At 39.6% G+C, this 57,671-nt stretch carries 54 protein-coding genes and 1 tRNA gene (2 of these 55 running past the window's edge); 31 read left to right on the forward strand and 24 right to left on the reverse strand.

The window, feature by feature from the left end:
* The 4 genes from recQ to lpdA form a co-directional block, all read left to right on the forward strand.
* A protein-coding gene (gene recQ / locus OK344_RS07540) for a DNA helicase RecQ (RefSeq protein ID WP_265144221.1) crosses the window boundary here: on the forward strand, positions 1-1,266 show its 3' portion. The gene continues 939 nt to the left of window position 1, outside the view; 1,266 of the gene's 2,205 nt are visible here — the last part of the coding sequence; its start codon lies off the left edge, out of view; the stop codon is at positions 1,264-1,266.
* Positions 1,267-1,284: 18 nt separating this feature from the next.
* Positions 1,285-2,370: a glycosyltransferase gene (locus tag OK344_RS07545; protein ID WP_265144222.1), complete on the forward strand. Its 1,086-nt coding sequence runs from the start codon at positions 1,285-1,287 to the stop codon at positions 2,368-2,370.
* A gap of 153 nt (positions 2,371-2,523) precedes the next feature.
* Positions 2,524-5,076, forward strand: coding sequence for an adenosylcobalamin-dependent ribonucleoside-diphosphate reductase (locus OK344_RS07550; RefSeq protein WP_265144223.1), 2,553 nt, complete (start codon positions 2,524-2,526; stop codon positions 5,074-5,076).
* A 144-nt stretch (positions 5,077-5,220) separates the two neighbouring features.
* Positions 5,221-6,624, forward strand: coding sequence for a dihydrolipoyl dehydrogenase (gene lpdA, locus OK344_RS07555; RefSeq protein ID WP_265144224.1), 1,404 nt, complete (start codon positions 5,221-5,223; stop codon positions 6,622-6,624).
* Between the two features lie 149 nt (positions 6,625-6,773).
* Here the strand turns inward: lpdA and OK344_RS07560 are convergent, their stop codons facing one another.
* On the reverse strand, positions 6,774-6,992 hold the full coding sequence (locus OK344_RS07560) for a hypothetical protein (RefSeq protein ID WP_265144225.1): 219 nt from the start codon (positions 6,990-6,992) through the stop codon (positions 6,774-6,776).
* Positions 6,993-7,055: 63 nt separating this feature from the next.
* On the reverse strand, positions 7,056-7,259 hold the full coding sequence (locus tag OK344_RS07565) for a KTSC domain-containing protein (RefSeq protein ID WP_265144226.1): 204 nt from the start codon (positions 7,257-7,259) through the stop codon (positions 7,056-7,058).
* A gap of 71 nt (positions 7,260-7,330) precedes the next feature.
* Between OK344_RS07565 and OK344_RS07570 the strand changes: the two genes are divergently transcribed.
* A complete protein-coding gene (locus OK344_RS07570) occupies positions 7,331-8,167 on the forward strand; it encodes a CvfB family protein (RefSeq protein ID WP_265144227.1) in 837 nt (278 codons plus the stop codon).
* Between the two features lie 118 nt (positions 8,168-8,285).
* On the opposite strand, the gene OK344_RS07575 is transcribed toward OK344_RS07570, so the two are convergent.
* The 3 genes from OK344_RS07575 to OK344_RS07585 form a co-directional block, all read right to left on the reverse strand.
* A tRNA-Pro gene (locus OK344_RS07575) sits at positions 8,286-8,359 on the reverse strand.
* 54 nt (positions 8,360-8,413) lie between these two features.
* Entirely contained in the window at positions 8,414-12,361 is a 3,948-nt protein-coding gene (locus OK344_RS07580; RefSeq protein ID WP_265144228.1) for a T9SS type B sorting domain-containing protein, read from the reverse strand.
* A gap of 25 nt (positions 12,362-12,386) precedes the next feature.
* Positions 12,387-12,734, reverse strand: a complete 348-nt coding sequence (locus OK344_RS07585) for a hypothetical protein (RefSeq protein ID WP_265144229.1) — start codon at positions 12,732-12,734, stop codon at positions 12,387-12,389.
* A 307-nt stretch (positions 12,735-13,041) separates the two neighbouring features.
* Between OK344_RS07585 and hisG the strand changes: the two genes are divergently transcribed.
* Genes hisG through hisIE form a run of 8 tightly spaced genes read left to right on the forward strand, consistent with a single transcriptional unit; the run spans position 13,042 to position 19,940 of the window.
* Positions 13,042-13,899 carry an ATP phosphoribosyltransferase gene (gene hisG / locus OK344_RS07590; protein ID WP_265144230.1) on the forward strand — a complete coding sequence of 286 codons (858 nt, stop codon included), beginning with the start codon at positions 13,042-13,044 and terminating at the stop codon, positions 13,897-13,899.
* 19 nt (positions 13,900-13,918) lie between these two features.
* Positions 13,919-15,211 carry a histidinol dehydrogenase gene (gene hisD, locus OK344_RS07595; protein ID WP_088469394.1) on the forward strand — a complete coding sequence of 431 codons (1,293 nt, stop codon included), beginning with the start codon at positions 13,919-13,921 and terminating at the stop codon, positions 15,209-15,211.
* Positions 15,201-16,238 (forward strand): histidinol-phosphate transaminase, encoded by a 1,038-nt coding sequence (gene hisC / locus OK344_RS07600; RefSeq protein ID WP_265144231.1) that lies wholly within the window; start codon positions 15,201-15,203, stop codon positions 16,236-16,238. The genes hisD and hisC overlap by 11 nt, the downstream gene beginning before the upstream one ends.
* A complete protein-coding gene (gene hisB, locus OK344_RS07605; protein ID WP_265144232.1) occupies positions 16,231-17,322 on the forward strand; it encodes a bifunctional histidinol-phosphatase/imidazoleglycerol-phosphate dehydratase HisB in 1,092 nt (363 codons plus the stop codon). Before hisC ends, hisB begins: the two co-directional genes overlap by 8 nt.
* Positions 17,319-17,897 (forward strand): imidazole glycerol phosphate synthase subunit HisH, encoded by a 579-nt coding sequence (gene hisH / locus OK344_RS07610; RefSeq protein WP_265144233.1) that lies wholly within the window; start codon positions 17,319-17,321, stop codon positions 17,895-17,897. Before hisB ends, hisH begins: the two co-directional genes overlap by 4 nt.
* Positions 17,894-18,607: a 1-(5-phosphoribosyl)-5-[(5-phosphoribosylamino)methylideneamino]imidazole-4-carboxamide isomerase gene (gene hisA, locus OK344_RS07615; RefSeq protein ID WP_265144235.1), complete on the forward strand. Its 714-nt coding sequence runs from the start codon at positions 17,894-17,896 to the stop codon at positions 18,605-18,607. The genes hisH and hisA overlap by 4 nt, the downstream gene beginning before the upstream one ends.
* On the forward strand, positions 18,601-19,356 hold the full coding sequence (hisF, locus tag OK344_RS07620; protein ID WP_265144236.1) for an imidazole glycerol phosphate synthase subunit HisF: 756 nt from the start codon (positions 18,601-18,603) through the stop codon (positions 19,354-19,356). Before hisA ends, hisF begins: the two co-directional genes overlap by 7 nt.
* The gene (gene hisIE / locus OK344_RS07625) at positions 19,353-19,940 is read left to right on the forward strand and encodes a bifunctional phosphoribosyl-AMP cyclohydrolase/phosphoribosyl-ATP diphosphatase HisIE (RefSeq protein WP_265144237.1); all 588 of its coding nucleotides are present in this window, start codon (positions 19,353-19,355) and stop codon (positions 19,938-19,940) included. Before hisF ends, hisIE begins: the two co-directional genes overlap by 4 nt.
* 67 nt (positions 19,941-20,007) lie before the next feature.
* Here hisIE and OK344_RS07630 read toward each other — a convergent pair whose 3' ends face one another.
* The 3 genes from OK344_RS07630 to OK344_RS07640 all read right to left on the reverse strand — a co-directional run bounded on the left by OK344_RS07630 (position 20,008) and on the right by OK344_RS07640 (position 24,186).
* Positions 20,008-20,595 (reverse strand): DUF892 family protein, encoded by a 588-nt coding sequence (locus tag OK344_RS07630; protein ID WP_265144238.1) that lies wholly within the window; start codon positions 20,593-20,595, stop codon positions 20,008-20,010.
* Between the two features lie 123 nt (positions 20,596-20,718).
* On the reverse strand, positions 20,719-22,254 hold the full coding sequence (locus OK344_RS07635; protein WP_265144239.1) for a SulP family inorganic anion transporter: 1,536 nt from the start codon (positions 22,252-22,254) through the stop codon (positions 20,719-20,721).
* A gap of 153 nt (positions 22,255-22,407) precedes the next feature.
* Positions 22,408-24,186, reverse strand: a complete 1,779-nt coding sequence (locus OK344_RS07640; protein ID WP_265144240.1) for an AMP-dependent synthetase/ligase — start codon at positions 24,184-24,186, stop codon at positions 22,408-22,410.
* A 249-nt stretch (positions 24,187-24,435) separates the two neighbouring features.
* Here OK344_RS07640 and OK344_RS07645 point away from each other — a divergent pair, with 249 nt between their 5' ends.
* Both OK344_RS07645 and OK344_RS07650 read left to right on the forward strand, forming a co-directional pair.
* The gene (locus OK344_RS07645; RefSeq protein WP_265144241.1) at positions 24,436-25,575 is read left to right on the forward strand and encodes an acyl-CoA dehydrogenase; all 1,140 of its coding nucleotides are present in this window, start codon (positions 24,436-24,438) and stop codon (positions 25,573-25,575) included.
* Positions 25,576-25,598: 23 nt separating this feature from the next.
* Positions 25,599-25,964 (forward strand): hypothetical protein, encoded by a 366-nt coding sequence (locus OK344_RS07650; protein ID WP_265144242.1) that lies wholly within the window; start codon positions 25,599-25,601, stop codon positions 25,962-25,964.
* Between the two features lie 143 nt (positions 25,965-26,107).
* Here the strand turns inward: OK344_RS07650 and OK344_RS07655 are convergent, their stop codons facing one another.
* Positions 26,108-27,256 (reverse strand): DUF4349 domain-containing protein, encoded by a 1,149-nt coding sequence (locus OK344_RS07655; protein ID WP_265144243.1) that lies wholly within the window; start codon positions 27,254-27,256, stop codon positions 26,108-26,110.
* A 160-nt stretch (positions 27,257-27,416) separates the two neighbouring features.
* The gene (locus tag OK344_RS07660) at positions 27,417-29,015 is read right to left on the reverse strand and encodes a peptide chain release factor 3 (RefSeq protein ID WP_265144244.1); all 1,599 of its coding nucleotides are present in this window, start codon (positions 29,013-29,015) and stop codon (positions 27,417-27,419) included.
* Positions 29,016-29,131: 116 nt separating this feature from the next.
* On the opposite strand from OK344_RS07660, the gene OK344_RS07665 reads away from it, so the two are divergent.
* The 3 genes from OK344_RS07665 to pheS all read left to right on the forward strand — a co-directional run bounded on the left by OK344_RS07665 (position 29,132) and on the right by pheS (position 31,676).
* Complete coding sequence (locus tag OK344_RS07665; protein WP_265144245.1) at positions 29,132-29,965, forward strand: CPBP family intramembrane glutamic endopeptidase; 834 nt, start codon at positions 29,132-29,134, stop codon at positions 29,963-29,965.
* Positions 29,966-29,984: 19 nt separating this feature from the next.
* A complete protein-coding gene (rdgB, locus tag OK344_RS07670; RefSeq protein ID WP_265144246.1) occupies positions 29,985-30,560 on the forward strand; it encodes an RdgB/HAM1 family non-canonical purine NTP pyrophosphatase in 576 nt (191 codons plus the stop codon).
* 105 nt (positions 30,561-30,665) lie between these two features.
* Positions 30,666-31,676 (forward strand): phenylalanine--tRNA ligase subunit alpha, encoded by a 1,011-nt coding sequence (gene pheS, locus OK344_RS07675; protein ID WP_265144247.1) that lies wholly within the window; start codon positions 30,666-30,668, stop codon positions 31,674-31,676.
* Between the two features lie 52 nt (positions 31,677-31,728).
* Here pheS and OK344_RS07680 read toward each other — a convergent pair whose 3' ends face one another.
* Both OK344_RS07680 and OK344_RS07685 read right to left on the reverse strand, forming a co-directional pair.
* Positions 31,729-34,155, reverse strand: a complete 2,427-nt coding sequence (locus tag OK344_RS07680) for a DUF5916 domain-containing protein (RefSeq protein ID WP_265144248.1) — start codon at positions 34,153-34,155, stop codon at positions 31,729-31,731.
* Positions 34,156-34,259: 104 nt separating this feature from the next.
* Positions 34,260-35,027, reverse strand: a complete 768-nt coding sequence (locus OK344_RS07685; protein ID WP_265144249.1) for a DUF3108 domain-containing protein — start codon at positions 35,025-35,027, stop codon at positions 34,260-34,262.
* Between the two features lie 143 nt (positions 35,028-35,170).
* Here OK344_RS07685 and OK344_RS07690 point away from each other — a divergent pair, with 143 nt between their 5' ends.
* Both OK344_RS07690 and OK344_RS07695 read left to right on the forward strand, forming a co-directional pair.
* Complete coding sequence (locus OK344_RS07690; RefSeq protein WP_265144250.1) at positions 35,171-36,223, forward strand: NAD(P)/FAD-dependent oxidoreductase; 1,053 nt, start codon at positions 35,171-35,173, stop codon at positions 36,221-36,223.
* Between the two features lie 6 nt (positions 36,224-36,229).
* On the forward strand, positions 36,230-36,562 hold the full coding sequence (locus tag OK344_RS07695) for a 2Fe-2S iron-sulfur cluster-binding protein (RefSeq protein ID WP_088469374.1): 333 nt from the start codon (positions 36,230-36,232) through the stop codon (positions 36,560-36,562).
* Positions 36,563-36,730: 168 nt separating this feature from the next.
* On the opposite strand, the gene OK344_RS07700 is transcribed toward OK344_RS07695, so the two are convergent.
* The 4 genes from OK344_RS07700 to OK344_RS07715 form a co-directional block, all read right to left on the reverse strand.
* Positions 36,731-37,282 (reverse strand): DUF4256 domain-containing protein, encoded by a 552-nt coding sequence (locus OK344_RS07700; RefSeq protein ID WP_265144251.1) that lies wholly within the window; start codon positions 37,280-37,282, stop codon positions 36,731-36,733.
* A gap of 101 nt (positions 37,283-37,383) precedes the next feature.
* Positions 37,384-38,826: an aminoacyl-histidine dipeptidase gene (locus OK344_RS07705; RefSeq protein WP_265144252.1), complete on the reverse strand. Its 1,443-nt coding sequence runs from the start codon at positions 38,824-38,826 to the stop codon at positions 37,384-37,386.
* A gap of 83 nt (positions 38,827-38,909) precedes the next feature.
* A complete protein-coding gene (locus tag OK344_RS07710; RefSeq protein ID WP_265144253.1) occupies positions 38,910-39,410 on the reverse strand; it encodes a hypothetical protein in 501 nt (166 codons plus the stop codon).
* A 16-nt stretch (positions 39,411-39,426) separates the two neighbouring features.
* Complete coding sequence (locus tag OK344_RS07715; protein WP_265144254.1) at positions 39,427-40,032, reverse strand: LURP-one-related/scramblase family protein; 606 nt, start codon at positions 40,030-40,032, stop codon at positions 39,427-39,429.
* 73 nt (positions 40,033-40,105) lie between these two features.
* Between OK344_RS07715 and recR the strand changes: the two genes are divergently transcribed.
* The 5 genes from recR to OK344_RS07740 are packed head-to-tail and all read left to right on the forward strand — an operon-like array spanning position 40,106 to position 44,282.
* Positions 40,106-40,717, forward strand: coding sequence for a recombination mediator RecR (gene recR / locus OK344_RS07720; RefSeq protein ID WP_265144255.1), 612 nt, complete (start codon positions 40,106-40,108; stop codon positions 40,715-40,717).
* Between the two features lie 54 nt (positions 40,718-40,771).
* Complete coding sequence (locus OK344_RS07725) at positions 40,772-41,569, forward strand: glycosyltransferase family 2 protein (protein WP_265144256.1); 798 nt, start codon at positions 40,772-40,774, stop codon at positions 41,567-41,569.
* Positions 41,562-42,113: a DapH/DapD/GlmU-related protein gene (locus OK344_RS07730; RefSeq protein WP_265144257.1), complete on the forward strand. Its 552-nt coding sequence runs from the start codon at positions 41,562-41,564 to the stop codon at positions 42,111-42,113. Before OK344_RS07725 ends, OK344_RS07730 begins: the two co-directional genes overlap by 8 nt.
* Position 42,114: 1 nt before the next feature.
* A complete protein-coding gene (locus OK344_RS07735; protein ID WP_265144258.1) occupies positions 42,115-43,251 on the forward strand; it encodes an SDR family NAD(P)-dependent oxidoreductase in 1,137 nt (378 codons plus the stop codon).
* Positions 43,248-44,282: a WaaS/CpsH family glycosyltransferase gene (locus OK344_RS07740; protein WP_265144259.1), complete on the forward strand. Its 1,035-nt coding sequence runs from the start codon at positions 43,248-43,250 to the stop codon at positions 44,280-44,282. The genes OK344_RS07735 and OK344_RS07740 overlap by 4 nt, the downstream gene beginning before the upstream one ends.
* A 64-nt stretch (positions 44,283-44,346) precedes the next feature.
* On the opposite strand, the gene secG is transcribed toward OK344_RS07740, so the two are convergent.
* Complete coding sequence (gene secG / locus OK344_RS07745) at positions 44,347-44,694, reverse strand: preprotein translocase subunit SecG (protein WP_088469364.1); 348 nt, start codon at positions 44,692-44,694, stop codon at positions 44,347-44,349.
* A 197-nt stretch (positions 44,695-44,891) separates the two neighbouring features.
* Here secG and OK344_RS07750 point away from each other — a divergent pair, with 197 nt between their 5' ends.
* On the forward strand, positions 44,892-46,745 hold the full coding sequence (locus OK344_RS07750) for a PAS domain-containing sensor histidine kinase (protein ID WP_265144260.1): 1,854 nt from the start codon (positions 44,892-44,894) through the stop codon (positions 46,743-46,745).
* A 4-nt stretch (positions 46,746-46,749) separates the two neighbouring features.
* On the forward strand, positions 46,750-47,115 hold the full coding sequence (locus OK344_RS07755) for a response regulator (protein ID WP_265144261.1): 366 nt from the start codon (positions 46,750-46,752) through the stop codon (positions 47,113-47,115).
* A 78-nt stretch (positions 47,116-47,193) separates the two neighbouring features.
* Here OK344_RS07755 and OK344_RS07760 read toward each other — a convergent pair whose 3' ends face one another.
* The 3 genes from OK344_RS07760 to OK344_RS07770 form a co-directional block, all read right to left on the reverse strand.
* Complete coding sequence (locus OK344_RS07760) at positions 47,194-47,448, reverse strand: hypothetical protein (RefSeq protein ID WP_265144262.1); 255 nt, start codon at positions 47,446-47,448, stop codon at positions 47,194-47,196.
* A gap of 159 nt (positions 47,449-47,607) precedes the next feature.
* Positions 47,608-49,653 (reverse strand): M16 family metallopeptidase, encoded by a 2,046-nt coding sequence (locus OK344_RS07765; RefSeq protein ID WP_265144263.1) that lies wholly within the window; start codon positions 49,651-49,653, stop codon positions 47,608-47,610.
* 3 nt (positions 49,654-49,656) lie between these two features.
* A complete protein-coding gene (locus tag OK344_RS07770) occupies positions 49,657-50,970 on the reverse strand; it encodes a M16 family metallopeptidase (RefSeq protein ID WP_265144264.1) in 1,314 nt (437 codons plus the stop codon).
* 377 nt (positions 50,971-51,347) lie between these two features.
* Between OK344_RS07770 and OK344_RS07775 the strand changes: the two genes are divergently transcribed.
* The 3 genes from OK344_RS07775 (at position 51,348) to OK344_RS07785 (ending at position 54,479) form a co-directional block, all read left to right on the forward strand.
* Positions 51,348-51,782: a cold shock domain-containing protein gene (locus OK344_RS07775; RefSeq protein WP_088469358.1), complete on the forward strand. Its 435-nt coding sequence runs from the start codon at positions 51,348-51,350 to the stop codon at positions 51,780-51,782.
* A 22-nt stretch (positions 51,783-51,804) separates the two neighbouring features.
* Entirely contained in the window at positions 51,805-51,996 is a 192-nt protein-coding gene (locus OK344_RS07780; RefSeq protein WP_265144265.1) for a cold-shock protein, read from the forward strand.
* 155 nt (positions 51,997-52,151) lie between these two features.
* A complete protein-coding gene (locus tag OK344_RS07785) occupies positions 52,152-54,479 on the forward strand; it encodes an ATP-dependent helicase (RefSeq protein WP_265144266.1) in 2,328 nt (775 codons plus the stop codon).
* Positions 54,480-54,733: 254 nt separating this feature from the next.
* Here OK344_RS07785 and OK344_RS07790 read toward each other — a convergent pair whose 3' ends face one another.
* From OK344_RS07790 to OK344_RS07800, 3 genes are all read right to left on the reverse strand, one after another.
* Positions 54,734-55,117, reverse strand: a complete 384-nt coding sequence (locus tag OK344_RS07790; RefSeq protein ID WP_265144267.1) for a DUF3037 domain-containing protein — start codon at positions 55,115-55,117, stop codon at positions 54,734-54,736.
* The gene (locus tag OK344_RS07795; RefSeq protein ID WP_265144268.1) at positions 55,104-55,886 is read right to left on the reverse strand and encodes a HipA family kinase; all 783 of its coding nucleotides are present in this window, start codon (positions 55,884-55,886) and stop codon (positions 55,104-55,106) included. Before OK344_RS07795 ends, OK344_RS07790 begins: the two co-directional genes overlap by 14 nt.
* A 64-nt stretch (positions 55,887-55,950) precedes the next feature.
* Positions 55,951-56,424, reverse strand: a complete 474-nt coding sequence (locus OK344_RS07800) for a 23S rRNA (pseudouridine(1915)-N(3))-methyltransferase RlmH (RefSeq protein WP_265144269.1) — start codon at positions 56,422-56,424, stop codon at positions 55,951-55,953.
* 30 nt (positions 56,425-56,454) lie between these two features.
* On the opposite strand from OK344_RS07800, the gene OK344_RS07805 reads away from it, so the two are divergent.
* On the forward strand, positions 56,455-57,450 hold the full coding sequence (locus OK344_RS07805; RefSeq protein WP_265144270.1) for a YihY/virulence factor BrkB family protein: 996 nt from the start codon (positions 56,455-56,457) through the stop codon (positions 57,448-57,450).
* 10 nt (positions 57,451-57,460) lie between these two features.
* Here OK344_RS07805 and nhaA read toward each other — a convergent pair whose 3' ends face one another.
* Positions 57,461-57,671: the end of a Na+/H+ antiporter NhaA gene (gene nhaA / locus OK344_RS07810; protein WP_265144271.1), read on the reverse strand. Its footprint extends 962 nt past the window's final position; the window shows 211 of its 1,173 coding nt (coding positions 963-1,173); its start codon lies off the right edge, out of view — the gene reads right to left on this strand; its stop codon occupies positions 57,461-57,463.

Raw genomic sequence — 57,671 nt, forward strand, 5'->3', positions numbered from 1 at the left:
TCTCTCGAAAGTTATTATCAGGAAACCGGAAGAGCCGGAAGAGATGGTGGAGAAGGTTACTGTCTCGCATTTTATGATCCAAAAGACATCGAGAAACTTGAAAAATTTCTTGCACAGAAACCCGTTTCTGAGCGCGAAATTGGCCTTCAGCTCCTGAATGAAGTGGTGGGTTATGCTGAAACTTCCATGAGCCGCCGCCAATATATTCTTTATTATTTCGGGGAACAGTTCGATCCAATAAACGGCGCTGGCGCACAAATGTGCGATAATTCTGTAAATCCACCTACGCTGAAAGATGCGACCAAAGAACTAAATCAGGTATTGAAACTGGTAAAAGATCTCGAAGAGAAATTCAAGACTAAAGATTTGATTTCGGTTATTGTCGGGAAAGAAAATTCGGTTACAAAATCTTATAAACTTGAAACGAGCAAGTATTTCGGTTTCGGAAAAAATGAAGCTGAAAATTTCTGGAAATCGATTATTCGCCAGGCAACCGTACAGGATTATCTTCAGAAAGATATCGAAACGTACGGTGTGCTGAAAGTAACAGAAAAAGGCAGAAAAGTTATCGACGGAAAAGATAAAACTGCATTTCTCATCGCTGAAGACCGCGAATACGATCTTGCCCAAACCAAAGCAGATTCGCAGCAGGTTCAGGTGCAGCAAAACAGCGGTTTAGACGAAAATCTTTTTGTTCAGCTGAAAGAATTGCGTAAGTCGGTAGCCAAAAAACATGGCATTCCGCCTTACACAGTTTTCATGGATCCGAGTTTAGAGGATATGACCGTGCAGTATCCTGTCACCGTCGAAGAAATCGGGAAAACTTACGGAGTTGGTGAAGGGAAAGCGAAGAAGTACGGAAAAGAATTTGCAGATTTTATTAAAAAATATGTTGAAGAAAACGGTATAGAGCGAACCCAGGATATGGTCATCAAACAGGTGGCCAATAAATCCAGTCACAAGGTTTTCATTATCCAGAGTACCGATAAAAAGATTGATCTGGAGGATATCGCCAAGGCAAAAAATCTTTCGATGGAAGATTTACTTAAGGAAATGGAGCAAATTGTTTATCAGGGAACCAAGCTGAATATCGATTATTATATTGATGAAAATTTCGATGAAGACATTGTAGATGAATTCATGGATTTTATGCGCGGTTCCGACAGTGACAGCATGAAAGTTCTTTTGGCCGAATTTGGTGATGATTTAAGTGATGAAGAAGTACGCATGTTAAGGATTAAATTCATCAGCGATGTTGCGAATTAACAGTTAAATTGCTTTAGATTGACCTCGGTTTCCAGAAAAAAGACGATCATCTTCATCCTTCCCGACCTCGAAACCGGCGGAGCTGAAAGAATTGTTACCACCATTGCCAATCATCTTCCCCGGGAATTTTTTGTGCCAAAAATAATGCTTTTGAGAAAAGAAGGCGGTTATCTCGATATCCTGAAAAACGATGTGGAGGTCATCGACCTGGAAACACCACGCATCCGACACTCTTTAAAACCTATCCTGCTCGAAATCAAGAAAAGAAAACCCGATATCGTATTCTGCGGTTTTGGCGAAATCAACGCCTATCTTTCATTATTTATTCCGCTTTTTCCGAAAACGAAATTCATTGCCAGAGAAACCAATGTTGTTTCCCAGCATGTAAAGCGTAAGGAAATTCGGTTTTTCTACAGATTTTACAGCAATTATCACAGGATTATTTGCCAGAGCGACGACATGGCGAATGATCTTATCGATAATTTTAAATTAAAACCTCATAAGATCATTAAAATCAACAATCCTGTCGATTTCGGTTTTATTGAAAAACAGTTGGAACTTTCGGTACGGCCGCAAAGTTTCAAATCTGATTTTAAAAATGTCGTTGCTATCGGAAATTTATCTTCCAGAAAGGGTTTTGATAATCTTTTAAAAGTTTTCTCGCATTTAAAAAACGAAAAAATTCTGCTGCATATTCTCGGAGATGGCAGAGACAAGGTTTTGCTGCATCAGAAAAAGGAGGAATTTGGCTTGGAAAACGTAATTTTTCACGGTCAGCAGAAAAACCCTTATCAGTTCCTGAAATTCGCGGATTTATTTGTACTCTCATCACGTTATGAAGGATTTCCGAATGTACTTCTGGAAGCCGGAGCATGTGGAATTTATTCACTCGCCAATAATTGTCCGGGTGGCATTAACGAAATTATTCAGCCTCAAGTTAACGGTGAAATATTCACCATCGAAAACCATGAAGCGTTTGCCGAAAAGATGATCCAGATTTTAAAGGAACAGCATCCAAGTGAGTTAATTCGTGATTCGGTCCGTTCTCGTTTTTCAAAAGATAAAATTCTTAGCCATTACGAAAAAATTTTCAATAACTTATGATCTTAATCATAAGTTAATTTTAAAAATTTGTAAACTTTTCACCTATTATAAATATTTTTAATATTGAATGTCAGTATTTTAAATAATTTAATTTGTAAACTTTTTTTTATTTAGATTATCTTCTGTAAATTTATTTCGAAAATAATAATATTTATGGAGGCTGAAAAAATTACTAAGAAACAAAAGGTTTATTCTTATAAAGATGCGTATGAAAGTACGTTACAATACTTCGAAGGCGATGATCTCGCAGCAAAAGTCTGGGTAAGTAAATATGCGCTGAAAGATTCAGATGGCAATATTTACGAAAGAACACCGGATGATATGCATCACAGAATCGCCTCGGAAATCTCCAGAATTGAAGCCAAATATCCAAACCCGCTTTCTGAACAGGAAATTTTCAGTCTCATTAAAAATTTCAAATATATTATTCCGCAGGGAAGCCCGATGACGGGAATTGGGAACGATTTTCAAATCGCTTCACTTTCCAACTGTTTCGTCATCGGCAGCGGTACCGACAGTGATTCCTACGGAAGCATTATGAAAATTGACGAAGAGCAGGTGCAGCTGATGAAAAGACGCGGCGGCGTTGGTCATGATTTGTCACACATTCGCCCGAAAGGTTCTCCCGTGAAAAATTCTGCGCTCACTTCAACCGGTTTGGTGCCGTTTATGGAAAGGTATTCCAATTCTACGCGTGAAGTGGCTCAGGATGGCAGAAGAGGAGCGCTCATGCTTTCTGTTTCTGTAAATCACCCCGATTCTGAAGATTTCGTAAATGCCAAACTTGAGCAGGGAAAAATCACCGGCGCCAATATTTCGGTACGTATTGATGATGAATTTATGCAAGCCGTGGTAGGGAAGGAAGATTACGTTCAGAAATATCCGATTCACAGCAAAAATCCTAAAGTCAGCAAAGTAATTAAAGCGACCGATCTTTGGAATAAAATCATTCACAATGCATGGAAATCCGCGGAACCGGGCGTGCTTTTCTGGGATACCATTATTAAAGAATCCTTGCCTGACTGTTATGCAGATTTAGGTTACGAAACGGTTTCTACCAATCCTTGCGGCGAAATTCCACTGTGTCCGTATGATTCCTGCAGACTTTTGGCGGTGAATTTATTATCTTACGTTGAAAATCCTTTTACCAAAAAGGCGAAATTCAATTTTGAGCTTTTCAAAGAACATGTAGGGTTTGCCCAAAGAATGATGGATGATATCATCGACCTTGAAATTGAAAAAATCGATGCGATTATTCATAAGATAGACTCAGATCCTGAAAGCAATGAAATTAAAGCCACTGAAAAAAATCTTTGGATCAAGATCCGCAAAAAAACCATTGAAGGCCGCAGAACAGGAGTGGGAATTACCGCCGAAGGCGATATGTTGGCCGCTTTGAATATTCAGTACGGAAGCAAAGAAGGTAACGAATTTTCTACTTTGGTTCATAAAACTTTAGCACTTGCAGCTTACCGCTCGTCTGTTGAAATGGCGAAGGAAAGAGGTGCTTTCGCGATTTACGATGCGAAAAGAGAAGAGAAAAATCCGTTCATTTTAAGACTGAAGGAGGCAGATCCCCAACTTTATGGAGATTTAAAGAAATACGGAAGAAGAAATATTGCATTACTTACAATTGCGCCTACAGGCAGTACGTCACTGATGTCACAAACCACCTCTGGTATTGAGCCTGTGTTTCTTCCGGTTTACAAGCGAAGAAGAAAAGTGAATCCCAATGACAAAGATGTACGGGTAGATTTTGTAGATGAGGTTGGAGATTCCTGGGAAGAATATCTTGTTTTTCATCACCGTTTTAGACAGTGGATGGAAATTAACGGAATCGATACCGATAAAAAATACACTCAGGAAGAAATTAATAAAATCATCGAAGTTTCGCCTTATTACAAAGCCACTTCCAATGATGTGGACTGGCTGAGTAAGGTTGAAATGCAGGGCGCCATCCAGAAATGGGTAGATCATTCGATTTCTGTAACGATTAATGTTCCGAATGATGCGACTGAAGAACTGGTGAATCAGTTGTACATCAAAGCCTGGGAAGTAGGCTGTAAAGGAGTTACCGTGTATCGTGACGGCTCGCGTTCCGGAGTTTTGATTTCGAATGACGAGAAAAAAGAAGAAAAAACTGAAATCCTGCAACCTGCTTTTCCAACAAAAAGACCGCACGTGCTGGAAGCTGATGTGGTACGTTTCCAGAATAATAAAGACAAATGGATTGCCTTTGTTGGTCTCATAGACAAAAAACCTTATGAAATTTTCACCGGTTTAGCAGACGATGAAGAAGGAATTGCCCTTCCGCGCTGGGTAAACGAAGGACTGATTATTAAAAACCGCGATGCAGACGGCAAATCCCGTTACGATTTTCAGTTTACCAATTTGCGTGGCTATAAAACCACAATTGAAGGGCTTTCACATAAATTTAATCCTGAGTTCTGGAATTACGCTAAATTGATTTCAGGGACATTAAGACATGGAATGCCGATTGAAAATGTGGTGGAACTGATTAACCGTCTCGAACTCGATTCCGAATCCATCAACAACTGGAAAGCCGGTGTTGCACGGGCCTTGAAACGCTATATCGCCGACGGAACTGAAGCTTCGGGCAAATGTTCGAACTGCGGATCGGATCAGGTGGTGTATCAGGAAGGCTGCCTGATTTGTAAGAATTGTGGAAGCTCGAAGTGTGGATAATTTAACGATGAATTTGATTAACATTTTTTCGTTTTAAAACTCGTTAAATCTGAAGTCGATTTTCAGAATTTCCGTGCCGCGAATGCACAAAAAATCCGTAAATTTGTGCACCTTTAATTTTTAATCAATCAAATAAAAATAAAAATGAGTCAATTCGATGTTACCGTTATCGGTTCCGGTCCTGGTGGTTATGTTGCGGCAATCCGTTGCGCACAGTTAGGTTTGAAAACTGCAATTATAGAGAAATATCCTACCATGGGCGGTACATGTCTGAATGTTGGATGTATCCCTTCAAAAGCTTTGCTCGACAGTTCTGAACATTTCGAAAACGCAAAACATAATTTCGCCAACCACGGCATTATCATCGACGAGCCAAAAGCAGATTTGGCAAGAATGATTGCCAGAAAAAACGAAGTGGTAGATCAAACTACCAAAGGAATTCAGTTCCTAATGGAGAAAAATAAAATTACCGTTTTCGAAGGTGTTGGAAGTTTCGAATCTTCAACCCAGGTAAAAGTAACCAAAAACGACGGTTCATCGGAGATCATCGACTCTAAATATATCATCATCGCGACAGGTTCCAAACCAAGTTCGCTGCCTTTCATTACTTTAGATAAGGAAAGAGTCATTACTTCTACCGAAGCTTTAGAACTTAAAGAAATTCCGAAACATCTTGTCGTAATCGGTGGCGGTGTAATCGGTTTGGAATTAGGTTCTGTTTACAAAAGATTAGGTTCTGAAGTTACCGTTGTTGAATTTATGGATAAAATCATCCCAACAATGGACGGTGCTTTATCGAAAGAACTCAACAAAGTTTTAAGAAAACAGGGCATGAAATTCATGCTTTCTACCGCGGTTCAGGCTGTCGAAAGAAACGGCGACACCGTAAAAGTTACCGCAAAAGATAAAAAAGGCGAAGAAGTAGTTGTTGAAGGTGATTATGTTTTGGTTTCCGTAGGTAGAAAGCCTTACACGGACGGACTTGCCATAGAAAAAGCAGGTGTCGATCTGGATGAAAGAGGAAGAGTAAAAACCAATGAACATTTGCAAACCAATGTTTCCAATATCTACGCAATCGGTGATGTAGTTGCCGGAGCTATGTTGGCACACAAAGCTTCTGAAGAAGGAGTTTTGGTTGCGGAACAGCTTGCGGGACAAAAACCACACATCAATTACAATCTAATTCCAGGTGTTGTTTATACTTGGCCGGAAGTTGCTGCAGTGGGTAAAACAGAAGAGCAATTGAAAGCAGAAGGCGTTGCCATAAAAGTAGGAAATTTCCCCATGAGAGCTTTGGGAAGAAGCCGTGCTTCCGGTGATGTGGATGGTTTCATCAAGATCATTGCAGACGAAAAAACTGATGAGGTTTTAGGCGTGCACATGATTGGTGCGAGAGCTGCCGATATGATTGCCGCTGCGGTAACCGCGATGGAATTCCGCGCAAGTGCTGAAGATATCGCAAGAATGTCGCATGCACACCCAACTTTTGCAGAAGCGATTAAAGAAGCAGCTTTGGATGCAACCGGAAAAATTGCACTTCATATGTAAAGAGAAGAATCTAAATTGTAGATATTTTAAAGAGAAGTTTCGGCTTCTCTTTTTTTTGTGATTAATCTTACCATTACGAGGGATTCGTAAATTTTTAGGATAATCATTGATCAGAAAAAAATCAAGTGTTTGCTTTATTAATTTAATAATTAAAACATAATTTTAATAGTAAATTTTGTAAAATGGTGTGTAATATTTGAATGATCATCCGCAGAAATCGTTCCGCAATGTCGTTTTATCATTTCTGTACGTTGCGGAGCCATTTCTGTAGGTTGCGTAACCATTTCTGTACGTTGCGCAACCATTTCTGAAGGTTGTGGAATCATTTCTGTAGGTCGCGGAACCGTTTCTGAAGGTTGCGGAACCATTTATGTACGTTGCGGAATCATTTCTGATGCCTGCTGCTTCGTTTTGTGCGGAGATGATTTTGTTTAAATATCACTTACTTTTTCGTATTTAAAGAAAGGTTTTATCTTTTTGTTGAGATAAGTTCCCTTAGAAAATGCCGCCCGGAAGTCATCAAAAACTACCTGCGGAACGTCGAGATAATTGTAGACCGCTCCGGACACATAAACGATGGTCAGGATCTGGAGTTCCGGCTTATAAAAATATTTTCTAATGACTGATGAGGGCATAATTCCATTTCATCAATATCCGTTCCTTTAGTTTTCTTACCTTTGCAGTCAATTATTTATCACGCTAACCTATGAATCTCGGCAAAACTCAATTATTAAAAATCGCAGAAAAAAATTATTCAGGTTTATTCCTGGAAGATGAAAACGGAGGAAGAGCATTTCTTCCTAAAATTTTCGCTAGCGAAGATGCTGAAATTGGCGATGAAATGGAGGTTTTCGTTTATCAGGATGATGACAGACTGAAGGCAACCACCGAAAAACCAAACGCCGAAGTAGGAGAGTTTGCCGTAATGACCTGCGTACAGAGCCTCCCTAGCGGCGCTTTTATGGATTGGGGAATTATTAAAGATTTGTTCATTCCGTACAAACAGCAGAAACAGAAAATTGTCGAAGGCAAAAGATATCTGGTGCATGTTTATATTGATGAATTTTTAGGATTAATCACCGGTACAACACGGTTCAAGAGAAATCCGCAATACGAAGATCTGCCTTTCCGAAAGGGCGATAAGGTAAATCTGATTTTGATGGGCGAAGGCGAACTGGGATGGAATGTTATTGTGAATAAAAAATACATCGGACTTATTTACACCTCCGATGTTTACAAAAAATTATTCCCGCTTTCCGAAGAAATTGGTTACATAAAATCTGTGAGAGAAGATGGTAAAATTGATGTTTCCCTACAACCCGAAGGTTACGAAAACAATGATGAATTTCAGCAAATAATTCTTGATAAATTAAATGAAAACTACGGTTTACTCTATCTTTCCGATAAGTCCGAACCAGAAGAAATAAAGCAGGAACTGCAGATGAGCAAAAAGAATTTTAAGAAAGCCATCGGCGGATTGTACCGGGATAAAAAAATTGAAATTTTAGAAGATAAAATCCGCCTTTTGGAAGAAGGAGAATAATAGGAAAATGAATAGGAGCGGGCTTTAGCCCGCTTTATTTATTAAAAACCAAGACGGCTTTAGCCAAAATATAAAAAAAAAAGAGCAGAATCCAATGTTGGAACTGCTCTTTTTATTGTCGGGATGACTGGATTCGAACCAGCGACCCCTTGCACCCCATGCAAGTACGCTACCGGGCTGCGCTACATCCCGAACGCAGGTGCAAAAATAAGGAATCGCACGTGATTTTCAAAATGAATTTCATCTCTAATTCCTGTTTTTTATCAATAGCCAACCGTTTAAAATACGCCCGTCAGAAACTTTAATGATATACCAATAGCTTCCGGTTGGAAGGGCACGGGAATCAAATTTTCCGTCCCATTCAAAAGTTCCGGCGGTTATTTTTGACAGGACCAGTTTTCCGTTTCTGTCGTAAACTTTAATGTCAGAATTCGGGTAAATTTCCATTCCGTCTATTTTCCATGTATCATTAATGCCGTCAGAATTAGGAGTGAAACTGTTCGGAACATTGAAAATCGTGAAATTCATCTGCCCAATCACGCAGTTTCCGGAGGTTTTTACAAATATCGTATGACTTCCGTTGGACAGATTGCTAAATATATTTGACGTTTGCCAAACAGCATTTTCCAAAGAATAGAGAAAATCCCCAGAATTCGACATAATGACTGTTGCCGTATTATTTACGATCTGAACTCCCGTAATCGTTCCGAAAGATGACTTCGTTACCATAACAGAAGATGTATTTTCGCATCCAAAAATATTTCTAACTTTTACCGTGTATTTTCCGACCTCAGAAACCGAAAGCGTCTGTTTTGTCGAGATTACAGTTGGATTGCTGTCTTTCGTCCATTCGTAAGAAGAAAATCCGCTTCCTGCATCTAAATTCACTGATTGTCCTGAGCAAAATTCCGCGCTCGCAGGGAGATTCAGTGTTGGTTTTGGATGTAAAGTTAAATCCAGTTTTACGTAGACAAAACAGCCAAGTGTGTTAGAAATTTTCACATCAAACACATTTGCTCCGATGTTCAGTTTTTGGTTTGCCGGATTAGTAATTGATTGATTCGCGGAATCAAAGAATTCGAAAGTTAAACCTGCTGTATTGGCAATAAGACTTGTTCTGTAATTATTAAGATCTACAATCTTGGTAGTTGCTGTAGTATCATTACAAAAAGCGGTTGCGTAATTATTTGCCGGAATTCCGCCATTCGCAACAGCAACTTTTACCGCCAGTTTGGTTGTACTTTCGCAGCCGTTTACAGATTGGGTTGCATAGTAAGTTTTACCATCCGAAAGTGGAGTAGAAGCCGTCAGTATCGTGCCTGTTGAATCATACCAAATTATATTCTGACCCGTTACCGTCAAATTAGAAATAGTAGGGTTCTGGGCTGAACAGAAATCCTGCTGATTACTTCCTGTCGGTGCCGTAGGATCATTGAGCGTTACCGTAATTTCTGTTTTGGCACTTTCACAGCCATTCAGCGTCTGGCTTGCATAATATTTTGTACCATCAGTTAAAACGGTGTTGGAACTTAAAGGATTTCCGGCGGCATTATACCACTTAATGGATGTTCCCGTAATCTGAAGATCGGAAATTTTAGGTGAAATGATCTTGCAGAAATTTTGTGCTGCAGGGGCCGCCGGCTTTGCAACACCCGTCACTGTAACGTTTTGATTTTGAGTTAAAATAGTACCGTGACCGTCATCGAATATCCAGTGAATTACATAACTACCGGGAATTGTATAAGTAAGAGGATCGACCGTGGTGCCAATAATCTGGGTGCCGCAACCGGTCGTTGCTGTAGGTATAGTCGTAACTGTAACGCTACAAACTCTTGTTAAATTGGGTAAAACAGCGAGGTCTAAAACAGGTCCGGTTGGGCTTCCTATATTAACATTTAGTGAAAAAATTCCGCCGCAGGATTGTCCACCAGTTATTCTTACAAAATATTCTCCGGAATTAATTGTCTGAGCATTATTTATAACAGGATTCTGTAGTGTTGAATGATAGTTATTGGGTCCGAACCACTCATAAGTTGATCCGCCTGAGGCATTTAGCTGCAAGTTCTGGCCAATACAGGTAGGGGTATATGAGATGTTAGCAGTCGACTTACAGTCTGCAAACTTTGCGATAAACATTTCGTCATTCGTTGCAGAAGCTGTTTGTTGAAATGTTCCAGGAGTTACCATTCCGGGAGTGGTGCCAAAATTTAAGCCCCAAAAATAAATATTGTTACTGTTGTCTTTGGTAATAAGCGGAATCTGCGTATGTCCGGGATAAAAAGTACCCCATATTTTATTAAGATTTTCGTCGTACTTCAAAAAATGAGAGGTGCATCCGGGGCCGCTCGTCTCCATAAACGAACCGGGTGTTGCTACTTGATCTAATCCAGCGTCACCTTGGCAGGCATAATTCGCGACGAATAGATTACGGCCAGTATCAATATATGTTGATGTCTGCAATCCATATACAACTGGAATATTTTTTTCAACAACCGTATTGGTCAGAAGATTTGCAACAAAAAAACTTGCTTGGCTTTTAGTGTAGACGTGAGCGCCGAAGAAAATTTCATCGCCAAACCTGCGCGCACTTTCAAAATAGTAAGAATGATTTTCGCCTACGTAACTTGAGCGAAGCAAGGCGCCGTTCTCGGAAAAATTCAGGTATAAACCATTGTTGTTGGTACTGCCTGGAGCTATATGACTAGTTGGCTGAAATGCGTTCACCATTGGAAAATCAGTAGCTCTTGTGGTGGCAATAATTTCGATACCATTACTATTCGCACTGAAGATTTTTCCCACTGTTGTATGGGAATTACCTGTTATATAGGAAATCCACTCCGTACTTCCGTCAGAAGCTTTAAACTTGCCAACAAATCCAGCCTGCATACCTACTGTAATGCTATTTTGAAAAGCACCGGGTGTCGCAAGGTCATCACTATAAGTTTCTCCTATAATATAAATGTTGTTATTATAATATTTTAAGTCATAAGAAATGTCTTTACTTTTTCCTCCAAATATTTTTTCGAAAACCAAAGTTCCGTCCGGCTTGAATTTTAAAATGGCGAGCTGTGCAAAATAATAATATGTATTTCCCGGATACATAGGATTAGGGATGCTTATATCTGCTACCACAAAAATGTTATCATTATTGTCAAAGTCTAAACCGCCGGAAGCATCCGAGTAATTACCACCGTAATAAGTACCCCATAACTTTTGTCCGTCTTTAGAAATTTTATTGATAAATGTATCATATCCGCCCATAATTGTTGGTTGATGGGAACCTGAAGTGGCCACATTGTTTGTACTTGATGTATAGCCGTGTAAAAAAATATTATCAAATCGATCAGGTTTTAACCATCCAAATTCATCCCCGTTTCCACCAAAATAACTTCCCCAGATTCTTGTCGGAACAGGATCGATAACTACCGTTTTGCTGAAAGTATCTTTAGTGGTTTTAAAACCGTAAGTGTCATCTCCCAAATCCGCATACTCCACCGTAAGGTCTTCTTTTTTGCCGTTGATGTCGGTCCACGAATGGGGAATGTTTTCCTGCATTTCGCCGAACCGCAGATTCATTGATATTTTTCCGTCTTTTAAATGGGTTTGTGCTCCTTTAAATTGCAGTTTTATATCGGAAATTTTACCGCCTGGATGAATGATGAAATTGTATTCTACCGGTTTCAGCGTGTCCGCCGGCTTGAAAAAAAATAAATCGATATTGGAGTATAAGTTTTTATAGATAACTTTTTCGAAGCGGTGAACATTTTCCACTCCTGCTGGGCGATGAGGAAGATTGTAATAATTATCATAGTCAGCCGATTTACCCTCTGCAATAATTGTAGGATTTTTATTTGCACCCACAAAGGTGATATCAACACGGTGAAACTGCTGTTCGATATCATATTCCGGACGTTTTTTCGTGCTTTTTAGCGGCTCTTTTTCGTATTTATTTGAGTCAGTCTTTAAAGTTCTCTTAGCTTCGTAGACATCGTAAGAAAAACCATCGGTTTTGATCTGAACATTTAATCCACCAACATTTAAAAGATATTTTACGTTCGGATTCGCATTACCGTTCTGATCAATAATCTGGCCCTTGTTCTCGTAGAAAAAAGCGTCAGAATCTGTTTTGAGTTTTTGACTAAAAAATGTAGCGGAAAGAAAAAAGAAAAAGGCGAGAAGTAGAGGTTTTTTCATTAAAAAAATTATCCTCAAATATAAATTATTCCTTCCTAACCAACAAAATCCAGTCTTCCTCTAAAAGTTTGTAACCAATGTCATAGACAAACCGATATTCTGCGCCGTTTTTATAAATTTTCAAACTGGTGAAATATTCGAAATCAAAACCTTCGGAGGTAAGTTTATTTCGGGTAGTTTTGGCTTTACCTTCGGTGAATTTCTGTTCGCTCAGGATGCGGTGGTTTTTGCGCAGTTTATTATTAATGTTGCGCATCAGGTTTGTCGAATCTTTATTGTGTTTATTGTTGTAAGAATTTCTGCAACCGTCGTTGCAGAATTTCTTGTCGCTTCTTCCGATAATTTTATCGCCACATTCCAGACAGTTTTCCATACTTAAAGTTTTGATAATCAAATATAAAGAATTATCCGTTTGTAACCGGATATATTTTAAATTCAAATATTTTTTATTTTTTTACGGTGTAAATAAAAAATAGTTCCTACATTTGTCCTCACAAAACAAACAGAATGTTCAATCAGTTACATCATCATCATTTTCATACTTGCACTCTCGCGAGCTGATTATGATATGTTGTAGATCACCAATATTTAATCCCGCCTGAGTAAATCAGTCGGGATTTTCTTTTTTCAAGTTCTTTTTTTTCCCTTCGATTTACTCATGCATTTTTAAAACAAATTATATGAGTAAACTCAAAATTGCCATCCAGAAAAGTGGCCGGCTCAGTGAAAAATCGATTGCGCTTTTAGAAGAATGCGGTCTTAAATTTCCCAACGGAGGCGGAAAACTCATCACCGAATCCAGTAATTTTCCTGTGGAAATTCTGTTTCTACGCGATGATGATATTCCGCAGTACGTGGAGCAGAATGTCGCCCACATCGGCATCATTGGTGAAAATGTGTTTCTCGAAAGCGAAAAAAAAATCACCATCGTTGAAAAACTGAATTTTTCGGCCTGCCGTTTAAGTTTAGCGGTTCCAAAGGAAACTGATTATGAAGGGCTGACATTCTTTAATAATAAAAAAGTAGCCACTTCTTATCCGAATATTCTGGGAAATTATTTCCGAGAAAATGGCATTAACGCAACGGTAGAAGTAATTTCCGGAAGTGTAGAAATCGCACCGGGAATTGGTTTGGCCGACGGAATCTGCGATATTGTAAGCAGTGGATCTACTTTGCTTTCCAATGGATTGAAAGAAGTGGAAACCGTTCTTAAAAGCCAGGCGGTTTTGGTATCGAATCAAAATCTGGATGAAGAAATACAGTCTGTTTTAAATAAATTACTTTTCCGGATCCGTTCCGTTCAAAAGGCCAGAGAAAACAAATATATTCTTCTCAATACGCCGAATAATCAGCTCGAAAAAATTATCGGGATTCTTCCGGGAATGAACAGCCCCACGATACTTCCATTGGCAAAAGAAGGGTGGAGCAGCCTGCATTCCGTCATCAGTGAAGAGAAGTTCTGGGATATTATCGACGAACTCAAAGAAGCTGGTGCCGAAGGAATTCTGGTAGTCCCAATTGAAAAAATGATTCTTTAAAACACGTAAATTTAATCCAATGAAAACCATTATTAATCCACCATATACCGATTGGGCTGAATACTGTGAACGGCCTTCTTTTCCTGCCGAAGACCTGGAGGAAAAAGTTGCTGCTGTTTTAGAGGAAGTACGTCTGGAAGGCGATAAGGCATTGAAAAAACTGACTTTGGCTTTCGATAAAGTAGAGGTAGAAAATATAAAAGTTTCCGCGATGGAGATTGAAAAAGCAGGGTCCGAAGTTTCTGACGATCTGAAAGAAGCTATTGCGGTAGCGGCCGGCAATATCCGTATTTTTCATTCCGCTCAGCAAGTGAAAGAACCCTCCGTGGAAACCATGACCGGAATAAAATGCTGGAGAAAAAGTGTTGCCATTGAAAAGGTCGGTCTGTACATTCCCGGCGGTTCTGCACCTTTGTTTTCAACGGTTTTAATGTTAGGAATTCCCGCCATGATTGCCGGATGCGGGAAAATTGTATTGTGTACTCCTCCCGACAAAAACGGCAACATTAATCCTGCAGTTTTGTATACCGCTTCTTTTCTTGGCATTAACGAAATTTATAAGGTTGGCGGTGCGCAGGCGGTTGCAGCTTTGGCTTTCGGTACAAAAACAGTTCCTAAAGTTGACAAAATTTTCGGGCCCGGAAATCAGTATGTTACCAAAGCCAAAGAATTGGTTCAGAAAAACGGCATCGCGATTGATCTTCCCGCCGGACCCAGTGAAGTTCTGGTAATTGCAGATTCCACTGCTGATGCTGATTTCGTAGCTTCAGATTTGCTTTCTCAGGCAGAACACGGACCAGACAGTCAGGTTGTTTTGGTTTCAGATTCTGTGGAACTGGTAGAGAAAGTGAAAATTGCTTTGAATGAGCAGCTGAGCGTTTTACCCAGAGCATCTGTTGCTGAAAAAGCACTCGAAAACAGTTTTTCTGTGGTGTTAAATTCCATCACCGAATGTATAGATTTCAGTAATCTATATGCGCCGGAACATTTAATCCTTGCCATTGAAAAGGCTGAAGAATTTGCTGACCAAATTCAGAATGCCGGTTCGGTTTTTCTCGGAAATTATTCCTGCGAAAGTGCAGGCGATTATGCAAGCGGAACCAATCACACCCTTCCTACAAACGGCTATGCCAGAAATTATAGCGGCGTTTCTTTAGACAGTTTCGTGAAAAAAATTACTTTCCAGAATATCAGTAAATCGGGGTTGCAGAAGATTGGCAGATCAATTGAGGTGATGGCAGAAGCAGAACAGCTTTTGGCACACAAAAACGCGGTTTCCATAAGACTAAAAAAAATACAGGATGAAAAATAAAATTCAGGCGCTCGTCAGAAAAAACATTCAGGCTTTGGCTCCGTACTCCAGCGCGAGAGATGAATATTCGGGAAAAGAAGGCATTTTTCTGGATGCCAACGAAAACCCGTTCGGGATCTACAACCGTTATCCCGATCCTTATCAGCCGGCTTTAAAAGAAAAATTGGCGGAACTCAAAAACATTTCGACTAAGCAGATTTTTATCGGGAACGGAAGTGATGAGGCAATCGATCTGGCATTCAGGATTTTTTGTGAACCCGGCAAAGATAAAGCGCTGACTTTTGTTCCGACGTATGGAATGTATGAAGTTTCGGCAAATATCAACAATGTGGAACTTATTAAACTTCCTTTGGATGAGGATTTTCAGATGGACAGAAATCTTTTACAGCCTTATTTTTCGGATCCAAACCTGAAACTGATTTTTATCTGTTCGCCCAATAATCCTACCGGAAATTTATTGCGGACTGAAGACATTGAGTTTATCCTTAAAAACTTTAACGGAATCGTACTCATCGATGAAGCGTATATTGATTTCTGCGATCAGCCTTCTTTCATTCAGAAAATCAACGAATATCCCAATTTAATCGTGATTCAAACCTTAAGCAAAGCGTGGGGATTAGCCGGAATCCGTCTCGGAATCGGTTACATGAATGAAGAAATTCTTTCCTATTTCAACCGCGTGAAAGCACCTTACAACATCAGCACAGTCAATCAGCATACAGCCCTGGAAATTTTAGGTAAAGAATCGGAATTTAATCAGAAAGTAAAGAATATTTTAATTGAAAAAAAACAACTCATCCAAAACCTTTCCGGTTTAAAAATCATCAGAAAAATTTATCCTTCCGATGCCAATTTTCTTCTGGTAGAAGTAGAAAATGCTGATGAACTCTATGAAAAGCTTATTGAAAGAGAAATTATCATCAGAAACCGCAATTCTGTCATCAAAAACTGTATGCGTATTTCTGTAGGAACGGCGGAGGAAAATCAAGAATTATTAAATGCATTAAAAGAATTCAGCAATGACTAAGAAAGTTTTATTTATAGACCGCGACGGAACCATCATCCGTGAACCTGAAGATTTTCAGATCGACAGTTTTGAAAAACTCGAATTTTTGCCCAATTCGATCAGCAGTCTTTCAAAAATTGCCAGAGAACTCAATTATGAATTGGTGATGGTAAGCAATCAGGACGGTTTGGGAACAGATTCTTTTCCGGAAGATACATTTTGGCCGGTGCACAATTTCATCATCAATACTTTAAAAAATGAGGGCGTAAATTTTGCAGAAATCTTTATTGATCCGTCTTTTGAGCACGAAAATAAACCCACCAGAAAACCCGGAACCGCAATGCTCAGCAAATATATTTACGGAAAGTACGATATAGAAAATTCCTTCGTCATTGGTGACCGGAAAACCGATATCAAACTTGCGGAAAATTTAGGCTCAAAATCCATATTCATCGGTGAAGAAGAAAATACGCTGGCAACTTTTGTCACCCAAGACTGGAACGAAATTTATCAGTATTTGAAATCGGTCCCAAGAATCGGAAAAGTGAAAAGGGAAACCCTGGAAACTTCCATCAATATTGAAGTGAATCTCGATGGCAGCGGCGTTTCAGAAATAAATACGGGTTTGCCTTTTTTCGATCATATGTTGCAGCAGATTTCCAGACACGGCAACCTCGATCTGAAAGTTCAGGTAAAAGGCGACCTTGAAATTGATGAACATCACACGGTTGAAGACACTGCGATCGCTTTGGGCGACGCTTTTCTACAGGCGCTCGGAAACAAGAAAGCGATTTCGCGGTACGGCTTTTTATTGCCGATGGATGACTGCCTGGCTCAGGTTGCTGTGGATTTCGGTGGAAGACCCTGGCTGGTTTGGGAAGCGGAATTTAAAAGAGAGAAAATCGGAGATGTTCCCACCGAACTGTTTTTCCATTTCTTTAAATCGTTCAGCGATCAGGCAAGATGTAACCTCAATATTAAAGCTGAAGGCGACAATGAACACCACAAAATCGAGGCAACCTTCAAAGCTTTTGCAAAAGCAGTGAAAATGGCGGTGAGCAAAACCGAAAACTATAACATCCCTAGCACCAAAGGAATTTTATGATCGCAATATTGAAATACAATGCAGGAAACGCGCTTTCCGTGGAAAATGCGGTGAAGCGGCTCGGCTACGAAACAGTTATTACGGATGACCCGGAAGTACTGAAAAGTGCTGAAAAAGTAATTCTTCCGGGAGTTGGAGAAGCAGCTTCTGCCATGAATTATCTGAAAGAAAAGGGACTCGATAAAGTAATTAAATCCCTGAAACAGCCGGTTCTCGGAATATGTCTCGGGATGCAGCTGCTTTGTGAGTCTTCGGAAGAAGGTGAAACTGAAACTTTAGGAATTTTTAAAACAAAAGTAAAAAAGTTTCCGCCCGAAGATCTTGTGCCTCACACCGGCTGGAATAATTTCACTTCAGTAAAAGGAAAATTGTTCGAAGATGTTGACATCGAAGAAAACTGCTATTTTGTTCACAGTTATTACGCAGAAATCAGTGATGAAACCGTGGCGGTAACTGATTATATTTTGCCTTTCAGCGCGGCTTTACAGAAAGATAACTTCTACGCTACCCAGTTTCACCCCGAAAAATCTGCGCCAACAGGAATACAGATTTTAAAAAAATTTTTAAACTTATGAGAATTATACCGGCCATCGACATCATCGGTGGAAAATGTGTGAGATTAACCAAAGGCGATTACTTCACCCAAAAAATATACAGTGAAAACCCGCTGGATATGGCTAAAATATTTGAAGATGCAGGCATCCAATATCTACATGTTGTGGACCTTGATGGTGCAAAAGCCAAACAGATTGTCAATTATAAAATATTGGAAGTTTTGGCTTCCCAAACGAATTTGAATGTGGATTTCGGCGGTGGTATTAAATCCGAAAACGATATTAAAACTGCTTTTGAATGTGGTGCAAAGCAGATTACTGTGGGAAGTATTGCCGCCCAAAATCAGGATTTGATGTTGGAATGGCTCATGAAATACGGGGCTGAGAAAATTATTCTGGGCGCCGACTGTAAAAACAGGAGGATTGCCACCAATGGCTGGCTCGAAAACAGTAATCTTGATGTGATTTTTTTTATTAAAGACTACGAGAACAAAGGTGCAAAATACAGTATCGTGACCGATATCGATAAGGACGGAATGCTTTCGGGACCGGCTTTTGAACTGTATGAAGAGATTTTGACAGACACCACCATCAGTCTCATTGCAAGTGGCGGAATCACCACAATAAAAGATGTTCAGAAGTTGAAAAATATTGGCTGCGAAGGCGCGATTATCGGCAAAGCCATTTATGAAGGCACCATTAACCTCAAAGAATTATCCGAATTATGTTGAAGAAAAGAATCATCCCGTGTTTAGACATTAAAAACGGAAGAACGGTAAAAGGAATCAATTTTGTTGATATTCAGGATGCCGGCGATCCATTGGAGCTTGCCAAAAGATATGTTGACGAAGGCGCAGATGAACTGGTTTTTCTTGATATCACAGCAACGCTCGAAAAGCGGAAAACACTCACGGAACTTGTAACCCGAATCGCTTCGGAAATCAATATTCCGTTTACGGTCGGAGGCGGCATTAATACTTTAGAAGATGCAAAAAAAATAATAGATTCCGGTGCAGATAAAATCAGTTTGAATTCTGCAGCAATCCTAAGACCAGAACTGATTACCGAGATCGCGCGTGAATTTGGAAACCAGTGCGTCGTTTTGGCAGTCGATACAAAATTTGTGAATGATGAGTGGAAGGTTTTCCGCAGTGGCGGGACAGTTTCTACAGAATTAAAAACCGTTGATTGGGCAAAAAAAGGCGCCGAACTTGGAGCCGGTGAAATCCTCCTGACTTCGATGAATAATGACGGCACAAAGAACGGTTTCGCCATAGACATCAGCAAAGCAGTCTCTGAAGCAGTTACCATTCCGGTGATTGCATCAGGAGGAGCGGGAACGATGGAACATTTTGCGGAGGTTTTCAACAGAACGAATGTCACGGCGGCATTGGCTGCAAGTGTTTTTCATTTCGGACAGATCCCGATTCCTCAACTTAAAAAGTATTTACAAACTCAAAATATCCCTGTAAGAATATGAAACCCAATTTTAATAAATCAAATGGCCTGATTCCCGTAATTATTCAGGATGAGGTGAGCCTGCAAGTGCTGATGCTGGGATATATGAACGAAGAAGCGTTCGAAAAAACTGTGATAGAGCAGAAAGTAACTTTCTTCAGCCGAAGCAAAAACCGCCTCTGGACAAAAGGCGAAACTTCCGGAAACTTTCTTTGTGTGAAAGACATCAGGCTCGATTGTGATGACGACACTTTACTCATTCTCGCGCAAGCGGAAGGGCCGACCTGTCATAAAGGAACGGTTTCCTGTTTCCGTACAGAAACTGCAAAAGGATTTTTGTATCAGCTGGCGCAAACCATTCATCAAAGAATTGATCAGGATGTGGAAAATTCCTACACCAATCAACTGTACAAAAGAGGAATTAATAAAATCGCCCAGAAAGTAGGCGAGGAGGCCGTGGAACTTGTGATAGAAGCAAAAGACGACAATGCAGAACTTTTTAAAAACGAAGCAGCAGATTTATTGTATCATTATTTAATTCTGTTGAAAGCGAAAGGGTTTTCTTTAGCAGAAATTGAGTCGATTTTAAAAGAACGGGAGAAATAACACCTGCTTTTTTCAATAATTTTTGGAAAAACGGATGCGGATTTACGGTGAGTTAAACTAATGTTTTTTACGGCCGGTAAGGCTTCAGGAATTCGTAGGTAATCTCATTCAAGTACCGTTCAATAAATTCTTCTTCTTCCTGAACATCTATTGCAAGAAGCGTGGCAGCAGCATGATCATTCAGATTTATTGCTAGGTGGGCAGCAGATCCATAGGCGGCTATTTTGTAATGGGCGAGTTTACGGGAAGTAAGGATGAGGGCAATTTCGCAGTTTACAATATCATCTGAAAATATGGTAAAATGTTTATTTGCCTCATTCAGCAAAGCAATAATGGCTGCACATTCTTTCGATTTAAGAGATTCATTCTGCATTTGAAAAATTTTTTCCAGCCGCTCTTTGTGCTTTAGATGGATTATCAAATGATTCTTTAAGATAAATTTAAGCTTTTCTGATTTAATTTTATGGCTGATTTTTCCGAATTCAGTAAAAATAATATTTTCGGAGAAATACAGTTCTTTTAGGCTTTCAGAAAAAAATCTGCGTAATGTTTTTCTGGAGTTTAACGGTGAACGGTTTAAAATTATAGCCGTCGTTTTGATGTGGATTTTCCATGATTCCAGGATTTTATCAGAATAGAAACGTAAAGCAGCCATTAACAATACAAAATGTTTTTTATGGATAGCATGGCATCCAATTTTGTGCCGATAAATGGCAGACAGTAAAATAATTAAGCCGTTTTCCTTTCCAGCTATTTTTCCTGCTTCTATTGAAAGCAATTAAGTTTTTTCAGTCACAAGGTACATGGGATCTTCGAGAATATTCACCTCAATAATGGCTTCAGCATTCTTCAGAAGCGTGCGGCAATCCGGACTTAAATGTTGAAGACGGACTGTTTTTCCGGCTTTGTGATAACGGCTGGTGATCGCATTTAACGCTTCGATCGCCGACATATCCACGACACGGCTTTCAGCGAAGTCGATGATGATTTCCTGCGGATCGTTTGCTACATCAAACTTTTCCGCGAAACCGGTAACTGAACCGAAAAACAGAGGGCCGTAAATTTCATAATGCTTCACACCGTTTTCATCGGTATGTTTTCGGGCACGGATCCTTTTCGCATTATCCCAGGCAAAAACCAGTGCAGAAATAATTACTCCAATTAAAACTGCCAATGCCAGATTATGAAGGAATATGGTAATTAAAGTCACCACAATCATCACAAAAATATCGGATTTTGGCATGCGTTTGAAAATCCTCAGACTTGCCCATTCGAACGTACCGATAGCGACCATGATCATTACGCCAGTTAGCGCAGCCATTGGTAGTTTCCCGATTACAGGTGCGCCTACTAAAATAATAAGTAAAATGGTTAAAGCTGCTACAATCCCCGAAAGTCTGGCGCGGGAACCCGCAGAAAGATTTACAAGCGTTTGGGCAATCATAGGGCAGCCGCCCATTCCGTAGAAAAAACCGTTCAGGATATTGGCGCCGCCCTGAGCGATACATTCGCGGTTGCTGTTGCCTTTGGTTCCGGTAATTTCGTCTACCAGATTCAGGGTTAAGAGTCCTTCCGTTAAACCTACAGCTCCCATAATCAATGCGTATGGAAAAATAACTTTTAAAGTTTCCAGATCGAACGGAATATTGGGAATATGAAAAGGCGGTAAACTTCCGCTTACAGAAGCAATGTCTTCCACCTTTTTAGTCTCGATTCCAAAGATCATCACGATGGCGAAAACGATCATAATTGCTGCCAGGGAAGCAGGAATTTTCTTCGTGAATTTTGGCAAAATAATGACGATGCCGATCGTAAGCGCTACCAGCCCTGCCATGATAAGAAAAGGCGTGCCGCTGAGCCATTCGGTCTGACCGTTGGTGGTTATTTTGAACTGTTCGAGTTGAGACATGAAAATGACAATCGCCAGCCCATTTACAAAACCAAACATCACGGGTTGCGGAACCAGCCGTATAAATTTACCCAGTTTTAAAAGTCCTACGAAAATCTGAATGATACCCGCCAGGGCGATTGCTCCGAAGACATATTCCAAACCGTGAGACTTCATCAGTGCGATCAATACAATTACTGTAGCACCTGCACCGCCGGAAATCAGTCCAGGTCTTCCGCCGAATATTGCCGTAACAAGTCCCATAATAAATGCGCCGTAAAGCCCAACCAGTGGCGGGAATCCGGCGAGAATCGCGAAAGAAAGCGACTCGGGAATCATGGTCATTGCCACGGTAAGTCCGGCCAGGATTTCGGTGCGGTAGTTTATTTTCTGGGAAAAATTGAACAAGTTCAGAGCAGCTTTCATCGGTAAATTAATGCTGCAAAAATAGTTGTTTGAGAAAGAAACGACAAGTCGCGCAGTTTTCCGCTTTGATATACTTTTATAATAGTTGCAATCTTGGTAGGAGAGCTCACGGAAAATAAAAAAGCACGGCCATACAAACCGTGCTTTTAAAGTTTAGGCCTCGTGGCCGTACATTTTGTTGTAGAGTTTTATATAGCGCTCTTTCACCGCTTTACGCTTCAGTTTAAGCGTTGGTGTGAGTACGCCGGAATCGATGGTCCAAACTTCCGGGGTGAGCTCGAAACGTTTAATTTGTTCCCAGCTGCCTAATTTAGTGTTGAGATAGTCGATTTCCTTACCAATTCTTTCTTTAAGTTCAGGACTGTTGGCCATTTCTTCCGGAGTTGTTCCCACGTTGATCTGCTTACGTTCTGCCCAGTGCTGCACGAAATTGAAATCGGGCTGAATCAATGCGCAAGGCATCTTTTCGCCATCACCCACCACCATGATCTGCTCGATGAATTTCGAAGCCTTTGCCTGATTCTCGATGACCTGAGGCGCAACATATTTTCCGCCTGAAGTTTTGAACATTTCTTTTTTACGGTCGGTGATATGCAGATAACCTTCATCATCGATATGTCCGATGTCGCCGGTTTTAAAATAGCCGTCCTCTGTGAAAACTTCTTTGGTCATTTCTTCATTCTTGAAATATCCTTTAAATACAGAAGGTCCTTTTACGGTAATTTCGCCGTCTTCCTGAATTTTAACGTCAAGATTTTCAAGCACATGGCCTACGGTTCCGACTTTAACTTTGCCGAAACTGTTTACTGAAATCACCGGGGAGGTTTCAGTTAAGCCATATCCTTCTAAAATGGGGATTCCCGCGTTCTGGAACATTTTGTTAAGTCGTGGCTGCAGTGCTGCCGAACCGGAGACTAACGTGATGATGTTTCCACCCAAACCTTCTCTCCATTTAGAGAATACCAGTTTATCCGCAATCATCTCCATTAATCCGGATGGTTTACCAATATTCTGCTTGGCCTTGTTTACTCCAAGAGCCCAAAGGAAGATTTTAGATTTCAGGCCGCCGGCGCTGGTTCCTTTATCGTAAATCTTGTCGTAAACTTTCTCGATCAGTCTTGGTACTACAGACATGATGTGCGGTTTCACCTCTTTAATGTTGTCGCCCATTTTATCAATGCTTTCAGCAAAATACACAGAATAGCCATTATACTGATAAAGATAGAAGAGCATTCTCTCGAAAATATGACAGATCGGGAGGAAACTTAAAATTCTGATCTCGGTATTCTGAAGACCTTTAACCCGTGGAATTCTGGGGTCTGAAGCCAGTACATTCGCCACAATATTGTGGTGGGTAAGCATTACGCCTTTTGGTTTTCCGGTAGTTCCGGACGTATAGATAATCGTTGCCAAATCTTCAGTATTGATGCTGTTGCTGAGATCATCTACCTCGCTTTGCGTTGCTTCATCGCTGCCCAGATCCAAAATTTCATTCCAGTTGGCTGCACCATCTACCTGATCAAATGTAAAAACACCTTTCAATGAAGATACATTGGGTTTAATTTTATTCACTTTATCCAGCAGTTCGCGGTCTGACACAAAACAGTACTGTACATCTGCATTATTAAAAATAAATTCGTAATCTTCGGGCGAAATCGTAGGATAAACCGGCACCGAGACTGCCCCGATCTGAGAAATTCCGAAATCCATTACTGCCCATTCTGTACGAGTTGCTGTCGTAATGAGGGCGATTTTGTCACTTGGTTTAATTCCCAGTTTCAGTAAACCGCGGGATATTTTATTTCCCTGGTCAACAAATTCTTTTGTTGAAATTTTTTGCCATTCCCCATGGTATTTTGTGATAAACATATCGTCCTGAGGATAGTTTTCCAAAGCATGGCGCGCAAAATCGAAAATCCTTTTTATTGTCATATTTTTTTTGTTTAATGAGTATTTCTGGTAATGTTACGGATAAATAATATTGATTATCGTAAAAATATCATTTTTATTTCAAACAGACAATATTCTGTTAATTGTTACAAGCTTTCTACAAAATAAACATTATTCCCGGCATATAGAATTGTAATCTCATTTATTCATGAATAATTTAAACCACGGGATTTTAGTTTTTTTAATTTTTAGAAAAATTGTAGATTTACAGGCAAACAATTTATATACTTTATGGACTTTAATTTATCTGAAGAACAGTTAATGATTCAGCAGGCTGCAAGAGATTTTGCCAACACAGAACTTTTGCCCGGCGTAATAGAAAGAGATAATGAACAGAAGTTTCCTCACGAACAGGTGAAGAAAATGGGAGAACTGGGCTTTCTGGGGATGATGGTGGATCCCAAATACGGCGGTGCCGGGATGGACAGTGTGTCTTACGTTTTAGCCATGGAAGAAATTGCTAAAGTTGATGCTTCCGCAGCCGTAGTAATGTCGGTAAACAATTCGCTGGTATGCGCCGGACTGGAGAAATACTGTAACGAGGAGCAGAAAATGAAATACCTGAAACCGCTGGCAAGTGGTGAAGTGATAGGTGCTTTCGCTCTTTCTGAGCCTGAAGCAGGTTCTGATGCGACATCACAAAAAACCACAGCGGTAGATATGGGCGACCATTATTTGCTGAATGGGACTAAAAACTGGATTACCAACGGTGGAAACGCAACATACTATATTGTAATCGCACAGACAGATCCAGAGAAAAAACATAAAGGAATTAATGCCTTCATCGTAGAAAAAGGTTGGGAAGGTTTCGAAATCGGCCCGAAAGAAGACAAACTGGGAATCCGCGGAAGTGATACGCATTCTTTGCTCTTTACCGACGTTAAAGTTCCCAAAGAAAACAGAATCGGTGAAGACGGATTCGGGTTTAATTTCGCAATGGCGGTATTGAATGGCGGTAGAATCGGGATTGCATCCCAGGCTTTAGGAATTGCTTCCGGAGCTTATGAACTGGCCCTTAAATATGCAAAAACCAGAAAAGCTTTCAGAACCGAAATCATCAATCACCAGGCGATCGCATTCAAATTAGCTGATATGGCAACGCAGATTACGGCTGCAAGAATGCTGTGCTACAAAGCTGCTGTTGAAAAAGATGAAGGTAAAGACATTTCCGAAATCGGTGCAATGGCAAAACTTTATGCATCACAAGTTGCAATGGATACTACAGTTGAAGCAGTACAAATCCACGGTGGTTACGGTTATGTGAAAGAATATCATGTAGAAAGAATGATGCGCGACGCGAAGATTACCCAGATTTATGAAGGAACTTCAGAAATCCAGAAGATTGTAATTTCCCGCAGTATTGCCAAATAATTTTTAATCACTAAAATCCAGTCATGAAATATCTGTGGATTACTCTTATTGCAGTGGTTTTACTGCTGAGTGGCATCGTTTATTACCGGTATTATTTTGTTTTCGGGGAAGGTGTAAAATCCGGAATTCTGAATTACGCAGTAAAAAAGGGGAATATCTTTAAAACCTACGAAGGCAAATTGATACAGCAGGGATTCGGAACCAATGCGCGTACCGGAAGTTTAATGAGTTATGAATTCGAATTTTCAATTGAAGATGAAGAAATATTCAGACAGCTCGAAATCAATAACGGAAAAACGTTTGATCTCCATTATAAAGAATACCACGGGGCGCTGCCATGGCGCGGAAACACAACTTATATTGTGGACCGTATTGTGAATATGAAATAAAGAAAGCCTTCCAAATACGGAAGGCTTTTTTAATTGCTATCTTTAGATTATGGGTGATTGTTCTCGCAGATTCAGCAATTTTGGCAGATCAAATCTTAAATGAGATGAGCGTTATTAACTCAATCAGCGAGCGTATTTCAACTTTAATTCTTCGGAAGATATTTAGAATAATCTGTATCCGGAGTTTCTGCAGGTTTATCTTCCTGAACAGGTTCGGTGGAAGTCTGGTTCTGGGTTGGATAAGCCGCTGCGTTCTGCTGATTCAGGATTTGCTGTCTTTCAAATTCTTCCTCCGCTTTTTTCTTTTTATTACGGCTGATGAAATACCAAACCAATGCGCCAATCAAAAACAGTGGCCAAAACGGAAGCAAAAAGAGCATGGCATCACCCAAAACTTTGAAACCTTTCATAAAAGCACCGCTGAAGCTGTCTGTATCTTCTTTATCGTCTTTGGTTAAAGCTGTATCTGCGATATTTTCGTTCTGGAGCAGCGTGATTTCAATGTCGCACATTTGCGAGGCGATATAATCTTTACCTTCAGATTCTGTGCTTTTAGATTTTACGTCGCCCAGCTGTCCGGAAAGATTCGAAAGTAACTGATCGAAGTTCTGAAGCGGGACTTTTGCTGTGATATATTCTTTTTGGATGCCTTCATTCTGACTAAAATTTTCAGTTACCAAATCTGCATTGTTTTCTCTGATTTTCTGTTTCAGCAGCGCTTTTGCAGCATTAAGATCATCGACCTGAATTTCAAGTCGGGCGGTTTTTACTATCGGATCTTTTTCTACTACAGCTGGCACAATCACAGGATTATTCTGTTCCTGGGGAGTTGCACGGTTTTCAGCGGCTGAATTATCGGGATTTGGGTTTTGCTTTTTAGTCTGTTTTAGGATTTTATCTGCGGTTCTGGTTAGGACTTTTATGGTGCTTTCGCCATTTTTTAATGCATTATTGGCAGAGTCTAAAGTCTTTACTACTTCAGTTCCGACAACTACATTTTTTGTGATTTTTTCGATCTGTTTGTTAATCGAATCGATTCGCCAGCCGCCTGATTTTATGGTGCTGTCGATGGATTTTTTTTGTTTTTCAATTTCCGGAATGATTACTTTTTTGGTAATCCCATCAGAATCTGTAATGGTTTTTGAGATGGAATCCAAAGTCTTAATTCCATCGTTGGCTTTGGTAAAAAGACTGTCGGCCCGTTTGATATTATCCGTTGTTTGCTGAATCGTACTTTTGTCGCATGAGATTAAGGCAACAGTGGCAATTATGATAAAAAATAAGTTCTTCATGAATTGATTTTATTGGTAAACGCCGGAAAAGAATCAAAATGTATTCCTCAAAACACCAGATTTTGATGAGTATTCCGGTAAATAACTGTAAATAAATGAATTGCAAATCAATTTACAAAATATTTACAAAAAAAATCTCCGGAGCTTCCGGAGATTAAATTTACTGTTTATTTCGGAATTCACTGATGAAGTGCAGTTTCACATTCGGAAATTTTTCTTGCGTCATGTGAATGGTAAATGATGAATCTGCTAAAAATACCAATTGTCCGAACTTGTCTCTCGCCATAAATCGCTGCTTCAATCTCGCAAATTCTTTGAACTCTTCGGATTTTTCATCTGCTTCAATCCAGCAGGCTTTGTGGATCGAAAGGGGTTCGTAGGTACATTTTGCGCCATATTCGTGCTCCAGACGGTATTGGATGACTTCGTACTGAAGTGCGCCCACTGTTCCGATAATTTTTCGGTTGTTCATTTCCAGGGTGAAAAGTTGCGCCACACCTTCGTCCATCAATTGATCAATTCCTTTTGCGAGTTGTTTTGCCTTTAATGGATCATCATTGTTAATATATCGGAAATGTTCCGGTGAAAAGCTTGGAATTCCTTTGAAGTTTATTTTTTCTCCAGCAGTTAAAGTATCTCCAATCCGGAAGTTTCCGGTATCGTGAAGTCCTACAATGTCGCCCGGAAAACTTTCGTCAACCACCTCTTTTTTATCAGCAAAAAAGGCATTTGGAGAAGAGAATTTCATTTTTTTGTTTTCTCTTACCAACAGATAATTTTCATTTCTTTTAAAAGTTCCGGAAACTATTTTTACAAAAGAAAGTCTGTCGCGGTGTTTTGGATCCATATTCGCATGGATTTTAAAGACAAATCCAGTGAAATCTTTTTCTTCAGGTTTTACAAGCCTTGTTTCGCTTTCTTTGGGCTGCGGTTTTGGAGCGATGTCGATAAACGCATCAAGAAGTTCGCGAACTCCGAAATTATTTAGTGCAGACCCAAAAAATACCGGCTGCAGATCGCCCTTAAGATAATCTTCGCGGCTAAATTCCGGATAAACCGACTGAACCAGTTCCAGCTCTTCCCGTAAAGTTGCTGCAGCTTTTGCTCCGATAACTTCATCGATTGTTGTGTCATTGATGTCATCAAATTTAATTGCTTCGCCAACTTTCTGTTTTTTCTCCTCTAAAAATAACTGGATATTATTTTCCCAAATATTATAAATTCCCTGAAAATCCGTCCCCATACCGATCGGCAAAGAAAGCGGACAAACGGTTAAGCCAAGTTTCTGTTCCACTTCATCCAGAAGATCGAAAGCATCTTTACCTTCCCGGTCTAATTTATTAATGAAAACAAACATCGGGATATTTCTCATACGGCATACCTGAACAAGTTTTTCGGTCTGTTCCTCAACTCCTTTTGCCACGTCGATGACAACAATAACAGAATCTACAGCGGTTAATGTACGGTAAGTATCTTCCGCGAAATCTTTGTGACCGGGCGTATCGAGAATGTTGATTTTATGGTCTCTGTATTCAAAAGCCAAAACCGAAGTTGCTACAGAAATACCTCTCTGTCTCTCGATTTCCATAAAATCGGAAGTGGCTCCTTTTTTAATTTTGTTGGATTTTACCGCACCGGCTTCCTGAATTGCACCACCGAAAAGCAGGAGCTTTTCTGTAAGCGTAGTTTTTCCGGCATCGGGATGCGAGATAATTCCGAAGGTTTTTCTTCTTTCTATTTCTTTAATGAGTTCAGACATAATGATATTTGAGTTTGCAAAAATCGTGTTTTTTTATGGAAAATGAAAACCGAGTTTTTGTCGTACTGAAATTCGCTTTTTTATGTTTTTGATTTATCTTTGTTGAAACAAAATTTATGGCAGAAAATTCTCCGGAAAAAAAATATATTTTCGACTGGAAAGGCGCTTTTGCGCTTATTGGCGGAATGATTGTCGCTACCAGCCTCGTTTCACTGCTCAATGTGATCTCCATTTTCATTTTTAATGTCAATCTTCAGTACACGGATTTCTATCTAGTCATCGCAAATGCAGCGGGTTTTCTGGGTGCGATTTTCGCCTTTGATTATTTTATTGCAAGACCGCAGACCGGCAAAAATCTCAACTTTAATTTTTCTCCTACGAATGCCGGAACGTATCTTTTGATTTTTCCGATGATGCTGGGAATGATGTTTATTGCTGAATTTATTACCGGACAAATTCCTATTACCGGACCTTTTTTCGGGAAGTATTATGAGTTTTTCTCCCGTTTGATGGAGCAAATGACGAATGATAAAGCTACGATGATTGTTCTGGCTGTTATTATGGCCCCAATTTTTGAGGAAATTGTATTCCGTGGAATTATTCAGAAAGGTTTAATCAACAAAGGGATGAATCCTGCAACCGCCATCATCATCTCATCAGTAGTTTTCGGGTTGGTTCACGGTAATCCGTGGCAGTTTGTGGGTGCGGTTTTGCTCGGATGCGTTTTAGGACTTGTTTATTATAAGACAAAATCACTGCTGCTACCTGTTTTGCTGCATGCCTTTAATAATCTGTGTTCCTCGATTTTAATTTTTTACGGCGATACCGAAAGTTTCGCTGAGGTACTCCATATTTCCGAATGGATTGTTCTTGGAATCGGAATTCTGCTTTTTACAGTGTTCTATTACCTTTTTACACGGAAATACCGCGTTCATTACTCTGAAAAATAAATTACTAGTACTCAATAATATGGCCAAAGAAATACTCATCGCGACCCACAATCAGCACAAGAAAGAAGAAATTCAGCAGATTTTGGGCGATGGTTTTAAAGTAACTTCCTTAACGGATTACGATATTCACGACGAAATTGTGGAAGACGGAACTTCCTTTCATGAAAATGCACTCATCAAAGCAAAATACTGTTTCGAAAGAACCGGAAAACCAAGTCTGGGCGATGATTCTGGTTTGGTAGTGGAAAGTCTGGGCGGCAGACCCGGCATTTATTCCGCACGATATGCTGGCAACCACGATTTTGGTAAAAATATGGCCAAAGTTTTAGAGGAAATGCAAAACGAAGAAAACCGCAAAGCCTATTTTGTAACCGTAATGTGTCTTGTGGACGAAACCGGTGAATATTATTTTGAAGGCAGGGTTTACGGTAATTTAATTCACGAAATCCGTGGGGAAAAAGGCTTCGGTTATGATCCTATTTTTGTTCCGGAAAACCATGAAATTACTTTTGCAGAAATGAAAGCCGAGGATAAAAACAAGATTAGTCACCGCAAACAAGCGATCGAAAAGTTTCTGAATTTCCTCAATACCTAAAAACCAAAGCAGAAAAAAAACTGCTGATTTAAAATTTTAAGACTGAAATTACCGCCGAAATTTTCAGTTAAAAATTGTATTTTTGCAGTTCAATAAATATTAAAGATGTTAGAAAAGATTGATGAATTATTGGTTGAGGTAGGCAATTTCAGCTCAGCAAATAAAGATGAAATTGAGCAATTCCGAATCAGATTCAGCGGAAAAAAAGGAATTCTGAACGATATTTTCTCCAAATTCAAGGAAGTTCCGAATGAACAGAAAAAAGAATTCGGACAGAAGATCAATACGCTGAAACAGGCTGTAGAGACCAAACTCGAGGAATTAAAAAACGCAACTTCTTCTAACCTTATCCTGGAAAAAGAAGATTTAACCCGTCCGGGATTTTCGTCGGAACTGGGAACCCGCCATCCGATCAATCTGGTAAAAAACAGAATTATCGAAATCTTTAAATCCATTGGTTTTGCCGTTGCTGACGGACCGGAAATTGAAGACGACTGGCATAATTTCACCGCCCTTAATCTCCCGGAATATCACCCGGCGAGGGATATGCAGGATACTTTTTTCATCGAAACCAATCCGGATATTCTTTTAAGAACTCACACTTCTTCAGTACAGATAAGGTACATGGAAGAACACCAGCCGCCGATGAGGATTCTTTCCCCAGGAAGGGTTTTCCGTAATGAGGCAATTTCTTCTCGTTCGCACTGTATTTTCCACCAGATCGAAGGACTTTATATTGATGAAAACGTAAGTTTTGCAGATTTGAAACAGACGATTCAGTTTTTTACTACAGAACTTTTCGGAAAATCTAAAATCAGATTGAGACCATCTTATTTCCCGTTCACCGAACCAAGTGCAGAAGTGGATGTGTATTGGGGATTGAATTCTGAAACCGATTACAGAATCACCAAAGGAACCGGCTGGCTAGAAATTATGGGTTGCGGAATGGTGGATCCTGCAGTTTTAAAGAACGTTAACATCGATGCGGATAAATATTCGGGTTATGCGTTCGGGATGGGAATCGAAAGAATCGTGATGCTGCTTTATCAAATGAGCGACATCCGAATGTTCTTCGAAAACGATAAAAGAATGCTCGAACAGTTTAAATCGCTGTAAAAAATCAAGATAAAAAAAGACCATTTCAATATCGAAATGGTCTTTTTTGTTTTTAGCCTTTATGCTTCAGCCAGTTTTTTGCCTGATTATAGTCGATGTAGTACGTAAGTTTCAGCGAAATATTATCAACCATTGGTTCATTAAACAGTCTGGTGAAATTTTCTTTGATGCCGATTCGGGATTCTTCCAGATAACTTCCAACAGCATTTCTGTATAGCAAAGTGAGTTGACTTCCGGGGGCGAACCACCAGGAATATCTTAAATCTACATTCCATGAATTGAAAGTTCCGTCGCGGTTTTCTGTGAAAATGTTGGTGTCTTTTACACTTCCGTCGGCATTTAAAGTTGAAAATCCTTTGTACGTAACTTCTGAGAAATAGTGGCGGAACGAAAGATTCAGCGCCATTTTGTTGTTGAAAGTGTACTGGGATGAAATTCCGTTTTCTACGGTGAAGCGGTTTCGGGTTCCCATAAAAATGTCATTAGCATCTTTACCGACAAATCCGCGGTCGTGATTTTGGTAATTGAAGTTCGCATCATAATAAAGACGCAGTTTATCGGAAAATTTATAGCTCGGATTCAGCTGATAAATCAACTGGTAACGTCCTTTTTCGTCGAAAGCATAGTAGTCGATATAGGTATTGATGCGGAATTTCTTCCGGTTATCGGTGTTTATGAAAATCCATGGGTTAATCATCGCGGGAACATCCAGATGTCGTCCGGCAGTTCTGGGTTCGTAAATGTCGTTTTCACCCAGTGGCCAAATCATAAGTCCGCCACCGAAATTGAAGAAACTTTTCGTCTGCATTTCGATGCTGTTGTGAATTACAAATTGTGTAAATAAATCCTCATCCAGCCTTCGGTTATGTGAAATATTTAGATTGTAATTCAAAACATTCAAACCACCTTTTGGCTGAAGATAGCGGTAGGAATAATTGGTATTGATGCTGTGGAAGTTTGTGCGGTCGTAATAACCCAAATCGCCAATATCGTAATCCCTGGTTCTCATAAAATAATTGGCGCCAAAACGGTGTACGCCGGAAACTTTATTAAATCCTGCAGAAGATTCGTTGCCGTATTTTGTTTCGCCGTTCATTACGAGACTTTCTTTTGTGCTTCCAAAGTAACGGTACGTATTTTTTTTATTTCTCACATCGAAAAGCAAAGCCGTAACATTGGCGTCGCGAAAATTACCATCCCGTGTAACATTGGTGTTCACAAGTGAAACCGAGGAATTTCCCCCAAAACGCTGATCCAGCACCAAAACATTATAATTTGCCCACGGCTCGATGACTTCTTTGCGGATTTCGCCGGTATTGATATTACGGATTTCCGCGTGCATCTTTTCTGTAACAGCATTGAAAAAGCCAATTCCCAGACCTTTATTCGTTCTTCCTGATACTTTTACAGCATTGAATAATTTTACCTTGTCAGGATTCTCCACAAATTCTTCATCATTATTTAAAGAGGGGCTAAGGGAAGGATGGCCGCCAATTCTTCGGGAGTAAAAGAGGTTTCCTTTGCTAAAAAGCTCCGTACCTTCTGTGAAAAACGGACGCTGCTCCTGAAACTGAACTTCGAAAGGTGAAAGGTTTAAAACCGATTTGTCAAATGAAGTCTGCCCAAAATCCGGAATTAAAGTTAAATCCAGCGTAAAGGCATCATTAATCCCGTATTTTAAATCCATCCCGCCGTTGAAGTTTGCGTCCGTCGTGCCATCAAAACTGTTCAGGTAGGTTGAAAAGTAGGGGAGAAATGAAAGTCTTGTGGGCGGATTAATGTTTTCAATTCCGTTTAGCACTCCGTCATAGAGCATGTAACTGCCTTTCTTGTTATCAACAAAATTCCAGTCGTAGGTGGTGCTGGTTCTGTTAACCAACCTCAGAATATTGATTCCCCATTCCTGTATCTGTTTCTTCGGGAACCTCAGTTCAGAATATGGAATTTTCATCTCAACAACCCAGCCGGTTTCTGTTATTTTTACCGCAGAAAACCAAACGGCATTCCAGCTGAAATCTTCACCGAAATCGTTGGTGAGTTTCGCATCCGCCTGAACTCCCGCTGGGGTAACAAGGAATTCCAGACTTTGCTGGTGGTCATTATAACCGTTTAAAGTGACACCAAAAATATCATCATTTTCTATATTATCTCGTTCAGTAAGTTCTTTAGCGATTTTTGTAGGTTCGTTGTCGAAAAGTACAGCCCCGAAATAAATTCCGGTGTCATCATAAAGAATTTTTACTTCTGACTTTAAGGATTCAACGGCGGGTTTTCCGTTGTTTGGGCGGCGTTCGATAAAATTCGCTGCTGACGGTGCGTTTTCCCACACTCCCTCATCCAGAATTCCGTCAATTTTGGGTGACTTAGTGATTTTTACGGCCGTTGCTTTTTTTCTCGAAATACTGTCTTTAGCGGTATTTTGTGAGAGAATCAGTCCGGAAGTAAGGATCAGAAAGGCGCTGAGAATTCGGGTTTTCATGGAGTTGTAGTTGTTTAGAGATAAGACACCCAAAACAGAACTTTTGTTACATGAAAAAGCAAAAAAAAACCGGATTTCTCCGGTTTATTATGTACTTATGAAGTCTATTTTGTAAAGTTGAGCGGGTATTTTACATTTCTGAAAGAATCAATACTTGCCTTAAGCGAACCTACGACCAGCTCCGCTTTAATAGCTATTGGAACATAGTTTCGGTCGTTACTTACCCATAGGGTTACCCCCTCTTTGTCTTTAAAAACCCGGCCGCTCATTACTTGAGGAACAATTTTCAGCGTGTTGATGGTTCCGAATTTGGTTTTTATGTTTTCTGTGCCCACCACTTTAATCTGGAAAGGGAACATTTCATCATCAATCCAAACATTAAGTTTTTTTACGCTCCCAACTCGCAGATCGGTGGAATCCAGACTTCTCAAATAATAAAAAGCAGACAGCATGTCCTGAACTCCTTTCACAGATTTTAGACTCCGTGAGGTGTTCTTTTCCTTGTCCGTAAGTAAAACGGTGTAATTATTATGATTAAACAGTGCTTCGAGGTGTTGGGTATAACCGCCTTCCTGTACATTTCTTACATAAAAACTTGGGAGTCCTGTGTTGTAATTGATATAACTTTCGTAGCGGTCTTCCACCTTAAAGAATGCACGAACTGCCCCATTAGTGCGTCCATATCCTTTTACATGGAAATGGGGTTGGCCTTTGTATGTAGTTTTTAAAGTGCTTAATGTAGCGGTACCTGCATTGAGTAATCCATAATGTATGCGATAATTTAAGACTTCGCCGGACTGTATGTTATCGAGTTTTTGGGAGAAACCCAATACCAAAAATAAGAGTGAGAATACAGTTAAAATCTTTTTCATGCGGATAGTTTTGCAAAAAATTTGCCACAAATATAAAACATTGATTTCAATAGCTTTTAAACTGACATTTCTCACTCTTATGCAACCCGCTGTTCTTTTATTTTTCTTAAATTTGCCAAGTTAATTTTTTTAAACAATCATCAATGATTACAAGCGATATATTGATCATAGGAGCGGGACCTACAGGGCTTTTTGCTGTTTTTGAAGCAGGTTTACTTAAAATGAAATGTCATTTAATCGACGCGTTGCCACAACCCGGCGGTCAGTTAACCGAGCTTTATCCTAAAAAACCTATTTTCGATATTCCGGGATTTCCATCAATTAATGCCGGGGATCTTGTAGATAATCTGATGGAGCAGATCAAGCAGTTTCAGCCTGGATTCACTTTAGGGGAAACTGCGCAGACTTTAACAAAACTGGAAGACGGAACTTTTGAAGTTGTAACCAACAAAGGAACGGTACACCGTGCGAAAGCCGTAGCGATTGCTGGCGGATTGGGAACTTTCGAACCTAGAAAACCTACCATCAACAATATTGGTGATTATGAAGAGAAAGGGGTTGAATATTTTGTAAAGGAACCTGAACATTTCCGAAATAAAAAAGTGGTCATTGCCGGGGGCGGCGATTCTGCGCTGGACTGGAGTATCTTCCTCGCCAATATTGCAAGCGAAGTTACTTTGATTCACAGAAGAAATGAGTTCCGAGGTGCGCTGGATTCTGTTGAAAAAGTTCAGGCACTGAAAGATCAGGGTAAAATCCGATTGGTAACTCCAGCCGAAGTGACCGGAATTAAAGGTGAAGGCCAGGTTTCTGCGATTACTGTTGAAAAAGAAGGAGAAACTTTTGATATCGAAACGGATTATTTCATTCCACTTTTCGGTCTTACGCCAAAACTTGGAGATTTGGCCAACTGGGGATTAGAAATCGAAAAAAATGCAATCGTCGTGAACAACGCACTCGATTATCAGACGAATATTCCCGGCGTTTACGCGATTGGTGACATCAACACCTATCCCGGAAAACTGAAGCTTATTTTATGTGGTTTCCATGAGGCGACTTTGATGTGCCAGAGTGTTTACAATATGCTGAATCCAGGTAAAAAATACGTATTGAAATATACAACGGTAAGTGGAGTAGACGGTTTCGACGGAAGCCGTAAAGAAGCTGAAAAAGCTGTTGTTAAAAAAATCGATTAAGAAACCATGCAGGATATCAATTTGAAAATTACGGACCGAAACGGCGAAACGCATGAGGTGGTGGCGCCTACGGATATGTCGATGAACCTCATGGAAGTCATCCGGTCTTATGAACTCGCAGAAGAAGGAACCATTGGTGTGTGCGGCGGAATGGCCATGTGCGCATCTTGTCAGGTTTATGTTTTGGAAGGTTCAGAAAAATTGGTGGAAATGGGTGATGAAGAAGATGCCATGCTTTCTGAGGCTTTTCATGTTCAGGATAATTCCAGACTGGGCTGCCAGATTCATATTACAGAAGAAATTGATGGTCTTGAAGTGGCAATTGCGCCTTATCCATAATGTTTTTCAATAGACTGATATAAAAAAATCCCGGAAACAGTCTCCGGGATTTTTTTGGCTCGTGGATTATGGTTTATTTTATTGTTGCTCTCGCTGATTTCACAGATTTTTTCTCTTTAAAAATCTGCCAATCTGAACAATCAGCGAAAATCCTTAATTAAAAATTTCCTAAACTTTTAGTTTTCCGCGGAATCCTCTCGCTGCATAATAGGATTCTGCGCCGTTGTGGTAAATGAAAACTGTTCCGTAACGGAAATCACCGAAAATCGCTCCGCCAAGTTTACGAATATTATCGGGTGTTTTCAGCCAGCTTGAAGTTTTGGTATCGAAGCTGCCTAAAGTCTGTAAATAACGGTAATCTTCTTCACTCAGCATTTCGATTCCCATCTCAGCAGCTTTATCGAGTGCGTTGTTTTTAGGTTTGTTTTCCTTCCTTTTTTCGAGCGCGTCACGGTCGTAGCAGAAACTTCTTCGTTCTTTCGGACTTTCCGCAGCACAGTCGAAAAATATATATTCGTCAGACTTCTCATCAAAATCTACCACATCAGGTTCGCCCCCGGTTTCTTCCATTTTCTGAAGAACAGCAAGCTTTTTAGGATGAATTTCAAGTTTATGCTGAATTTTCAGCCAGTCCAGCTCCGCGTGTCGGTGCATGTTCTTAAGGAAACGTTTTTGTAAAGTAGAGAGCATTTCTTTGGAAGTAATTTTCAAAGTGGCCATCGGTTTAATTTTGAATTAAAGTTAGCAAAATCTGAATTTAAAATTTTCTATTCTAAAAAAATATCCAAAACACTTTCGCATTTTGGATATTAAGTTCCAGTTTATTTTTTGGGAATTTCTGCAAGGATTTCTTTTAAAAACTTCCAGAATTTTTGTGTTGAAGGAATATTTGCTCTTTCATCCGGGGAATGTGCCCCGCGGATGGTTGGGCCAAAACTTACCATTTCCATTTCTGGGTAATTGGCACCGATAATTCCACATTCCAATCCTGCATGGCAGGCAACCACCTGAGGTTTTGAGCCGAAATCTTTTTCGTAGATTTTTTCCATGAGCTTCACGATTTCGGAACCCGGTTTTGGTTTCCAGCCTGGATAAGAACCACTGAATTCAACATTCATTCCGGCCAGTTCAAATACAGATTTCAACTGTTCTGCTACAGCGTATTTCGTAGATTCCACTGAAGAACGGGAAAGATTAAGGATTTTGAGCTCGCCCTGTTTCAGCTCTACACGAGCGATATTGTTAGAAGATTCAACCAAATCTTTAACATCCGGACTCATTCGGTATACCCCATTATGTGCGGATTTTAAAGCTAAAATAATTTTCCTGGAATCTTCTTCGGAAAGAGCTTTTTCAGCAGATGAAAACGTTTCGATATTGAGGTGTAAATCTTTTTCTACGCTCGCAAATTCGTCCAGAATTTCTTTTTTCAAAGCGGTAACCTGATCGATAAACTCTACGGAATGACGAACGGATAAAACCGCGCTAGCTTCCCGTGGAATTGCATTTCTCAATCCGCCACCGTCAATGGAAATCAGCTGGATATTTTGGTTATAAAGTCCCGTATACAGAAGTCTGCCCAAAATTACATTTGAATTCCCAAGACCTTTAATAATATCCATTCCTGAATGGCCGCCCTGTAAACCTTTTACCTCAATTTTTACAATTTGTCCTTTTGCTTCCTCCAAACCGTAAGTTTGGGTTGCGGTTACATCAATTCCTCCCGCACAGCCGATATCGATTTCATCATCTTCTTCGGTGTCGAGGTTCAAGAGTATTTCGCCATGAAGCTGTCCCGGTTTCAGTCCCATTGCTCCGGTCATTCCGGTTTCTTCATCAATGGTAAAAAGTGCTTCCAGAGCGGGATGCGGAATATCATTGCTTTCCAGGATGCTCATGATTGCGGCAACGCCCAAACCGTTGTCAGCGCCTAAAGTAGTTCCTTTGGCTTTTACCCAGTCACCGTCAACTTCCATGTCGATGCCCATGGTCTCGAAATCGAAATTTACATCGTTATTTTTCTGATGAACCATATCGAGGTGAGACTGCAGAACGACAGATTTGCGGTCTTCCATGCCTGGTGTTGCCGGTTTTTTGATGATGACGTTGCCAACTTCGTCTACAGTAGTTTCCAGACCAAGATTTTCGCCAAAATTTTTAATGAATGCTATTACTTTTTCTTCTTTTTTTGAAGGTCTTGGAACCGCATTTAACGCTGAAAAATTTTTCCAGATCAACTGAGGTTCCAGTTGTGAAAGTGCCATATCGTATAATTTTTCTCAAATTTACTAATAAAAAAACGCTCCCAAAATTTTTGGAAGCGTGAATCTCACGTTTTATAGATTTTTTAACAGCCACACTCGCCATAAATTGGGGAAGTTGATTTTTCACCGGTTTTTATATTTTCCACCGTCATTGATCCCTGGAACATCATGGTTTCATCCATTTCATTTATTTTTCTGCCGGTAATGGAGACTTTATAATCGGCATTTTCAAAATTTTTGCTGAAATTTTCAGGTTCAAAACCGTCGTCTTTTATGGGGATCTTAATTATTTTTCCACCCAGTTTGAAGTAAGCGTTTTTACCATAATCATCCACATATACATAGTTTTCATTTTCAAACTGTTCTTTGTTTTCGCCAAAGTAACACGAGCAGCCCTCAACTTCAGCTGGCATCGGAAATGACTCGGGTTTTAATCCTGAATCAACCTTTATCGTATCACTGGCAGTTTCGGGAACTGTTACGGTGGCATCTAAAGTGGTGTTTTCACTTAAGTTTACGCTTTCTTTTTTACAGGATTGAAAGATTAAAGTGGATAGTGCAAAAAATAGAATATGTTTTTTCATTTCATAAAATTATAAGTTAACCGCGGTCTCTTTCCAACAACACCATCATCAGAAAACTGAGAACTACAAGGGATTCGTCTTCATCGTCGATATCGATAATCCGGTCGAGCTGAAATTTCCTGCCAAAAAGTGAAGGCATTTTTTTAAGTTTAAAATATTCTTTCCCGGCATTGTCTTTTACAGTGTACGAAGGGTTCAGGAAGTATCCCGTAAGCATTCCCACCAAAGGAATTTCACCGATAAGTCCGTCAAAAACCTTGATCCAGCCGTTGTCTTCGTTAATTTGGTATCTTGTTGCGCCGGTTTCGTCGGCAATGTCGTACTGGGATTTCCACAAAGAGCGCATGCCTCTTCGGGCAAGATTTCCGAAATTTTGTCCGGACTGCACATCGGTGATGGCGTAAGAAGCGTTAAAATCGATCCATTGGTTTGCTTTTATTCTGAAAAGTTCCTGAGATTTGGTTTCGTTATTGAAAACGATAACATCTTCTTTCAGTATAAACATTTTTTGACGCACATAGGCGACGTAGTTTCCGTTTCTGTCGGTGATATTGAAATCGCTGGAAAGTGTGGTGATTTTAAAGGTGAAATTGAGAGGATAATTTAAGTTTTTCAGAACCATTAATTTAATTTTCCCAAAGATAATAAAAGGGGCGAAACTTGCATCTTGAGGGATTAAATTTTATTTTTGTGGAATGGACTATCCGAGTAAAGTTTTGGCGAAAGCTGTAGAAGAGATTTCCGGGCTGCCGGGAATTGGTAAAAAATCTGCGTTGAGGCTGGCTTTGCATCTTCTGAAACAGCCGGAAAGTCAGGCGATCGCACTTGGAGATTCACTGAAAAAGTTAGTTACCGACATCAAATACTGCAAAGAATGCCATAATTTTTCGGATTCTGAAATTTGTGAGATTTGCGCCAATCCAAAGCGCAATGAGGAAATTATATGCGTTGTGGAAGATGTACGTGATGTGATGGCGATTGAAAATACCGGCAAATACAGGGGCAAATATTTGGTTTTGGGCGGAAAAATTTCTCCGATGGAAGGAATCGGTCCGAATCATCTTAATATTTCTTCTATTGAAAAAAAGCTGGAAAACGGTGTCACCAAAGAGCTTATTTTTGCGCTCAGCGCGACCATGGAAGGCGATACCACCGCTTATTATATTTATAAGAAATTCAAAAATTCTGAAGTAAATTTTTCAACCATCGCCCGCGGAATTTCTGTGGGTGATGAACTGGAGTACGCCGATGAGATTTCGCTGGGACGCTCGATACAGAACAGGCTGCCGTATAATGAGAAAGACTAATTTTAATTTGTCATACCTGCATTTAGATCATATTTATCTTTAATAATTTCAAACGTGATTTCCATAATTATCCCCATTTACAATGCCGAAAAAACGATTGGCAAAGCCCTGGATTCTGTTAAAAATCAGACTTGGAATGGCGAATTTGAAATTATTGCTGTAAATGACGGATCTACGGACAGAAGCCAGGAAATTGTAGAAATTTACCGTCAGAAAAATCCAGAAATGAACATCATCCTCATCAATCAGGAAAATGCAGGTGTTTCTAAAGCAAGAAATAGTGCCTTGAGGACTTCAAAAGGAGAATTTATCGCGCTTCTGGATGCTGATGATGAATGGCTGCCGGAAAAAACGACAAGACAGATGAAGATTCTTATGGATGCCCAGTTGAATGCTGACTTTGTGGCGTCGTTATGGAATGATGAAAAAGTTGGTTTTCCTTATGCTGTTAATCCAGAAAACCAATTAGTTGAAATCACTCTTAAAAGATTATTGATAAAAATTACCGGACAAACTTCAACGGCAATTTTTAAAAGAAAGATTCTGGAAAATACTGGATACTTTGATGAAAGCCAAAGATATTCAGAAGATGCCAATTTCTGGATGAGAATTTCAAAGCATAACAGAATGTACTTACTCCCTCAGCGATGTGTTTATGCTGGTGGCGGAAAAAAATCATTTGGAATCTCCGGACTTTCAGCCAATTTAAAGGAGATGGAAAAAGGAATTCAAAAAAATATCAGGGAAATGTACCTAACCAACCGTATAAACTTTCCCGAATATCTTTTTTATTTTGTATTTTCAAAGCTGAAATATTTTATCAGGCCATTTAGAGCTAAATTTAATGGATAAACTAATTTGGGCATTTAGAGCATTATGCTATTCGGCTTTTTTCGGAAAATTTGGGTTGCCATCTTATCTTGGGAAACCCATCTTTCTGAAAGGGATCCGCTATGTTTTTATCGGAAGAAAAGTGAGGATTTTTCCTCACCTCCGGATGGAAACTTTAGCTGGAGGAAGCATTCACATTAAAGATGATGTCGTGATTTCGCAGAATGTACATATTACTTCTGCCGGAACTCTTGAAATAGGGAAAAGCTCCCTTATTTTGGCGAATGTTTTCATTACCAATATCGATCACGATTATACAGAAATTGGCGCACATGTAGTTAAACAGAAAATATTGGTAAAAGAAACCAAAATTGGGGACAATTGTTTTATAGGAATGGGTGCCGCGATTATGGCTGGAACCATTCTAGGGAAACAGTGTATTGTGGGTGCAAATTCTGTAGTAAGGGGAGTTTTTCCCGATTATTGTGTGATTGTTGGATCGCCTGCGAAAATTGTAAAAAAATATAATCCCCAAACTAAAGTTTGGGAAAAAACAGGTGAATAAGTTGAAAAAGATATTGATTACCGGCGGTGCTGGTTTTATCGGAAGCCAGCTGGCGTTGAGGTTGTTAAAAGAAGGTTATTTTGTGACGGTTCTCGATAACCTTTCACCCCAGATTCATGGCGAAAATCCTGAGATCGATTCGCCGCTGTACAGAAGTATTCTTGGTAAAGTAAATTTCATTAAAGGCGACATCACCAACAGACATGATTTGGAAAAAGCTCTTGAGAAAGCTGATGCGGTAATTCACTTTGCGGCTGAAACCGGCACGGGCCAATCCATGTATGAGATCGAAAAATACAATCATGTGAATGTTTCCGGTACTGCTTTGCTGCTTGATGTCCTGGTGAATAAGACCCACAATGTAAAGAAATTTGTCCTTGCATCTTCACGTGCCGTTTATGGTGAAGGGAAATATCGGAATGCTGATAACGAAACGGTGTATCCCGAAAACCGAACTTTAACTTTAATGGAGCAGGGATTTTATGAGATGACAGATGATAAAGGTCGGTCGTTGACGCCTGTTGCTACCGATGAATCATCAACACTACACCCAACTTCTTATTACGGATTAACCAAACTCCAGCAGGAAGAAATGGTAAAGCTGGTTTGCTCTTCAGTTGCGCTTCCCTTTGTGATTCTTCGGTATCAGAATGTTTATGGCGTGGGGCAGTCTTTACTTAATCCTTATACCGGAATTTTATCTATATTTTCAACACAGATCTTGAGTGGGAAAGAGACAAATGTTTTCGAAGATGGTCTGCCAAGCCGTGATTTTATCAACATTGAAGACACGGTAGAAGCCACTTTCAGAAGTTTAAAAAATGATCTCGCCAACAACGAAATTATAAATGTGGGAACCGGAAATCCAACGTCGGTACTTTCTGTAGCGAAAATGCTGGCGAAAATGTATGGGAAACAAGAGAAAATCAATGTCTCGGGGGATTTCAGAATTGGAGATATACGACACAACTTCGCGGATCTCTCGAAGATGAAAAGAATCCTGAATTTTGAACCGACAGTGAGTTTCGAGCAGGGAATTTCTGATTTTACAGATTGGGTGTTAAAACAGCCGGTTCATGAAAATAATTTTCAAAATTCCCTTATTGAAATGAAGCAAAAAGGATTTCTGAAATCATGAATTTTAGCCAGAAGAAAATATTATTGCTCTCCGCCAACTTTTTCGGTTACGAAGCTGCAATCTGCAACCGGTTGCGTGAACTGGGAGCCGAGGTAGATTTCCATAACGAAAGACCCTCAGATTCTGTCTTCACCAAAGGGATGATCAGGGTGAAAAGCAGATTGTTCCAAAAGAAAGTAAACCGGTATTATGAAAAACTTTGGCAACAGATTAAAGGAACGAAATACGATTATTTTCTTTTGATTAAAGGTGAATCTGTACCCCTGTTTTTTTTGAAGAAATTCGCAGACACAAATCCCGAGACAAAAAAGATTTTTTATTCTTACGATGCAGTGACAGAATATCCCAAATTTCTGAAGCTTTTTCCTTTTTTTGATCATAATTTTACCTTCGAACCTGTAGATGCAAAAAAGTATAATCTGCATTTCCGGCCGCTCTTTTTTTTAAATGAATACAAAAAGCAAAACCAAAATCCAAAACCCAAATTTGATCTCGTTTTTATCGGCAGTGCCCATACAGACCGCTATTTAATAGGCGAAAAAATAAGGGAACGATGTACAAATTTAAAGCTGAAAACTTTTTTTTATTACTATGCTCCCGGCAGAGTTGCTTTCATGCTTAAAAAGATTTTCGATAAAAATATGATGAATTTCGATATGGAAAAGCTCAGTTTCAAAAAACTGTCACATACTGAAATTAGCGGAATTTATGATCAAGCTTTTGCGGTACTTGATATTAACAAGCCATTTCAAAATGGGCTTACCATGAGGACTTTCGAGGCTTTGGCAGCAGGTAAAAAATTAATTACAACCAATTGCAATATCAAGAACTATCCTTTTTATAACGAAGAAAACATTCTTATCCTTAATCGGAATGATTTGAATGTCGAAAAACAGTTTTTCAATACTGAATTCAAAAAAATAGATAATGAGGTTATCGAGAAGATATCCCTGGATTCATGGATTCACTGCCTTTTTGTTCAGCACCAGGATGAGTTTTGGGGAATTGCGGAGAAGGACTTTAATTCTTAAATATTTTCCACAAAAAAATCGGTTAAGAAATTTCTTAACCGATTTTTATATTGTTATGCTGATGTTATTTTCCTGCCGGAGCCGGAACAGGCAATGTAGTTGTACTGTTTGTACCGGGAGCGGTTTGCGGAGCCGGAGCTTCAGTTCTCGCAGGAACCTGTTGCATTGAAGGGGTAGGCTTCGCTGTTAAAATTACGCTTAACAGAATTAAGAACACAATAGCACCACCAAGAATCCATGTCGCTCTCTCCATAAAATCATTTGTTCTCTGAACACCGAACTGTGCGGAAGATGTACCCCCGAAAGTTCCTGAAAGACCACCTCCCTTCGGATTTTGGGCCATAATGATGATGATTAGTAAAATACTTAAAATCATGATCAGGATCATGAATAAGGTAAATATTGTGCTCATTTTATTTTTAAGTTTAAGAAGTGCAAATATAGTTAATATTTTCAAATAAAAAATATAAATTTATTCAGTTCTTACCCGTCTTGATTCAGTTTTTTTTGAGATTTTCTGAGGGAAAAGACGTTTCGGCAGAAATAAAAAATAAGTATTTAGTTTAAAGAATTTTATCCATGAACTATATTTTTTTTTAAATTGCAGCAATGAAAAATTTTCTCCTTAATAATGTGAGTTTAGACTCTTTAACCACGCTTTTAAGTCAAGCTCCTGTTGCTTTGGCAATGTTGATGGGCGAGGACCAGGTGGTTGAAATTGCCAATAAACAGATTTTAGATTTATGGGGAAAAGATACAAGCGTAATCGGGCTTCCGATTCTTGAGGCAATTCCGGAAATCCGTGATCAGGAGTTTCCACGGATATTAAAGAATGTTTATGACACAGGTATTGCCTATAAAGGCAACAGCGTTTTGGCAATGCTAATGAAAGACGGGGTGCTTACCGACAGTTACTTTGACTTTATATATTCACCGGTTTTTTTTGAAGGTAAAATAACAGGAGTGAGCGTTGTAGCCACCGATGTTACCGATAAAGTGCTTTCTGAAAAAAAGCTTCAGGAAAGCGAAATTCGCTTCAAGGAACTCATGGAGATTTCAGATTATTCAACTGCTATTTATCTTGGTGAAGACCTAATCATCGATTTTGCCAATGACCAGATGATAAAAACCTGGGGTAAAGACCGGTCTGTAATTGGCAAAAGACTTGAAGAAGCGTTGCCGGAACTGAAAGGCCAGCCATTTATTGATATTTTAAAAAATATATTCGCAACAGGCATTCCATATACCGCAAAAGAAGATAAAGTAGATCTTGTTGTCGACGGCGTGCTGCAGACTTTTTATTATAACTTTTCTTACAAACCGCTCTACGACGTACAGGGGAAAATTTATGCGATCATGAATGTGGCGGTAGATGTTACCGAATTAGTGAATGCCAAAAACCTTAGCCAGGCAAAAGAAGACGAATACCGAAATCTTGCCGAAGCAATGCCACAAATGGTTTGGAAAACAGATGCAGAAGGTAAGGTGGAGTATTGTAATGAGCAGATGCTAAATTTGCTCACTCCGGAAGAAAAACGAGATCAAGATTTCAGTTTTATGAAGATTATTCATCCCGAAGATGCTTTTAAATTATCTAAAGTATGGGACGAGAGCTGTGTAAACAAAAAAGGCTTCGAAATTGAATACCGTATTTTCGATGCTGGAAAACAGGAATACCGTTGGTTTTTAACCCGTGCGTTACCGGTACTAAAAAACGGCGAAGTTTTAAAATGGATCGGAACAAGTACCGATATCAACGAATTCAAGAATCTGGTTACTCAGAAAGATACTTTCCTAGGTATTGCAAGCCATGAACTGAAAACTCCTTTAACTTCACTGAAACTCTATGCGCAGGTTTTAGAAAGAATGCTGAAGAAAACAGGGGACGAAAAAAACGCTGAATTTGCCAAAAAAATGGATCTTCAGGTGGTGAAGCTTACTTCTTTAATCGGCGATTTGCTGGATGTTACCAAAATTAACTCAGGAAAAATACACCTTAATGAGAGCGATTTCGATTTTGAGAAACTCGTGCTGGAGACTGTTGAAGAACTGCAGATGTCGACCCTCCATAAAATAAAACTTAAAACTGAAAATGTAGGAACAGTTTTTGCTGACAGGGAACGTATAAGCCAGGTAATCACCAATTTAATTTCAAACGCAATCAAATATTCTCCTGATGCCGTAGAAATTCTTGTAGATATAAAAAATGAGGGCAATTTTGCCATTTTTACTGTGGAGGATTTTGGGATCGGGATGCCGGAAGATAAAAAAGCAAAAGTTTTTGAACAGTATTACCGCGTAAGTGGGGATGAACAGAATACTTTCCCCGGACTTGGATTAGGGCTTTACATTGCAGCGCAAATTGTGGAGCGCTCGAACGGAAAAATTTGGGTGGAAAGTACTTTAGGAAAAGGATCCACATTCTGTTTCTCGCTTCCTCTTGTAGACCGTAAAATTAATTAAGAAAATGAATTCAAAAAAAGTAATAATTGTTGATGATGATGTATCGATTCTGGATTCTTTAGGAATTATGCTCGATTTCGAAGGCTTCGAAGTCAACGCTTTCGAACGCGGTTCCGAGATTTTCAGTTATGTAGAATCAATTTCGAAGCCCGATATCATTCTTCTGGATATGTGGCTTTCCGGGGAAGACGGAAGAGATATCTGCAAAAAGTTAAAAGAAAATGAAATCACGAAGTATATTCCCGTGGTCATGATGTCGGCCAGCCGAGGGTTAGAGCATACCGCAATACAGTCTGGTGCCAACGCTTTTATCGCAAAACCATTCGAGATAGATGAAGTGGTGGATAAACTTCATCAGTTGACTGAATAAATTTTTTATTTAAAGCTATAAATGTAAAAGACAAACCCTGAAGTTTGTCTTTTTTGTGTGTTATATGAAAGTGAAAGTTTAAACGCGAACTACATCGAAATTAAAAGAACTTGTAAAATTCATCTGGAAATTAGAATTTAATCTGTACTTCAGTTTTTTCGAAATTTCGTTTAAAAGGTTGAAATGATCGGTGTTCGAAAGATCATCAGTAAGAAGATCCTGATTGTTGATTTTAATTCCGGCATCATCAAATCTGATAAATTCTAGGCCGTAATGAGAATGAAGTTTTTCCAAAAATTTCAGATCTTCTAAAGAAAGTATATTTTCTGACATGGCTTTTTATTTTTTTTGATTGATGTAAAAATATTTACAATTATTGTGCCTTTTGTAATAACTGTTGTTGATAACGTTCTGATTTCCGTAAAAGATGATGATTTTTAATACAAAAAACGGCAACTCCCGCTGCCGTTTTTATAAATAATTAAATTAAAGTTATTTGAAGTCCGAATCTTTGGACTGGTTAATCTGGTAAGACTTCACGGTGAAATCTACCGGCATTCCGCCCATATTCTGCGACATTTTGTACGGAAGTTTTACACCTGAAACTACTTTGTAATCACCGAAAACAGTAGGCACTGCCATTTCTCCCTGAGGGCCTTTCTGCATTTTGGTTTCGCCAAGTTTCAGACCTGTTTTCACGCTGTAGTAATACGTATTTTTATCTTTTTTTACAACGTAAGCATCTTCATTCTCGAATTTTTCAATTCCTGTAAGCTTGTAATCTGCAGATTTAGCAAAACCAAGCTCCGGGAAAAGCTCTGTAGAAGCGGCAAGTTCCTTCTTAGCTTCTTCCGGCATGGGTGTCTTCTGTCCCTGCATCTCCATGAAACCATCTTTACCATCGAAAACAATTTTCTGGAAGGTGTTGCCCATCATTTTGATTTCCATTTTCATTTTAGCGCCTTTTGCCTGAATCATGTTCATGTCGAGATCCATTCCCTGTACTTTTGCCGAAGCATCAGTGGTAATGGAATTTATTTTCTCAACCGCTGCTGAACCACCGATGGCAGCAATATATTTTTCTGCAACCGTAGATAACGTCACGCTTGCATCCATCTTCTGCGAGGAAGGTTTTGCGGTTGGATTGGCTTCATTATCATAATATTTAACCGGATAACCCAATTTTTCAAGACCTTCAGAAATATCTGCAGCTTTACCTGCTACGAAAATGCGGCTTTGGTTTGGCAAAATTGTGGCTTTCACTGCTGCTGAAACATCTGCTGCAGTTACTTTATCGATTGATTTCAGATAGTTTGTATAGAAATCTGCAGGCAAATTCTGTACTTTTTCACTGAGTGCAAATCTTGCGATGGTTTCCGGTCTTTCCAAAGAACGGATGAAGTCTCCTTTCAGTTTTGCTTTTGCATTGGCAAGTTCTTCCGGAGTTACTTTAGAAATTGCATTCAGCTCGTTCATGAATTCTTTTACCGCTTTATCGGTAACTTCATTTCTTACGCTTGAGTTTGCAGAAAAACTTGGCGAATATTTACTTGCAGTCATTGATGAATAAGCGCCATACGTAAATCCGTTTTTCTCCCGAAGATTCATAAAAAGTCTCGCTTCACCGCCGCCGCCTAAAATGTAATTGGCGATCATTGACGAGAAATAGTTAGGATCGCTCATCTTCAGATTATTGATGTTTCCGACCGACACCACCGACTGAACCGCGGTTGGAACATCGACAACATTAATCTCTGTTGCAGCAACATTAGAAGCCGGTTCTAACGGACTGAAAGTTGTGCTCGATTTTTTCCAGCCTGAAAAGGCCTTTTCAATCATTTTTTTGGCGTCGTTGTATTTCACATCACCAACTACAACCAAATATGCATTGTTGGGTGTGTAATACTTATTGTACATATTCTGCACATCAACCAGCTGAATGTTTTTGATGCTTTCCTCTGTTTCAAACTCACCTCTGGAAGTGTTTTTTCCGTACGTAAGCGCGGTGGAAACACGGTTCGCAATTGAACTTGCGTTTTTCTCGTCGGCTTTCAAACCTTCGATCATTCTGTCTTTTGAGTTTTTTACTTCTGTTTCAGAAAATTTAGGGTTTACAATCGCATCCGCCATCAAACCTAAAACCTGAGGGAAATACTTCGATAGCGTGTTGGCATTTGCACCGGCTGCAGAGAAATTTAAATTTGCCCCAAGAAAATCAATTTTCTTGTTGAAATCTTCTTTACTCATTGATGATGTACCGCTGCCGAGCTGATCTGCCATAATTTGGCTTACCCCAACAATTTTACCTTCGTAAACCGGCGGCCTGTCTATAGAAAGGCTCATGTTTACCCTTGGTAATTTATTGTTTTCAACCACCATTACGGTAAGTCCGTTTTTCAGGGTGAAAGTTTTCGGTTTCGTTATGTTGATTGTAGGAGTAGGGCCTGGTTTAGGCATTTCGTCCTTATTGATTTTTTGTGCAGACAGCATTCCTGAAATTAAAAATGCGGCCGCGATATATTTAAAGTTGTATTTCATGGATTATTTTTTTTCAGGTAAGTAATTGATGATGATTCTTTGGTTTGGGTTAAGGTATTTTTTTGCGGCATTCATAATATCTTGTCTTGATACAGAACGGTAAATGTCCAGTTCTTTATTGATGAGATTGGTGTCGCCCATCAATACGTGGTTGGTCGCCAAAGAACTTGCGATTCCCTGAATTGAAGAGTTTGAGTTTACAAACTGATTTTCGAACTGGTTCAGCAGTTTTTGGTAATCTTCTTCAGAAATCAGGGTAGTCTGAAGCTTTTTAATTTCCGCATCGATGTCGCTTTGAAGCGTACTTTTCGTGGTAGAACCCATTGGAATAGCGAAAAACGCAAAAATTCCCGCATCTTCAAGACCTTGGTTGAAAGCCTGAACCTGAAGCGCTTTTTTCTCCTGATCCACTAATTTTTTATAAAGCACCGATGATTTTCCGCTGCTTAAATAAGACGAAAGCATATCGAGAATATAAGCATCTTTTTCTTTGTTTGAAGGTGTTCTGTACGCAAAAGCATAAGCCGGAAGCTGGATGTTTTTATCGGTAACCGTTACTTCTTTTTCCTTAGTAATTGGGTCGTCTTTAGGGAAATTTTTCGGGTACACAGTTCCTTTTGGGATGTCGCCGTAATACTCAAGAATCCATTTTTTTGTCTGCTCAGGTTTAATGTCGCCGGCTACAACTAAAGTCGCATTGTTCGGAACATAGAACTTTTTATAAAAATCCTGAAATTCTGATAGGGTAGCAGCATTCAGATCCTCCATCGAACCAATGGTTGACCAATGATATGGATGTTTGGTGAAAAGATTGTTCTGTACTGCGGTGAAAAGGTTTCCGTAAGGTTGGTTATCCATTCTCAAACGCTTTTCTTCCTTTACAACTTCTCTTTGGGTGTCTACACCAATTTGGTTTACAGTGCCGCTTTTCATTCTTTCGCTTTCCATCCACAAACCAAGCTGTTCGTTATTCGATGGGAAAGTTTCATAATAATAAGTTCTGTCGTTGGTGGTATTGGCATTGTTGGTTCCGCCGTTAGACGAAACAATTTTGAACCAGTCGCCGCGTTTGATGTTTTTGGTGCCTTCAAAAAGCAAATGCTCAAAAAAGTGCGCCATACCGGTTCTTCCCACCGCTTCATCCTTGGCACCTACGTGATACATTACACCTGTTGTCACTACAGGAGCGGTGTTGTCCTGATGAAGAATTACGTGCAGACCGTTAGGAAGATCATATTCCTCGAATTTAATTTGCTGTGCGTTGATGATCATTCCAAGGAACGAAACGGCAGCAGCAGAAAGGAGTCGTTTTTTCATATTATCTTTAAAATTTAGGTTATAAGTCTTATGAAATTAGTATTTGTTACATTCTTTCACTTAATAATTATATTTCTGTTGAATATTTAGAATTGCAGATTTCTACAATAGTAAGCATTTTTGTCTGCTCCGATTAATTATTGTATCTTTGTAGTATAATTTATAAGAGGCAACTGCCTTGCTTTATCTAATACCGTTTAGAATCTACATTTTTTCTTATCAGTTTTCGCTATTTCGCAGCTGCTTTTATACTTTATTACCCGAATTTTTGATTTCTTGTGTTGTGGGAACGCGCTTTCAGATTTCATTATCAGGTTAAATTTAGAGGCTAAAGTGAGCCGAAATGGTTATCATAAACTTAAATACGATTATTATATATGGCAGATTCTTTCTCAAAAAAAGAAAATTTCAAGAAAAAACTTCAAAAACAAAAAGAGAAATCTTTAAAGCGTGAAGAGCGCAAAAACAACAACAACAAAGGGAAAGCTTTAGACGAGATGTTCCTTTACGTTGATGCAAACGGGCAGTTGACAGAAACGCCTCCAGGAGAACAAAACCGCGAAGGTATTGATCTTAACGATATTCAGCTTGGCGCAGCGCCAATTGAGGCTGAAGAAACTTTAAAAACAGGAATTGTGACTTTTTTAAGTGATAAAGGCTACGGATTTATCGCTGAAAATGGTACACAGGAAAATATTTTCTTCCACGAGAACAACTGTGCACACGCGGTGAAGAAAGGCAACAAGGTTTCTTTTGAAAAAGAAAGATCACCTAAAGGTTTTTCAGCTGTAAACATTCAGCTCGTAAAATAATAACATAATTAACAACAATACAATGCAAGAAGGCACAGTAAAATTTTTCAACGAAACAAAAGGTTTCGGATTTATCACTCCATCAAACGGTAGCGAAGACATCTTCGTTCATGTTTCCGGATTAACATCTGAAATCCGCGAAAACGATTTGGTGGTTTACGAAGTTCAGCAAGGAAACAAAGGACTTAACGCTGTAAATGTAAAATTAGCGTAAGCGTTCACATTTATAAAAATTGATGTAAAGCTCCGAAAACGGGGCTTTATTTTTGTTTAATGACGGAACTGAACTTTACTTATGCAGAAAGCAAAACCACCTTTTGAGTTCCGTATATATTTCTTTAAATTTGTTCCCCAAAACTTATTGCCCAGATGGATTATTTGAAAGGATTGAATGAAGCACAATATGAAGCCGTAACTACGTTAGAAGGTCCACTCATGGTACTTGCAGGCGCAGGTTCCGGCAAAACCCGTGTGCTTACCATGCGGATTGCCCATTTAATTACCAATCTGGTAGATCCCTTCAATATCCTTGCGCTCACCTTTACCAACAAGGCTGCGAAAGAAATGAAGGAAAGAATTGCAAAAGTAGTAGGGCAGAGCGAAGCCCGTTCACTATGGATGGGGACATTTCACTCTGTTTTTGCAAGAATTCTGCGGAGCGAAGCACATCTTTTGGGTTTCCCGTCAAATTTTACCATTTACGATACCCAGGATTCTCTGAACGTGCTGAAAAAAGTACTGAAAGAACTCAACATCGACGCAGACCTTTATAAACCGAAGAAAGTTCTGGCAAGAATTTCAAACTACAAAAACAATCTCATCACCGTAAAAGCATATTTCAACAATCCCGAACTTATTGAAAATGATGAGCGCGCAAACATGAAGCACATGGGTATGATTTACCAGAAGTATGTTGAAGCGTGTTTCAAAAACGGGGCGATGGATTTTGATGACCTGCTTCTGCGGACCAATGAACTGCTCACAAGATTTCCCGATGTGCTGGCGAAATACCAGGACCGTTTCAGATATATTTTAGTTGATGAGTATCAGGATACCAACCATTCGCAGTATTTAATTGTGAAAGCACTGGCTTCAAAATTCGAAAACATTTGTGTTGTTGGTGATGATGCGCAGTCGATTTACTCTTTCCGGGGTGCGAATATCTACAACATCCTGAACTTCAAAAAAGATTATCCGGATGCCGTAACCGTTTCTTTGGAACAGAATTACCGCTCGACCCAAAATATCGTAAATGCTGCCAATGTGGTGATTTCCAAAAACGTGCAGCAGTTCAAGAAAAATGTATTCAGCGATAACGAAGAAGGAGACAAGATCAAGGTTTACCGGTCGCTTTCAGATGCTGATGAGGCCAATTTTGTAGCATCAAATATTTGGGAACTTCATAATTCCCAGCAAAGGAAATTTATCGATTTTGCAATTCTTTACCGTACAAACTCGCAAACCAGAGCGTTTGAAGATGCGCTGCGCCGAAAGAATATTCCGTACAAAGTTTTTGGCGGCCTGTCTTTTTACCAAAGAAAAGAAGTGAAGGATTTGGTGGCTTATCTCCGTCTGCTCATCAACGAAAACGATAGCGAAGCGCTGACGAGAATCATCAATTTTCCGGCACGTGGAATTGGCGAAACTACCCAAAATAAACTCATTGTTTTTGCAGATTCCCAAAATGTGTCCATCAGCAGCGTTTTAGATAATCTGGGTATCTATGCTCCGCAGTTGGGTTTAAATAACGGAATCCTTACTAAACTTGCAGATTTCTGGGCGATGATCAAAGCTTTCCAGGTGATGCTGAAAACCGAAAATGCCTACACCGTTGCCATGGAAGTAGCAAAACGTACCGGCCTCATTAAGTTCCTGAAAGACGACCAGACTCCCGAAGGAATTTCACGGGTAGAAAACGTTCAGGAATTAATGAACTCCATGCAGGGATTCATCGAAGAACAGCAGCAGCTGGAAGACGGCGACCCCTCGCTTTCAAGTTTTTTAGAAAATATTGCACTTTCTGCTGATACGCAGAACGATAAAAAAGATGATGGCGACCAGGTTTCACTCATGACGATTCACCTCTCAAAAGGTCTTGAATTTCCGGTGGTTCATTTGGTTGGTCTGGAAGAAAATCTTTTCCCGAGTTTCATGAGTTCTTCCACCCGTGAAGAACTCGAAGAAGAACGAAGGTTGTTTTATGTAGCGCTTACGAGGGCCGAAAAACAGGCGTTTTTCTCTTATGCAGTTTCCAGATTTCAGTGGGGGAAAATCACAGATGCCGAACCTTCGCGTTTTTTAAGCGAGATGGATGCTGAGCATCTGGAATTCATCAATCCAGCGATGGAGAGTCGTTTTGTGAACCATTCCGGTCTCAAATCGAATATTTTTGATGATGAACCTGCCGTTCCCAAATTTTTCAAAAAGAAAGAAGAAAAGAAAAGTATTCAGCGAAACGAACCGTTGCCACCACCTCAGAATCTGAAACCTGTGGCGACCGCGAGAATCACCAATCCCAGCGGTACCTCGTCGGAAAATATTGAAGTCGGCGACAAAGTACGTCACGACAGATTTGGGGTAGGCGAAGTTTTGTTTTTAGACGGAACCGATCCCCAAAACATTAAAGCTAAAGTTAAATTCCAGCATGAAGGGGAGAAAAACCTGATCCTGAAATTTGCCAAGCTGACGAAGATTTAGGAGAGGGAAGACGGGAGCTGGAAGCTTTTGATAGTGCATCAGCTGAATCCCCGACAGAATAGTTCGATTAATTGAAGGTTAGGAATAGATAGAAAGCAAGTCGGTTTTTTATAGTTGTGTAATATATCTTGCAGAAATAGGCAAATAATAGCGCAGTCCGTAGGACCGCGATATGTGTAGAACAAATGTTTTAAAGAAATAAAGCGTTCCGTAGGAACGCTATTTTTTCATAACTGCTATCTGAAAATTTCTCTTTATTTAACCAATTCCTCAAACAACCGTTCAAAAGTTGCATCCAAATCCATTGTTTTTCCTGGATGCGGCCGTGAAGTCTGGATTACCGAACTCCGTACTGCTGTAAGCCACCGGAAACGTTCAGGAATATCAAAAGCTGCAATTTCTCCGCCTTCTTTTTCACCTCTGGCTACATGTTTGAAATTTTCCAGATTCTGAAGAATGTCATTGTAATCCATTTCACACTGCATTAGTTCAAATTTTTTCGGACACAGATGAAATTCAACACGAATGTACTTTTCCCTTTTAGAAAACAAAACAAGTCCAATATTGAAAAATTCTTCTCTTTCAACTTTGGGAACCAGCCTTATCACCGCGTATTCGTAAATTTTAACCTCTTGCATTTTTCGCTTCATTTACAAAGTTATGGGAATTCTCGAGTCGCGTTTTCAGGAAATTAAAATACACTTCTTTAATTTCTTCGGGTGAATCATCTGTATCGTTCCAATGCAGCCAATCCAAAGGAATAAGTTCTACAATCTGGCGCAGAATAGTTTCATTTAAAACTGTTTTGGCAAAAGTATCGGCTTCATCAAGCATCGAAGCCTGGCGAAGCAGGACGTGGTCTTTTATATACGCAAAAGGACTCAACGCATGTTTTTCAAAATTCATCCACGAATGATGGAAATAGAACGACGCACCGTTATCGATCACCCAAAGTTCCTTGTGCCACATCAGCAGATTGGTGTTTTTGAAGGTACGGTCGATATTGGTAATGTAGGCATCGAGCCACACAATTTTTGAAGCCAGCAAAGGATCGACTTTTACGGAACCATCATACGCAATCGCTCCAGAAATAAAATGCAGCGCAAGATTCAAACCTTCTGAAAATTTCAATAAATCCTGAATTTCTTCGTCGCCTTCGGTTCTGCCGAAATCTACATCCAGGTTTGCAAAAACAAGTTCTGGAATTTTAAGGTCCAAAACTTCTGCGATTTTTCCGCCCAAAAGCTCAGAAATTAGCATCTTTACACCGTGACCGCCGCCACGGAATTTCAGCACATATTTAAAATCGTCATCGGCTTCCGCCAAAGCGGGAAGCGAGCCGCCTTCTCTTAAAGGCAAAATGTAACGCATTACGGTAACCGTGCGTAAACTTAAATCCTGAGTCATAAAACAAAAATACGAAAAAGGTTGATGTGCTGATGGATATTCCAAGGGAATTGAATCTGATGCATCAGTCGTTATGATAAGGTTTTCCCTGAAGAATCTGGTCGGCGCGGTAAATCTGTTCTACAAAAAATAGCCGGATCATCTGGTGCGTGAATGTCATTTTCGATAGCGACATTTTTTCGTTCGCACGCTGGTAAATTTCATCGGCAAATCCATACGCTCCGCCAATAAAAAAGGATACTTTTTTAACCGACAAATTCATCCAGTTGTCGATTTTTCCGGCAAATTCTCGGCTGGTGAACTGCTTTCCGTTTTCATCGAGAAGAATCACCAAATCGCTGTTTTCGGTGTGGCTGAGAAAAAGTTTGGCTTCTTCTTTTTTCAGAAGTTCGGGTGAAAGATTCTTTGCATTTTTTACATCGGCAATTTCGGTAATTTCAAAATTCCAGTGTCGCGGAAGCCGGTTTTGGTAGTACTTTACCAGACTGGCGATTTCTTTATCGTCGGTTTTACCAATGCAAAGCAAATTGATTCTCATTTCTTATCTTTGTTCTGCAAATATAGATTAATGGGTATTAAAACTCCTAAATTCCTTCTCAAAATCCATCGGTATCTGGATAATATTCATATCCCGGTGTTGGGAATTTCGCTCTGGAAAATGTTTGAAATTTACGGGCAGGGTGTTTTTAAAATGCAAATCGGGCGAAGTGCGGCCAGTATTTCGTGGAGTTTTTTCCTTAGTCTGTTCCCTTTTATCCTTTTCTTACTGTCTTTGCTTCCTTATCTTCCGCATTACGACAAACTGCAGTTTTACATTTTCGAGGTGCTGATGCATAATGTTTTCCCTGCGCATATTCAGCAGGATGTTTCGAATTATATCCAGACTTTCATCATTCCGAACATGAAAAACATCAGCAATCTCACTATTCTTTTTGCGATGATTTTTGCGGTAAATGGCACACACTCTTTAATTAACGGATTTAATATCAATACCAATCTGCAGCGTGGCGTGGTGAAAGAGTACATCGTGGCTTTTTTTATCACCATCGCCTTTATTATCCTTATCATCGCGTCTCTGCTCGGCGTTTATTACAGCGAGGTGGTTTTGAAGCTTTTTACTCCTGAAAGCAATATTTCGTGGCTTGTAAAAAATATGTCGAAAATTATCGGATTTTTCTCGTTTCCGGTTTTCTATTTTATTTTACTTGCTCTCTTTTACTGGGTAGGATGTCTTAAGATTACTACTTTTAAACAGGCCATTCCCGGCGCGGTTCTTACCACGGTTCTCTTTGTGCTGCTTACATATATCTTTGCAATTTATGTGCGGGATTTTGCCCGATACAACGTTATTTACGGATCGATTGGTTCAATTATTTTAGTGATGGTGTGGGTAAACCTCAATATTATTTTGATTCTTTTAGGCAATGAACTGAATATCGCCATTAAAAAAGTGCGCGTAGAGAAAATGATTGCCGATGAGATGAAAAATAATGCCCATCAGTTTGATGCAGAACTTCTCCCGGACTTAGAGGAACCGGATGATACCCATACCCTTAAAATTTAATGTCTGGATTTTAATCCTGATCAAGAGTTGTTTTCCGGAAATTTTTCAAGATCAGATAACCTGAAATTCCTGAAATAAGCGATGCAATAAGAATGGCAAATTTGGCCTCGTCCTGAATTTCTGAATGTCCTTTAAATGAAAGCAGGGCGATGAAGATCGACATGGTGAAACCAATTCCCGCGAGAAGACCGGTTCCCAGCATTTGCGGCCATGTACTTTTA

Origin of the sequence: Kaistella yananensis (assembly GCF_026107505.2) — a bacterium.
GTDB lineage: Bacteria > Bacteroidota > Bacteroidia > Flavobacteriales > Weeksellaceae > Kaistella > Kaistella yananensis.

Coding starts and splice junctions, on each gene's coding strand:
- OK344_RS07550 (WP_265144223.1), top strand. CDS start 2,524: ATGGAGGCTGAAAAAATTACTAAGAAACAAAAGGTTTATTCTTATAAA.
- lpdA (WP_265144224.1), top strand. CDS start 5,221: ATGAGTCAATTCGATGTTACCGTTATCGGTTCCGGTCCTGGTGGTTAT.
- OK344_RS07560 (WP_265144225.1), bottom strand. CDS start 6,992: ATGGTTCCGCAACCTTCAGAAACGGTTCCGCGACCTACAGAAATGATT.
- OK344_RS07565 (WP_265144226.1), bottom strand. CDS start 7,259: ATGCCCTCATCAGTCATTAGAAAATATTTTTATAAGCCGGAACTCCAG.
- OK344_RS07570 (WP_265144227.1), top strand. CDS start 7,331: ATGAATCTCGGCAAAACTCAATTATTAAAAATCGCAGAAAAAAATTAT.
- OK344_RS07580 (WP_265144228.1), bottom strand. CDS start 12,361: ATGAAAAAACCTCTACTTCTCGCCTTTTTCTTTTTTCTTTCCGCTACA.
- OK344_RS07585 (WP_265144229.1), bottom strand. CDS start 12,734: ATGGAAAACTGTCTGGAATGTGGCGATAAAATTATCGGAAGAAGCGAC.
- hisG (WP_265144230.1), top strand. CDS start 13,042: ATGAGTAAACTCAAAATTGCCATCCAGAAAAGTGGCCGGCTCAGTGAA.
- hisD (WP_088469394.1), top strand. CDS start 13,919: ATGAAAACCATTATTAATCCACCATATACCGATTGGGCTGAATACTGT.
- hisC (WP_265144231.1), top strand. CDS start 15,201: ATGAAAAATAAAATTCAGGCGCTCGTCAGAAAAAACATTCAGGCTTTG.
- hisB (WP_265144232.1), top strand. CDS start 16,231: ATGACTAAGAAAGTTTTATTTATAGACCGCGACGGAACCATCATCCGT.
- hisH (WP_265144233.1), top strand. CDS start 17,319: ATGATCGCAATATTGAAATACAATGCAGGAAACGCGCTTTCCGTGGAA.
- hisA (WP_265144235.1), top strand. CDS start 17,894: ATGAGAATTATACCGGCCATCGACATCATCGGTGGAAAATGTGTGAGA.
- hisF (WP_265144236.1), top strand. CDS start 18,601: ATGTTGAAGAAAAGAATCATCCCGTGTTTAGACATTAAAAACGGAAGA.
- hisIE (WP_265144237.1), top strand. CDS start 19,353: ATGAAACCCAATTTTAATAAATCAAATGGCCTGATTCCCGTAATTATT.
- OK344_RS07630 (WP_265144238.1), bottom strand. CDS start 20,595: ATGGCTGCTTTACGTTTCTATTCTGATAAAATCCTGGAATCATGGAAA.
- OK344_RS07635 (WP_265144239.1), bottom strand. CDS start 22,254: ATGAAAGCTGCTCTGAACTTGTTCAATTTTTCCCAGAAAATAAACTAC.
- OK344_RS07640 (WP_265144240.1), bottom strand. CDS start 24,186: ATGACAATAAAAAGGATTTTCGATTTTGCGCGCCATGCTTTGGAAAAC.
- OK344_RS07645 (WP_265144241.1), top strand. CDS start 24,436: ATGGACTTTAATTTATCTGAAGAACAGTTAATGATTCAGCAGGCTGCA.
- OK344_RS07650 (WP_265144242.1), top strand. CDS start 25,599: ATGAAATATCTGTGGATTACTCTTATTGCAGTGGTTTTACTGCTGAGT.
- OK344_RS07655 (WP_265144243.1), bottom strand. CDS start 27,256: ATGAAGAACTTATTTTTTATCATAATTGCCACTGTTGCCTTAATCTCA.
- OK344_RS07660 (WP_265144244.1), bottom strand. CDS start 29,015: ATGTCTGAACTCATTAAAGAAATAGAAAGAAGAAAAACCTTCGGAATT.
- OK344_RS07665 (WP_265144245.1), top strand. CDS start 29,132: ATGGCAGAAAATTCTCCGGAAAAAAAATATATTTTCGACTGGAAAGGC.
- rdgB (WP_265144246.1), top strand. CDS start 29,985: ATGGCCAAAGAAATACTCATCGCGACCCACAATCAGCACAAGAAAGAA.
- pheS (WP_265144247.1), top strand. CDS start 30,666: ATGTTAGAAAAGATTGATGAATTATTGGTTGAGGTAGGCAATTTCAGC.
- OK344_RS07680 (WP_265144248.1), bottom strand. CDS start 34,155: ATGAAAACCCGAATTCTCAGCGCCTTTCTGATCCTTACTTCCGGACTG.
- OK344_RS07685 (WP_265144249.1), bottom strand. CDS start 35,027: ATGAAAAAGATTTTAACTGTATTCTCACTCTTATTTTTGGTATTGGGT.
- OK344_RS07690 (WP_265144250.1), top strand. CDS start 35,171: ATGATTACAAGCGATATATTGATCATAGGAGCGGGACCTACAGGGCTT.
- OK344_RS07695 (WP_088469374.1), top strand. CDS start 36,230: ATGCAGGATATCAATTTGAAAATTACGGACCGAAACGGCGAAACGCAT.
- OK344_RS07700 (WP_265144251.1), bottom strand. CDS start 37,282: ATGGCCACTTTGAAAATTACTTCCAAAGAAATGCTCTCTACTTTACAA.
- OK344_RS07705 (WP_265144252.1), bottom strand. CDS start 38,826: ATGGCACTTTCACAACTGGAACCTCAGTTGATCTGGAAAAATTTTTCA.
- OK344_RS07710 (WP_265144253.1), bottom strand. CDS start 39,410: ATGAAAAAACATATTCTATTTTTTGCACTATCCACTTTAATCTTTCAA.
- OK344_RS07715 (WP_265144254.1), bottom strand. CDS start 40,032: ATGGTTCTGAAAAACTTAAATTATCCTCTCAATTTCACCTTTAAAATC.
- recR (WP_265144255.1), top strand. CDS start 40,106: ATGGACTATCCGAGTAAAGTTTTGGCGAAAGCTGTAGAAGAGATTTCC.
- OK344_RS07730 (WP_265144257.1), top strand. CDS start 41,562: ATGGATAAACTAATTTGGGCATTTAGAGCATTATGCTATTCGGCTTTT.
- OK344_RS07740 (WP_265144259.1), top strand. CDS start 43,248: ATGAATTTTAGCCAGAAGAAAATATTATTGCTCTCCGCCAACTTTTTC.
- secG (WP_088469364.1), bottom strand. CDS start 44,694: ATGAGCACAATATTTACCTTATTCATGATCCTGATCATGATTTTAAGT.
- OK344_RS07750 (WP_265144260.1), top strand. CDS start 44,892: ATGAAAAATTTTCTCCTTAATAATGTGAGTTTAGACTCTTTAACCACG.
- OK344_RS07755 (WP_265144261.1), top strand. CDS start 46,750: ATGAATTCAAAAAAAGTAATAATTGTTGATGATGATGTATCGATTCTG.
- OK344_RS07760 (WP_265144262.1), bottom strand. CDS start 47,448: ATGTCAGAAAATATACTTTCTTTAGAAGATCTGAAATTTTTGGAAAAA.
- OK344_RS07765 (WP_265144263.1), bottom strand. CDS start 49,653: ATGAAATACAACTTTAAATATATCGCGGCCGCATTTTTAATTTCAGGA.
- OK344_RS07770 (WP_265144264.1), bottom strand. CDS start 50,970: ATGAAAAAACGACTCCTTTCTGCTGCTGCCGTTTCGTTCCTTGGAATG.
- OK344_RS07775 (WP_088469358.1), top strand. CDS start 51,348: ATGGCAGATTCTTTCTCAAAAAAAGAAAATTTCAAGAAAAAACTTCAA.
- OK344_RS07780 (WP_265144265.1), top strand. CDS start 51,805: ATGCAAGAAGGCACAGTAAAATTTTTCAACGAAACAAAAGGTTTCGGA.
- OK344_RS07785 (WP_265144266.1), top strand. CDS start 52,152: ATGGATTATTTGAAAGGATTGAATGAAGCACAATATGAAGCCGTAACT.
- OK344_RS07790 (WP_265144267.1), bottom strand. CDS start 55,117: ATGCAAGAGGTTAAAATTTACGAATACGCGGTGATAAGGCTGGTTCCC.
- OK344_RS07795 (WP_265144268.1), bottom strand. CDS start 55,886: ATGACTCAGGATTTAAGTTTACGCACGGTTACCGTAATGCGTTACATT.
- OK344_RS07800 (WP_265144269.1), bottom strand. CDS start 56,424: ATGAGAATCAATTTGCTTTGCATTGGTAAAACCGACGATAAAGAAATC.
- OK344_RS07805 (WP_265144270.1), top strand. CDS start 56,455: ATGGGTATTAAAACTCCTAAATTCCTTCTCAAAATCCATCGGTATCTG.